The sequence below is a fragment of the Facivitalis istanbulensis genome (assembly GCF_040560405.1).
GTDB lineage: Bacteria > Pseudomonadota > Alphaproteobacteria > Sphingomonadales > Sphingomonadaceae > Sphingomonas > Sphingomonas istanbulensis.
Genome location: NZ_JAVSCQ010000003.1, coordinates 1 through 57,050, shown reverse-complemented (window position 1 = coordinate 57,050; position 57,050 = coordinate 1). Strand labels below are relative to the sequence as shown.

Below are 57,050 nucleotides of genomic sequence, written 5' to 3'. Positions count from 1 at the left end.
ACACCGCCCGCGCGGCGCTGGCCCGGGTGATGACCGAGGCGTATCGCGTCGAACGTCCGCAGGCGAGTGCGACCGAGATCGCCGCGCTGGAACAGTTCGCGCATCAGGCCCCGACACTGGTCGTCGTCCTGTCCTCTCCCCGCACCGACAGCCATATTCCGCTGTGGGAACAGGAATTGTCGGCTGGCGCGGCGTGCATGAACCTGCTCCATGCCGCGCATGCCCAGGGTTTCGCGGGCGGCTGGCTGACCGGCTGGCCCGCCTTTTCCGACGCGGTGCGCGATGCCTTCGGCGCCGCGCCCGAGCGGATCGCGGGATTCCTGTTCCTGGGCACCCCCGGCCGTCCCCTCGACGAGCGCCCGCGCCCCGACATGGCGCGGATCGTCTCCACCTGGACCGGCGGCTGAACGCGGCCGGACGGCAATCGTTATCGCGATCAGCTATCGACTTTTGTACGCGGTTGCTGTATTAACCCGGCATGACAGCTCTTAGCGGTGACGACAGCCCGGTCTATATCCGCCTGCGCGGCACGATCGCGGCGGGCATCCTCAACGGCACCTATCGCACCGGCGATCAATTGCCCTCGGTCCGCGCGCTCGCGGCGGAACAGGGTGCCAATCCGCTGACCGTCGCCAAGGCCTATCAGGGTTTTCAGGACGACGGCTATGTCGAGGTGCGGCGCGGCGTCGGCATGTTCGTGATGCCGGGCGCAGCCGACCGGCTGCGCGCCGCCGAACGCCATGGTTTCCTGACGGTGCAATGGCCGCGCATCCGCGATCATATCGCACTGCTGGGCCTCGACCCCGCCGAACTGCTCAACGTCGAGCGCGCCTGACCCCAAGGGCCAGCCCGGTTGCGGCCTGCCACAGGATCAGCAGGCCGGCGAGCGACCCCAGGATGCGCCACAGCGGCGCGCCGTCCGCCACCCGGTGCATCCGCCGCGCCCATGACGTGATGGCGGGCAGGTCGCGCGCGGGCGCCGACACGGCCGAGGCACTGTCATCGGCCACCTTGATCGTTACCGTCCCCGCCCCGTCGCCATCCCCGGCGAGACGGATCGTCCAGTCGGGTGCCCGAACGCCCGGCCAGTCAACGCCGATCAGCCGCCCGCGCGACCAATGCCGGGCGCTCGCCACCGCGCGGTCGGCTGAAAGGGTCGTGCGCGACGCCGGCATGGCGGCCGCGCCGGCCGATGTGTCACGCGCGTCGCCCCCGCTGCCCGCAAAGGCGAGTGCGACTCCGCTCAGCGCCATCGTCAGGATCGGCACCGTGGCCCAGGGACCGCTGCGCGCATGCCACCGCATCGGCAGGGCATTGCCCCTGGCGCGCCGGCCCTTCCGGGCCCGGCCCATGCTCGCCCATCGCCAGAGCCCGCTCGTCACCGACAGCAGCAGCAACACTCCCGCCCCACCGACCAGCCAGCGCCCGACACCGGGAATCCACAACCCGGCATGAAAGCGCGACAGACCGTCCTCCTCCCGCGCGGACGCCAGCAGCCGTCCCGTCGGCGGGTCGAGGAAGAGCCGCCGCGTGTCCGCGCCGCGCAGCGTGACGACGACCGGATTCGATCCCTGTTGCAGGGTCAGGCTGGCGAGACGCTCGCCGGGCTTCATCGCGCGGCGGGCGGTGGCGACATAGGCATCGGGCGCGATCCGGGTCTCTCCGCTGATCCGATAGTGGTCGGGTGCCGCGAGGCGCTCCAGCGGGGCCTGCCAGAGCAGCCCCAGCCCCGACAATGCGATCAGGATCTGGAGCAGCGCCGTCGCCAGCCCCAGTCGGCGATGGAACCGCCCCACGCCCGAATCCAGACCGATCCTCGCCACGCAAAGCCCCCCGAAAGCGCCCGCGCGCCCTGCCGCAGCGGGCGGGACGCGTCAATCGCGCGGGGTCGCCCTGCGACAGCCGGGTCCCCCTCTATAGACGGGTCATCGCCATGGCCTTCTCGTCATAGCGCGGCCCCGCCGTACCGCCCCGCGGCGCAGCCCGATCCAGCGCCGCCAGATCCTCGTCCGACAGGACCAGATCGGCCGCCTTCATCGAATCCTCCAGCGTCACGCGCCGCTTGGACCCGGGAATCGGAACGATGTCGGGGCCCTGCGCCAGCAGCCAGGCCAGCGCCACCTGCGCCGCGCTGGCATCATGCGCCGCCGCGATGCGCTGGACCACCTCGACCACCTGCCTGTTCCGGTCGAAATTCTCCTCCGAATAGCGGGGATCGTTGCGGCGATAATCGCCCTCGGGCAAATCCTCGCGCCGGGTGATCCGGCCGGTCAGGAAGCCGCGCCCCAACGGGCTGTAGGGCACGAAGCCGATCCCCAGTTCGCGCACGACCGGCAGGATGTCGGCCTCGACATCGCGTTCCCACAAGGAGTATTCGGACTGGACCGCCGCGATCGGATGGACGGCGGCGGCGCGGCGGATCGTATCGGCCCCCGCTTCGGACAGGCCCAGATGGCGGACCTTGCCCTGTTCGACCAGCCGCCCCATCGCGCCCACCACATCCTCGATCGGCACATTGGGATCGACGCGGTGCTGGTAGAACAGGTCGATGGTCTCGATGCCCAGCCGCTTGAGGGAGCCCTCGCAGGCGCGCTGGACATTGCCGACCGAGCTGTCCACCCCGGTCATGCCGTTCTCGTCATAGCGAAAGCCGAACTTGGTCGCGATCACCACCGCGTCGCGCCTTCCGCGAATGGCGCGCCCGACCAGTTCCTCATTGACCAGCGGGCCATAGATTTCGGCGGTGTCGAACAGCGTGACGCCCAGTTCGATCGCGCGGTGGATGGTGGCGATGCTCTCCGCCTCGTCCGCCGCGCCATACATGTTCCGGCCCACGCCCGCCATCGGCATGCAGCCCAGGCCGAGGGCCGAGACCTCGAAATCGGGGCCCAGAGTCCGATATTTCATGCGTGTTGCTCCTCGATGGTCGTGCCGCTCAGACGGGAAACACTCGCGGTCGCGGCAAGGTCCATGCTGACATTGCCCAGCGTGCGGAAGATATCGGGGATCGTCTCCCCACCGCGATGAGCAGCCCCAAAGGCGCGGCGGGCACGCCCAGCGCGACGCAGACCGGCGCGATCGAGGCGAAGAAGGTGATCTGCGACGGCAGGCTGGCCGAGCCCAGCGAACACAGGATCGCCACCACCAAGGCGGCGGCGACCGAGGCGATGTCGGGCACGATGCCGAACCAGTGCGCGATGTAGAGCGCCACGGCGATGTTCATCGCGGGCTGCGTCGCGCGGAACATCGCCACCGCCATGGGCAGGACCAGCCCGGCGGTGGCGGGTGCGATGCCCAGGCGCGCCGTCCCCTCGATCATCGCAGGCAGGCTGGCGAGCGAGCTTTGGGTCGAGATCGCCACCGCCTGCGCCGGGGCGAGCGCGCGGGCGAAACGGCCCGGCGGGGTCCGCGCCAGGATCGCCGCGACGCCATAGGCCATCAGCATGACGAGGATGCCGATCCCGGCGATGATCGCGATATAATGCGCCAGCGCGCCGAACGCCGCGCCCCCGGCACTCGCGCCCACCACCAGCGCCAGCGCGAATACGCCCGGCGGGGCCAGCCACAGCACCCAGCCGATCAGGACCAGCATCGCGTCGCGGATCGCGCCGAACATGCGCAGCAGCAGGTCGCGCCCCTCCCCCTCGATCCGGGTGACGGCGAAGGCGAAAGCGAGGGTGAACAGGATCAGCGACAGCAGCGCGTTGTTGGTCGCCGCCGCGAAGATGTTGGTCGGCACGATGCCGGTGATGAAATCGGCGATCGGCGGCGCGGGCGCGACCGGCTCGGCATGGCCCAGCGCGGCGCGCAACGCGTGCCCCGCCTCGCGCGGCATGGGCGCGAGCGTCAGGAACAGGGGCGTGACGATCGCCGCCATGCCCGCGGTCAGCACGTCGATCGCCAGGAAGGTCGCGATGGCGCGCCCCGCGATCCGCCCCGCCTGCGCGGCCCGCGCCGTCGCCGCGACGCCGGTGATGAGCAATGTGACGACCAGCGGGATCACCGTCATCTGCAAGCCATTGAGCCATAACGTGCCCAGCGGCCGCGCGACCGCGATGATCGTCGCCGCGGCATTGGCGGACAGGGTGGCAATCCCCGCCCCCGCGATCAGTCCCGCGGCGAGGCAAAGCAGGATCAGCGTGGCACGCGACATGATATATCCATCTTGTTTTCGGACAGTTCGGTTCTTTGAGCTTTGCCCCGGCCCGCGCTAAGGGTGGAGGATATCCGGGGGCGCCAGGGGCGTCCCGCTTCTAACCCGGCAGGAACCCGGCTGTATGGCAAGAAAATATTTCGGCACCGATGGCATTCGCGGCGCGACCAATGGCGCGGTCATGACGGCCGAGATGGCGATGAAGGTCGGCATGGCGGCCGGCGCCTATTTCCAGCGGGGCGACCATCGGCACCGCGTGGTGATCGGCAAGGATACGCGCCTGTCGGGCTATATGCTCGAATCCGCGCTCGTCGCCGGGTTCACCAGCGTGGGGATGGACGTGGTGATGCTGGGCCCGCTGCCGACCCCGGCGGTCGCGATGCTGACCCATTCGATGCGCGCCGATCTGGGCGTGATGATCTCGGCCAGCCACAATCCGTTCGCCGATAACGGCATCAAGCTGTTCGGCCCCGACGGCTACAAGCTGTCGGACGAGGACGAATTGTCGATCGAGGCGCTGATCGGCGAAAAGGCGACGCTGGTGCCCTCGGGTCAGATCGGCCGCGCGCGGCGCGTCGACGATGCGGCGGGACGCTATATCCACTTCGCCAAGTCGACCTTCCCGCAAACCCTTCGCCTCGATGGCCTGCGCGTGGTGGTCGATTGCGCGAACGGCGCCGCCTACAGGGTCGCTCCTTCCGCCCTGTGGGAACTGGGCGCCGACGTGGTCGCGATCGGCGTCACCCCCAATGGCACCAACATCAATGACGGCGTCGGCTCGACCGCGCCGCAGACGCTGGCCGAGACCGTGGTGGCGAGCGGCGCGCACATCGGCATCGCGCTGGACGGCGATTCCGATCGCCTCATCATCGTCGATGAACGCGGCATGGTGGTCGATGGCGACCAGCTGATGGCGACCATCGCCACCAGCTATGCCCGCGAGGGGCGGCTGGCCGGCGGCGGTCTGGTCGCGACGGTCATGTCCAATCTGGGGCTGGAGCGGCATCTGGCCGCGCAGGGGCTGGGCCTGGTCCGCACCAAGGTCGGCGACCGCTATGTGCTCGAGGCGATGCGCGCGCGCGGCTATAATGTCGGCGGCGAGCAGTCGGGGCATATCATCCTGTCCGACCATGCGACGACCGGCGACGGGCTGGTCGCGGCGCTTCAGGTGCTGGCCGAACTCAAACGCTCGGGCGCGCCCGCCAGCGAAGTGCTGCACCGTTTCGACCCGCTGCCGCAATTGCTCAAGAATGTCCGTTTCGCGGGGGGCAAGCCACTGGAGCATGAAAAGGTGCAAGGCATCATCGCCGCCGCCGAAGCCGAACTGGCCGGGCGCGGCCGCCTGGTCATCCGCCCATCGGGCACCGAACCCGTCATCCGCGTGATGGCCGAAGGCGAGGACAAGCAGCAGGTCGAGAGGCTCGTCGACCGTATCTGCGACGCGGTGCGCGAGGTGGCCGCCTGATGCTCGAGATGCGTCCCGATTGCGAGCGCTGCGGCGCGGACCTGCCGCCGTCGCAGGGCGGCGCCTTTATCTGCTCGCTCGAATCGACCTTCTGCGCCGAATGTGCCGACGCATTGGACGAGATCTGTCCCGATTGTGGCGGCGAACTGCTCGACCGGCCGACACGGATGGGCCGCGTGCTGAAGGCCAATCCCGCCTCCACCCACCCGCGTTTTCGCGGCTGACCTCGACCCCGCGCGCCCGCCGCCCTATGCGGGCGCGATCACTTTCCAAGGAGTTTCCATGCCCCAGCTCGTCCTGATCCGCCACGGCCAGTCCGCCTGGAACCTGGAGAATCGCTTCACCGGCTGGTGGGACGTCGACGTGACCGCGCAGGGTGCCGCCGAAGCACGCGCGGCGGGCGCGTTGATGGCCGAGAAGGGCCTCGACTTCGACCTGACCTTCACCAGCCTCCAGACCCGCGCGATCAAGACGCTGAACCTCGCGCTGGAGGTCATGGGTCGCCTCTGGCTGCCGACCGAGAAGCACTGGCGGCTGAACGAGCGTCACTATGGCGGGCTGACCGGACTGAACAAGGCCGAGACGGCCGCCAGGCATGGCGAAGAGCAGGTCAAGATCTGGCGCCGCAGCTTCGACGTGCCCCCGCCCCCGGCCGAAGCGGGCGGCGAGTTCGACCTGTCCGGCGACCGGCGCTATGCGGGCATTCCGGTACCCGCGACCGAAAGCCTGAAGGACACGATCGCGCGCGTCCTGCCCTATTGGGAGGAGCGCATCGCGCCCGCGCTGCGCGACGGCAACCGGGTGCTGATCTCGGCGCACGGCAACTCGCTGCGCGCGCTGGTCAAGCATCTGTCGAACATCCCCGACGACGAGATCACCGGCCTCGAAATCCCGACCGGCCAGCCGATCGTCTATGACCTGGCCGACGACCTGACGCCGATCGATCGCTATTACCTGTCGGAGCGGTAAGCGGTCGGTTTTTAGGGGGGATCGCCCCCCTCCCCACACACCGTCCCGGCGAAGGCCGGGATCCAGTCGGAAAGGCCGGAAGGTCACACCGGGCGTCCGGCAACTGGACCCCGGCCGCCGCCGGGGTGCGGCGGAGGGAGAGTGGACGGCCGACCTTGGCAACGCTCCCTGCGCAGGGGCAGCACATCCCACCTCCGTTCAGGCTGAGCGAAGTCAAAGCCCACGCCCCCCATCAAACGCGCCGGTCGATACGCAAACATATTGCCCCCCCCGCCCCGCGCCGCTAGTCACGCCGCTTCCCCCTCGGCACCGGGGCCATGGGGCAAGGCGGAAGCGCGGATATGACGTCGGTCGGGATCATCATGGGGTCCACTTCGGACTGGGAGACCATGCGGCACGCCGCCGAGACGCTCGACGCGCTGGGCGTGGCGCATGAAACCCGCGTCGTCTCCGCGCACCGCACGCCGCAGCGGTTGTACGATTATGCCACCAGCGCCGCCGATCGCGGGTTGAAGGTCATCATCGCGGGCGCGGGCGGGGCGGCGCATCTGCCGGGCATGGCCGCGTCGATGACGCACCTCCCCGTGCTGGGCGTGCCAGTCGAGTCCAAGGCGCTGAAGGGCATGGATAGCCTGTTGTCGATCGTCCAGATGCCGGGCGGTATCCCCGTCGGCACGCTGGCCATCGGCAAGGCGGGGGCGATCAACGCCGGGCTGCTCGCCGCGTCGATCCTGTCGCTATCCGACCCGGCGCTGACCGAAAGGCTGACCGCGTGGCGGCAGCGCCAGACCGACAGCGTCGCCAACGATCCGCAGGGCTGAGACACCAATGCTGCAACCGGGCGCGACGATCGGAATCCTGGGCGGCGGCCAGCTGGGCCGCATGTTGGCGGTGGCGGCGGCCCAGCTGGGTTATCGGACCCATGTGCTGGCCCCTGACCGCGAGAGCGTGGCGGCACAGACCGCCTCGTCGCTGACCCGCGCCGATTATCACAACAAGGTCGTGCTGGCCGATTTCGCGGCTGCCTGCGACGTCGTCACCTATGAGTTCGAGAATATCGACGTGACGCCGGTCGAATGGCTGGCCGAACGCGTGCCCGTCCATCCCGCGCCGCGCGCGCTGCGCATCGCGCAGGACCGGATCGCCGAAAAGAGCTTCGTCGAAAAGCTCGGCGGGCGCCCCGCCCCCTGGGCGCCGGTCGACAGCCCCAGCGACCTGCTCGCCGCGCTCGAGCGGATCGGCTGCCCCGCGATCCTGAAGACCACCCGTTTCGGCTATGACGGCAAGGGCCAGACGGTCATCCGCAACCTGGGCGAGGCCCCCGCCGCATGGGAGGCGATCGGCGGCCCGGCGGTGCTGGAAGGCTTTATCCATTTCAGCCACGAATTCTCGATCCTGGTCGCGCGCGGGCTGGATGGCACGACGGTCCGCTACGATCCGCCGCACAATGTCCATCGCGACGCGATCCTGCGCACCTCCACCCTGCCCGCGCCCGCCGCAATCGCCACCCAGGCCGAGGAGGCGACCACGCTCGCCATCCGCATCGCGGAGGAACTGGGCTATGTCGGCGTGCTGGCCTGCGAGTTCTTCGCGACCGAGAACGGCCCCGTGTTCAACGAGATGGCCCCGCGTGTCCACAATTCCGGCCATTGGACGATCGAGGGTGCCGAGACCTCGCAATTCGAAAACCATATCCGCGCGATCTGTGGCCTGCCGCTCGGCAACACGATGCTGACCGGGGCGCAGGTCTCGATGGAAAACCTGATCGGCGAAGACCCCTGGGTCCCCGCGCTGAGCGAGACGGACGCGCACCTGCACCTCTATGGCAAGGGCGAAGCGCGGCCGGGCCGCAAGATGGGGCATGTGACGCGAGTGATCCGCTAGGGTCCGTCCATCTTTGGCGTCACATCGAAGCCGATGGGCACCAGGACCCGGGCATCATACACCACCCGCGCCTTCCGCACCGGCTTGATGCGGAAACGGGGATAGAGTGCCAGCGTGGCCTTGCCGAAGCCCCGGTTCCGCGGCCGCTCCGCCGCAACCGTGCAACGTTCGGGACGGCAACCTGGCCCGAGCGATTCCCGCGGCCAGGACAGGGGCGATCCGTTCGCAGACGCACCGCCCCTCCTCACTGCTTGCGAGGCGCGATCAGCCCTCGCGCGTTCCCGACAAGGGGAAGCTGCCAAACGCACCCGCACCGACCGAGCCGGTCAGCACGTCGCCATCGGCGGTCGCTTCGCAATCCAGCGTCATTGGCATGGGTGAGCTGATCGACATCTTCCATTCGATCGTGTTGCCGGACACCGCGCCCTCGATATCCATCGCCCCCATCTGGCCGCCGCCCGACCCGGTGAAACGATCGCCGTCGGTCGTCACCGTCAGCGTCATCTCCTGATCGCCCAGCGGCGACTTCACGATGCAGTTCCACGTGCCGTCGATATCGGCCATCCTCATTCTCCCTCTGACCCGGTCCTATTGACCGGCACCGGCCGGGGCGGCGGGGGCTGGCCCCGCCACATCGGCGGCCTCGATGACTTCGACCGGCAGGCCCAGCCCGTCAAGCTGGGGCTTTACCGACTTGGCATCGCCGACGACGACCCACACGAAATCCCTGGGGTTCAACGCCGCCTGGATCGACCTGTTCAACTCCGGCAGGGTCATCGCCCGATAGCGCTGGGTGATCGTCGCATAGTAATCGTCGGGACGCCGGAACAGGTCGTTGGACTGCATCGCCGCCAACACCGCGCCCGAGGTTTCGAAATTGCCCGAAAGCGACCGGATCGCGCCGGTGATCGCGCGGTCGAACTCGACCCGGTCCATCGGCCGGGTCGTCAGGAACTCGGTGACGTCGGTGCGCAGCGCGTCGATCGATGGGCCGGTCTTGTCCGCCTGCACCGGGGCCGACATGACATAGGGCGCGGCGAATTCCGAGGCCTGGAACCCGCCCCGCACGCCATAGGACCAGTGTTTCGTTTCGCGGATATCGGTGTTGATCCGGCTGAGGAAACTACCGCCCAGCGCGTCATTGGCCGTGTTCTGGAGCAACAGATTGTCGATGCCCTTCAGCGGCGTCGGCGCGCCCGCCAGGATCATCGACTGCGGGCTGTCGGGGCGGTTGACCAGCACGATGTGCGGCGCGGAGGGGCGCCCGGCCGCGAAAGTCTTGACGCCCGCCGCACCGCTCCCGCGCCAGTCGCCGAACACCCGGTCGAGCGCCGCCTTCACCTCGGCCAGCGGACGATCGGAGGTGACGAAGATCCTGGCCTTTTCGGGCCGCAGCCACGCCTGGTGGAAGGCCGCGAGATCGGCGGGGGTCAGCGCGGCGATGGCACGCGGATCGCCGCCACCCTGCGCCTTGGCATAGGGGCTGGTCGCGCCATAGACGAGCGGCGGCAGGACACGCGCGGCCAGCCCCTGCGGGCTGGTCAGCTCCTGCTTGATCCCCGCCAGCGCCTGCGCCTTGGCGCGCGCCAGTTCGGCATCGGCAAAGGCGGGATGCCGGATGATATCGGCGTACAGGTCCAGCGCGGGAAGCAGGTTGATGCTCGGCACCCTCAGGCCGACCGTGGTACGGTCATTGGACGCCGCCGACCGGATATCGGCGCCCAGCCGCTCCTGCTCCTCCGCGATGGCGAAGGAGTCGCGCCGCTTCGTTCCTTCCTCCAGCATGCCCAGCATCATGCGCTGCGTGCCCAGCTTTCCGGCGACGTCGGCGGAGACGCCCGCATCGAATGCGGTCGAGATCTGCGTGACCGGCACGGCGGTCCGCTGGGCGTAGATCAGCGTGATGCCATTGGCCAGGTGGCTGCGCTCGACCTTCGGGAAGCTGAGCGGCTTGACCTGCCCGACCTCGGGCAGGGGCCCGCGCGTGCCCTTGACCGGCTGTTCGGGGGCAACGGGCACATCCGCGCGCGGCGGCACCTTGGCCTCGTCATAGGCGTCGCGCGCGCCCGGCACGACGGTCAGCGTATAGGCGGGGCGCGACAGCCACTTGTCCGCCGCCGCCTTCACGGTCGCGGGCGTCTGCGCCGCGATCGCCAGCATCTGCGTCTTGTAGCGGCCCGGATCGTTCGAATAGAGCGCGCCCTCGGCCAGCGCGACGGCCTTGCCGCCGAAGCCGCCGACCGATTCCAGCCCCTCGACCCGGCCCGTGACGAAGCGGGTCACGGCGCGCCGCACCTCGTCCTCGGTCGGGCCGTTCTTCAGGAAATCGGCCAGGATTTCCTGCATCCGCTTGTCGACCAGCGCCGGATCGACGCCGGGACGCACGATCGCCATCATGTTGAACATGCCGACCTGCGCGAAGGGGCGGTCGCTGGCGGACACCTGCACCGCCAGCTTCTCCTTCTTGACCAGCATCGTGTCGAGCCGCGACGAGGCGAGCCCGCCCAAGACCGATCCCGCGACGACCAGCGCCGCATTGTCGGGATCATTCAGGCCGGGCACCGCCCAGTTGCGGCTGATCATCACCGCCGCCACGCGGTCCTTCATCACCGCGTTCACGGGGGCGGGCAGCGTGGGGATGGTGACGGTCGGCAGCACGCTCCTGGGACCGGGCTTGATCGCGCCGAAATATTTCTCGACCAGCGGCCTGGCGGTGGCGGCATCGATATCGCCGGCCAGCACCAGCACCGCATTGTTGGGACCATAATGGCTGCGGAACCAGTCTTTCACCGTGTCGAGCGTGGCGGCGTCGAGATCGGCCATCGAACCGATGGTGGTGTGGCCATAGGGATGGTTCGCGGGAAACAGCCCCTCGATGATCTTGTACTGGGTCAGGCCATAGGGCTGGTTGTCGCCCTGCCGCTTCTCGTTCTGGACGACGCCGCGCTGCTCATCCAGCACACCCTGCGTCACCGCGCCGAGCAGATAGCCCATGCGATCCGATTCCAGGAACAGCGCCCGGTCCAGCGCGGCGGTCGGCACCGTCTCGAAATAATTGGTGCGGTCGAAATAGGTGGTGCCGTTATAGTCGGTCGCGCCGACCGATTTGAGCGGCGCGAAGAAGTCGCCCGGCGCATTCTCCGATCCGTTGAACATCAGATGCTCGAACAGATGGGCAAAGCCGGTCTTGCCCTTGGGCTCATGCTTGGAGCCGACATCGTACCAGACGCTGACCGCGACGACGGGCGCCTTGCGATCGGTATGGACGACGACCCGCAGGCCGTTGGCCAGGGTGAACTGCTGATAGGGGATGTCGACCGCCTCCACCAGCGTCGCGACCGGCGCGGGCCCGGCGATGGCGGGGGCGTCCTGCGCGAACAGGGGGGCCTGCACCGGCACGACGAACGCCAGGGCGGCGGCGCCGGTCAGCGCCACGGTCTTCATACGCATCTGTTTGAGCTCCCCACGCATCATGTCGGGCCAGCATAGCGGCCGCGGGGTGCGCCGCAATCCCGCCCGCCCATTGCTTTTCGCGACCACCCTTTCGCAATCGAAACGGCCGCCCCATGTTGAGGAGGCAGAGATTTTCGACCCACCCCCTTGTGTTGTATATTTGCAACACCATCTGACCGGGAAAGTGACAGGAACCGCAGATGAACCTCGAAAAATTCACCGACCGCGCCAAAGGCTTTCTCCAGGCCGCGCAGACCGTGGCGATCCGCAACAGCCATCAACGGATCGCCCCCGAACATCTTCTGAAGGCGCTGATCGAGGACGATCAGGGCATTGCGGCCGGCCTGATCCAGGCGGCGGGCGGCGACGCCACGCGCGTCGAGCGCGAGACGGATGCCGCGCTGGCCAGGATTCCCGCCGTGTCCGGCTCGGGTGCCCAAAGCGCGCCGGGGATCGACAATGATCTGGTCCGCGTGCTGGACCAGGCCGAACAGGTCGCACAGAAGGCGGGCGACAGCTTCGTCACGGTGGAGCGGCTGCTGCTCGCGCTGACGCTGGCGTCCACCACCGCCGCGGGCAAGGCGCTGGCGGCGGGCGGCGTCCATGCGCAGGCGCTGAACGGCGCGATCGAACAGTTGCGCCAGGGCCGCACCGCCGACACCGCGGGCGCGGAGGACCGGTATGACGCGCTCAAGAAATTCGCGCGCGACCTGACCCAGGCAGCGCATGACGGCAAGCTCGACCCCGTGATCGGCCGCGACGAGGAAATTCGCCGCACCATCCAGATCCTCGCGCGCCGGACCAAGAACAACCCTGCCCTGATCGGCGAACCCGGCGTCGGCAAGACCGCAATCGCCGAGGGCCTCGCACTGCGCATCGCCAATGGCGACGTGCCGGATACGCTCAAGGACCGCAAGCTGATGGCGCTCGACATGGGCGCGCTGATCGCGGGCGCCAAATATCGCGGCGAGTTCGAGGAACGGCTGAAAGGCGTGCTCGACGAGGTGAAGGCTGCCGAGGGCGACATCATCCTGTTCATCGACGAGATGCACACGCTGATCGGCGCGGGCAAGGGCGACGGGGCGATGGACGCCTCCAACCTGCTCAAGCCCGCCCTCGCGCGCGGCGAGCTGCACTGCGTCGGCGCGACCACGCTCGACGAATATCGCAAATATGTCGAGAAGGACCCCGCGCTCCAGCGGCGGTTCCAGCCGGTCTTCGTCGGCGAACCCACGGTCGAGGACACCATCTCGATCCTGCGCGGCCTCAAGGAGAAATACGAACTCCATCACGGCGTGCGCATCACCGACGGCGCGCTGGTGGCGGCGGCAACCTTGTCCAACCGCTACATCACCGACCGCTTCCTGCCCGACAAGGCGATCGACCTGATGGACGAGGCCGCCAGCCGGATCCGCATGGAGGTGGAGTCCAAGCCCGAGGAGATCGAGACGCTCGACCGCCGCATCCTGCGCCTCAAGATCGAGCGCGAGGGGCTGCGCCGCGAAAGCGACGCCGCCAGCATCGACCGGCTGGAGCATCTGGAGGAGGAACTTGCCAATCTGGAGGAACAGTCGCACGCGCTGACCCAGCGCTGGCAGGCGGAGAAGGACAAGATCGCGGGCGAGGCCAAGCTGAAGGAGCAACTCGACCAGGCCCGGATCGAACTCGACCAGGCGCAACGCGCGGGCGACCTCGGCAAGGCGGGTGAGCTGTCCTATGGCCGCATCCCGCAACTGGAAAAGCAGCTGGCCGAGGCGCAATCCGCGACCGAGGGCGCGATGCTGCGCGAGGAAGTCACCGCCGACGATATCGCGGGCGTGGTCAGCCGCTGGACCGGGGTGCCGGTCGACCGGATGATGCAGGGCGAGCGCGAGAAACTGCTGCGCATGGAAGAGGTGATCGGCAAGCGGGTGATCGGGCAGGAGCAGGCGGTCCGCGCCGTCTCCACCGCCGTCCGCCGCGCGCGTGCCGGGCTACAGGACCCGAACCGGCCGCTGGGCAGCTTCCTGTTCCTCGGCCCGACGGGCGTCGGCAAGACCGAGTTGACCAAGGCGCTGGCCGAATTCCTGTTCGACGATCCCAGTGCGATGGTGCGCCTCGACATGAGCGAGTTCATGGAGAAGCACAGCGTCGCACGGCTGATCGGCGCCCCTCCCGGCTATGTCGGCTATGAGGAAGGCGGCGTGCTGACCGAAGCGGTGCGGCGGCGGCCCTATCAGGTCGTGCTGTTCGACGAGGTGGAGAAGGCGCATGGCGATGTGTTCAACATCCTGCTCCAGGTGCTGGACGATGGCCGCCTGACCGACGGACAGGGCCGCACGGTCGATTTCTCCAACACGCTCATCATCCTGACCTCGAATCTGGGCAGCCAGTATCTGGCCAATCTGGAGGAGGGGCAGGCGGTCGAGACGGTCGAGCCGCAGGTGATGGATATCGTCCGCGCGCATTTCCGCCCGGAATTCCTCAACCGGCTGGACGAGATCATCCTGTTCCACCGTCTGGGCCAAAACCATATGGGGCCGATCGTCGACATCCAGGTCGATCGCGTCGCCAGGCTGCTGGCGGATCGCAAGATCGCGCTGCACCTGACCGAGGCGGCACGCGAATGGCTGGGCCGGGTGGGTTATGACCCGGTCTATGGCGCGCGTCCCCTGCGCCGCGCGGTTCAGCGCCACCTCCAGGACCCGCTCGCCGAGGCGATCCTGCGCGGCGAGGTGAAGGACGGCTCGACCGTCACCGTCGATGAGGGCGACGGGAAGCTGGTGCTGTCGGTGGGATAGGCCATTCTGGGCCGGCATTCGCCGGACGACAGGTCATCCCCTGATGATGACAAAAAAACGGCGGGCATTTCTGCCCGCCGTTTCTTCGTTTCTACACCGGATCTTACAGATCGATGGTGAAGCTGGTGAAGATATACCGCCCGTTTGCATCATAGATGCCCGGATAGGTGTTGCCATTGCCCAACGAACCGATCGGCGCAGCCGTCGAGCTGAGGATCGGCGGCGACTTGTCGAGCAGATTGTTCGCACCGATCCGCAGGGTGTACTTGCCTTCGATCCGCGCCGAAACCGCGAGATCGAAATAGTCCTGCGCCGGAACGCGGGCGTCGCGCGCATAGAAAGCACCCGCCAGATCCTTGTCGGCGACGGTGCGCTCGAACCGGGTTGCCGACAGGTGACGCCAGGTTCCCGAAATCCCGATGCCGCTCATGCCGGTCCATGACAGGACCGCACGATGACGCCACTTCGATTGCGGGAAGCCGCACTGCGCGCCGTACAGGCCCGCGCAGTCGAACTCCGCGCCGACCTTCGACGAGGTCAGCTCGTCGACATAGGTGCCCGCGAAGTTCGCGCTGAAGGTGCCCGCAGTGCTGGTACGCAGCGTGTAGTTGGCCGACACGTCGATACCACGGGTCTTGAGCGTCCCCGCATTGACATTGGTATTCGCCACATAACCCTGCGGCGTCTGCCACAGCGAGCCGTTGCCGTCGCGATGAATGGCACTGCACAAGGTCGGATTGCCGGTCTGCAGGCACTGGCTCAGGATCGTGTCGGAACCGATGACGCCGATGATGTCCTTCACCTTGATGCTGAACAGGTCAACCGTCGCGTTGAAGCCCGGCAGGAAGCTCGGCTGGATCACCGCGCCCACCGTGAACGTATCCGCGGTTTCAGGGCTGAGCTTCGTATTGCCGCCGAGCAGGCCGTTATACTGTTCCGACGGGTTTGGCGCAATCAGGCCGAAACGGCTGGCGGGAACGCCGATACGGGCGCATTGCGCGGCCGTATTGCCGTTGACCAGACCATTGACCGCCGCACCGGCGCAAGGATCGGTCGCGCCGTCATTCTGGACCGACTGCGCCACGAACAGTTCCTGGATGTTCGGCGCGCGCACCGCGCGGTTGTAACCGCCGCGGAAGATCAGGTCGCGAACCGGAGCCCAGGTCAGTTGCCCCTTATACGAGCTGACCGAACCCGACGTGCTGTAATCCGAGTAACGATAGCCACCTTCCAAGGTCAGTTCATGGAAGAACGGACGATCGGTGACCAGCGGCACCTGGATTTCGCCGAACAGCTCCTTGACGTCATACTGGCCGGAATTGGGCAGGGTCGGGCCACCCTGGCCGGCCAGATCGCCGGTCCGGAACGACTGGTCAACTTCCAGGCTCAGCTGCTCCTTGCGATATTCCGCGCCGATCGACAGGCCGATGCCCTGCTCCGACCATGGCGTCTGAACGCCATATTCACCGCCGCGGAAGTTGACCGAACCACTGACCACGGTTTCCTTGGTCTGCCCCTGCTGGAAGCCCGACTGCTGGACATAGTTCAGCGCGGCCGCCGTAATCGGGTTGTTACCGAATATATTGAGCGGAACGCAGTTGGGGTCCGAACCATCGACCACCGAACGACAGACCGGATTCGCGGCCGTGCCGATGACATCGAGCGCGCGGCTCGCCTTCGACACCGAGAACTCGTTGCGATAGATCAGATTGTACTTGGTCGTGCCGTACTGGCCATAGGCGTCGTAGGAGATGCCACGATCAAGATCACCGCGCACGCCCGCGACGAAGCGATAGGACGTGTGCGTGATATCAGCCTGACGGCCACCACCCTCGACATTGCGACGAGCGATCAGCACATTGGCCTTGTTGTACGACGAGCCGTCCGGATTGGTGAAGGCGATCGGATTGCCGTTCGCGTCCGACAGCAGGTTGGACGCGCGGCAGAAGGTCGCGACCTGCAGCGCCGACAGCAACGGGTTGTTGCAGTTCAGCGTCTGGGTGTTGTTGAAGTCCCCCGACGGGGCGATCTGGGCGACCGTGCGGTCGTCCATGAAATTGAACTCGGCATAGGGCTTGAAGGCGTCGCTGACGTCATAATGCGCCATGAAGCCTGCGGTGAAACGCTTGTCGGGCCGCTGATAGTAGTTCAGCGGATTGGCGTTGTACAAGGACTGGCCGGGCACGAGCTGGCCGCTCGAATCGAGCGTGTAGTTGGTCGGCGGGCCACCCTGGATCGCGTCGCCCAGCGTGAAGTTTGCAGGCGCCGAGGTCGCCGAACCACCGCAGCGATAATCCGGGCCGGCATTGCCCGCCGGAACATTCAGGCTGCAAGCGCTGTAGTCGCGGCGGCCCTGGAGAATCGCCTGGATCTCGCGATAGCCCATATAGCCGACGATGTGGCCCTTGCCGTCGCTGGTGCCGGTGCCGACCTTCAGGTTGACGTCGAACTGCTGACCGTCCGTGACATTGCCGCTAGGATAGGGGTAGCCCTTCGCGCGCGCCAGTCCCTGGAACCGGGCGCTGTCGTTATTGTGGTTGTACAGGCCATAGGACGACGTCAGGCTGAGGCCCTGATAATCCGTGTCCAGGATGAAGTTCACGACACCGGCAACGGCGTCCGAACCATAAACCGAGGACGCGCCGCCGGTCAGCATGTCGACCCGCTTGATCAGCGCCTGCGGGATGACGTTGACGTCTGCGGCCGAGCTCTTCGAAACGGGGTCGCCCGGCATCAGACGACGACCGTTGACCAGAACCAGCGTGCGCTGATCGCCCAGGTTCCGCAGGTTGAGCGTCGCCGTGCCGGTCGAACCGTTCGACACCGACGAGGTCTGCGTCGCGAAGGACTGCGGAAGCGTGTTGAGCACATCCTCGATCCGCGAGGCGCCGCGAACCTGGATATCCTGCGCAGTGACGACCGAGATCGGGCTGGCCGACGTCAGGTTCGGGTTGGAAATACGCGATCCGGTGACGACGATGTCGGTCCCATTCCCGCTATTGGCTTGAGCGGGGGCCGGTGCTGCTGCGTCAGCCGCGTCGGCCGGAGCGGTCTGCGCCGCGTCGACCGTCTGCGCGAACGCCGGCATGCCTGCAAAAACCCCGGCGATGACCGTGGTCGTGAGCAGCCCACCGCGCATTATTCTCTTCTTCATTTCAGTCCCCTTTATGCTTTGTCCAACCCTATGGGTCTGGGAAGCACATAATTTTTCACACCTGCTTATGGGCAAGCGATGATCGTGACATTCCATCAAAGCCCGCCCTCTCGCAATCGGTGTCACGGTTGCGCGCAAGATAATTTCTCGATGTAACCTTTTAGACACAATGCGCGCCATCGCTGATCCAGCAGCTTGCCGAAAAGTCCAATCGGCCTATTCTCCGTCGCAGACACCGTTTCACGCGGGTATCGAGCGGCCATCCTCAGCCTGCGGACCAAAGGATCAACGCCTTGATATCAAATATATTATCCAATTTTTGCCGGTATCGGGACGCAGCTACGGCCGCGTCCATCTTCGGCATGGCGATCCTTGCCATGGCCGCCCCGGCTGGTGCCGCACCACAGGACAATCGCTCGGCCCTGCTCTCGGCTGCCGCGCATTGCACGTCGGTTACGGACGCGGCCGAGCGGCTGGCTTGCTATGATCGAACCGTCAATGCGCTGGTCGCCGCGGAACAGAAGCGCGATGTCGTCGTCGTCGACCGCGCGCAGATTCGCCAGACCCGGCGGACCTTGTTCGGATTGAACCTGCCCAATCTCGGGCTGTTCGGCGATGGCGGCGGCAAGGATGAGCCGGATGCGGTAACGCAGATCGAAAGCACGCTGACAAAGGCCGATATCGGTGGCGGGGCCTGGACCTTCACATTGCAGGACGGTGCGCGCTGGCAGCAAACCGACGACAATATCCTGGGGGGCCGGCCGCGCGTCGGCGACAAGGTCGTCATCCGGCGGGGCGCATTGGGCAGTTTCAAACTCAGCCTGGCGGGCCAACCGGCCATCAAGGTCCGACGCGTCAACTAAGGGCCGTCATCGACCGGGCATCGGCCCGGTCACCAACAGCGGGTCGAGCTTGCGCCCGCGCCATTGCAGGCTCCAGTGCAGGTGGGGGCCGGTGGCGCGGCCCGTGGCGCCGACGGCGCCGATCGGCTGACCCTGGCGGACATGGTCGCCGGGGCGGACATCGATGCGCGACAGGTGCAGGAAGGCGCTGTTCAGCCCCTGACCGTGGTCGAGCATCAGCAGATGCCCCTCCAGCGTGAAGGGCTGGTCCGCCGCCAGGATCACGACGCCGTCGGCGGGCGCGGTGACGATGGTGCCGGTGGGGGCCGCGACGTCCGTGCCCGAATGATAGCTGCCCGGTTCGCCGCGATAGACACGCTGCGCGCCGAACAGGCCCGAGAGTCGTCCCCGCGCTGGCCAGCGCAAAGCCTGTCGCCAGCCATCGGCATCAGTCGCCATGCCGCGCGCCGCGCGGATCTGCGCGAGTTCGGCGGGGCGCAGCCGCTGGAATTCGGGATCGGGCACGGGATATTTGGGCAGGCGGTCGAGCCGTTCGATCCGCCACGCGCGCGGAGCGATGGTCAGCGGCTGGCGCACCTGCCGGCCATCGGCCAGCGTCGCGACCAGTTCGGCCGCGGGTGCCGCATCCCGGTCGAACCCCGCGAGGAACGCGCCGTCCGGGGCGATCGGGATCGGCTGCCCGTCCAGCGTCACCGCCACCGCGCCGGCCGGGGCCTGCCCCCGGATCAACCCGCCCTGGCGGAGTTCGCCCGTCCAGCGGAACGCAGTCGGCGGCGCGACGGGCGCGGGCATGGATTGCGCCGCCACCGGATCATGCGGCGCGGCGCAGGCCATCAGCAAGGCCCATATGATCCCGCCGCCCAGCATGTTCATCGCCCCGTCACGGTCATTGCGGCGCCAGCACCTGCGCCGTGGCCTGGGCATCGGCATAGGCTTCCTGCCGCGTGGCATTCCAATAGCGCAGTTCGTCGAGCGGGATGCGCCGCCCCGTCACGGCGCAGACGACATGATCGCCGGGCGACAGGACACGAAAGCCATTGGTCAGATAATGCAGCTTGGCAGGGCGATCGGTGTTCGACATCAACATCGGGGCTTCTCTTGACTGGGATTACAGGAGCGTCGGCTGGTCCGGCTTGGGCTCCCTTTTGGGCTTGTCATAGGTTCGCGACGCGGGCCGCTCAACCCCGGCCCGGTCCGCCCTGCCTCCGTCCCTGCCTCCGTCGACCGCTACGTCCACCGTGCCGTCACGGAACCGCAGCGTCAGCGCCTGTGCCGTCCGTGCCGCCTCCGCCGACGACAAGGTCTCGCCACCTGGCCGCGCGGTGATGCGGGCATAGCCACGCTCCAGGATCCGGTCGGGGTTGAGCGACTGGACCAGCCGCCAGGTCGCGGCCAGCCGATCGCGCCCCCGCTCCACCTGCCGTTCGAGGATCGCGGGACGCAGCGCCGCGCCCGCCCGGTCCAGCCCGCCGCGCGCCAGCGTCACCCGTCGCTCCAGCCCGCGATCGAGCCGCGCCCCCGCCTCGTCGGCGCGCTGGCGCTGCGGCCCGAGCAACTGGTCGCGCTTGGGCAGCAGCCGCGCCATCGCGTCCAGCCGCTCACGCCCGCGTTCGACATAGCGGCGCGCGCATCGCTCCGCCCGCTGGCCGTGCGCCGCCACGGTCAGGCGGAGGTCGGCCAGCACCGGCACCGCGATCTCCGCCGCCGCCGTGGGGGTCGGCGCGCGCAGGTCCGCGGCGTAATCGCACAGAGTCGTATCCGTCTCATGCCCGACCGCCGAGATGATAGGGATCGTGCAATCGGCGACCGCGCGGACCACCACCTCTTCGTTGAACGCCCACAAATCCTCGATCGAGCCGCCGCCGCGCGCGACGATCACCAGATCGGGGCGCGGCACCGGGCCCCCCGCCGGAATCGCGTCGAAGCCTCGAATCGCGGCGGCGACCTCGCTGGCCGAGCCTTCGCCCTGCACCTTGACCGGCCAGACGATGACATGGGTCGGACAACGATCCTCCAGCCGGTGGAGGATGTCGCGAATCACCGCGCCGGTGGGCGAGGTGACGACGCCGATCACCGGCGGCAGGAAGGGCAAGGACCGTTTCCGCTCGCGATCGAACAGCCCCTCGCCCGCCAGCCTAGCCTTGAGCTTTTCGAACAGCGCCATCAGCGCGCCCGCGCCCGCCAGTTCCATCCGCTCGACGACGATCTGGTATTTGGAGCGGCCGGGATAGGTGGTCAGGCGGCCGGTGGCGATCACCTCGATCCCGTCCTGCGGCTGGAACGGCACGCTGTTCGCCGCGCCCTTCCACATCACCGCGTCGATGACCGCATTCTCATCCTTCAGGCTCATATAGACATGGCCGGAGGTGGCGCGCTTATAGCCCGAAATCTCGCCGCGCAGGCGGACATGGCCGAACTCGCCCTCGACCATCCGCTTCAGCTTCTGACTCAGTTCGCCGACCGACAGCGCGAGCGCGTTGTCGCCGGCGATCTCCTCGGCTACCAGCCTGGGGCTTTCGTCATAGGAATAAGGATCGGGCATGAACGTCCTGCTGCTGGGATCGGGTGGCCGCGAACACGCGCTGGCGTGGAAGCTGGCACAGTCGAACGGGTTAGATACGCTCTACGCCGCGCCCGGCAACCCCGGTATCGCGCAGCATGCGACCTGCGTGGGCCTGAACGCGAGCGATCACGCCGCCGTGGTGGCGTTCGTGAAGGACCACGCCATCGGCCTGGTCGTGGTCGGCCCCGAAGCGCCTTTGGTCGATGGTCTCGCCGATTCGCTGCGCGCGGCGGGCGTGCCGGTGTTCGGCCCGTCCAAGGCGGCCGCGCAACTGGAAGGGTCGAAGGGCTTTACCAAGGATCTCTGCCACCGCGCCGACATCCCGACCGCCGGCTATGTCCGCGTCTCGACGCTGGCGGAGGCGCAGGCCGCACTCGCCACGACCTTCGGCCTGCCGGTGGTCATCAAGGCCGATGGCCTGGCAGCGGGCAAGGGCGTGACCGTCGCCTTCACCCGCGCAGAGGCAGACGCCGCGATCGCCGACCTGTTCTCGGTCCCGGGCGCGGAAGTGGTGATCGAGGAATTTCTGGAGGGTGAGGAGGCCAGCCTCTTCGTCCTGACCGACGGCGAGGCGCTGCTCCCCTTCGGCTCGGCGCAGGATCACAAGCGCGTGGGCGACGGCGATACCGGCCCCAATACCGGCGGCATGGGCGCGTACAGTCCCGCGCGCGTCCTGACCCCCGAACTGGAGCAGCAGGCGATCGACCGGATCGTCCGCCCCACCGTCGATACGCTACGCGCCGAGGGGACGCCCTTTTCGGGCGTGCTCTATGCCGGGCTGATGCTGACCGCGCAGGGGCCGAAGCTGATCGAGTATAATGCCCGCTTCGGCGACCCGGAATGCCAGGTGCTGATGCTGCGCTTCCAGGGTGATCTGCTGGCGGTGATGCGGGCGGTGGCCGAGGGGCGGCTGGCCTCGCTGCCCGCGCCCGCTTTCTCGCCCGACCCCGCGCTGACCGTCGTGATGGCGGCGGCGGGCTATCCCGGCACGCCCAGGGCGGGCGGCGCCATCGAGGCGATCGACGCGGCCGAGGCGACCGGCGCGGTCGTGTTCCAGGCGGGCACCCGGATGGACGGCGACCGACTGGTCGCGAGCGGCGGCCGGGTGCTGGCCATCACCGCCAGCGCGGCCAGCGTGGGCGCGGCGCAGGCCGCCGCCTATCGCGCGGTCGATGCGATCCGCTTTCCCGATGGCTTCTGCCGACGCGACATCGGCTGGCGCGAGGTCGCGCGCGAGGCGGAAGGCGCGACGGGAACCGGGCGCTAGGTCCGACGATTGGGCTCGCGATCGGCACCGGTGGATAATAGGGTGAAGCGATGAACGATATTTCTGCAACGGTGGCCAGCCTGCTGCCCGATGGCGTGGCGGCCATCACCACGGTCCATTTCGCCGTGATCGCGCTGGTCGCGATCGCGGCGATCGCGGTCATCCTGATCGGGATGCGCCTCAAACGCCGTCGTGTCCATGCCGCCCGGCAGGTGGAGGAGAATGCGCAGGAAGCGGGGGTCGCCCTGCGCGAGCCCGATGGCGCGCCGATGAACGACGCCGCGCTGGCCGTACCCCAAGGTGCGCCGACGCCTTCGCCGATCCCGACAGCGGCTCCGGCGGCTCCGCCCGTCTCGCCGCCACCGCCACCGCCACCGCCACCGCCACCGCCACCGCCACCGCCGGTCATGCCCGCGCCCGCCAGCCCGGAGGAACCGGTCGTCGCAACCGATCCGCTGTCGAACGAACCCGTCGCCGCCGCCGCGCCGATGGACGCCAGCCCCGCCGCCGAAGCGGCACCGGCCCAACCCGCCGCCGGGGCGGACCGGCCCGGGGACCAGCCGATCACGCTGCTCAAAGGCCTTGGCCCCAAGCTGACCCAGACGCTGGCCCAACATGGCATCACCACGGTCGGCGACATGGCCGCGCTCAGCGAGGCGCAGGCCCAGGCGCTCGACGCGCAGCTCGGTGCCTTTTCCGGCCGCATGGCGCGCGATCGCTGGCTGGAACAGGCCCGGCTGCTCGCCGCCGGGGATCGCAAGGGGTTCGAGGCGGTCTTCGGGCGGCTCTGAGCCAGGCACCCCGACCTCGGCACGACCAGGAAAGACGTTCATGATCCAGCTCGACCCCCGCTCTACCGCCCTGATCCTGATCGACCTGCAACAGGGGATCGTCCCCCGCGCGGGCGGCCCGCGGTCGGGCGAGGCGGTGGTGCAGGCCGCCAGGACGCTGGCCGCCCGCTTCCGCGCGGCGGGGGCGCCGGTGATCCTGGTCCATGTCGGCTTCACGCCGGAGACGATGCCCAGCCAGAACGTCGATCGCCCCAGCCTGCCGCCGGAGGGCACGCCACCCGCCTTCAGCGAACTGGTCCCCGACCTGAAACAGCCGGGCGACATCGTGGTGCTGAAACATCATTGGGGGGCGTTCACCGGCACCGATCTGGACCTCCACCTGCGGCGGCGCGGCGTGCGCACGGTGGTGATCGCGGGGATCGCGACGAACATGGGCGTCGAGTCCACCGCCCGCGCGGCATGGGAACTGTCCTATGACATCGTCATCGCCGAGGATGCCTGCGCGTCGCGGTCGGCGGACCTCCATGCCTTTGCGATCGACCATATCCTGCCGCAGATCGCGCGCGTCACGCCCTCGGACGCGATCCGGCTGGACTGATACGCCGCGACGATCGGGCAGGAGGGACGCGACAGCCTTGCTGACCGAATAATCGCGTACCATTCTTGACGCTTAGCGTCATTGTCGCCACTCCCGCGCGCAGACATTTTTACTGGCGAAAGAGTGCTCCCATGGCATCGGTCAATTTCGACATCCCCCATGAACTGGGTCTGGCCGAGGCGCGCCGCCGAATCGAACAGGGGCTCCCCAAGCTGGAGGCGCATATTCCCGGCGGCGGACAGGTTTCGACCGAGTGGCCCGCCGAGGACCGACTGATGCTGACCATCCTGGCCATGGGCCAGACGGTGAAGGCCGATATGAACATCGCGGATACCGCCGTGACCGGCACCGTCGCGATCCCGATGATGCTGTCGATGATGGCCGGCCCGATCGGCGAGTTCGTGAAGACCAGCGCGGAAAAGATGCTGTCCAGGGAGTGATCCCCGCCGGGCATGATTGGCGGCCATGGCGGGTCCGGCTTTTCCCGGCCGTGCCGATCCGCTAACCGGGCCGCCATGGCCCTGTACCACCCCCTTCTCTTCGCCCTCGATGCCGAGCGCGCCCATGGTCTGACCGTCGCGATGCTGTCGCGCTGGGGCGCGCTGGGCGCCCCGCTGGGCGGCGATCCGGCGCGCTATCCCCGGCTGGCGACCCGGGTGGCGGGGATCGACTTCGCCAATCCGCTGGGGCTGGCCGCCGGAGTCGACAAGAATGGCGAGGCGATCGACGGGTTTTTCGGCCTGGGCTTCGGTATGGTCGAGATCGGGACGCTGACGCCCAAAGCCCAGCCCGGCAACCCCAGGCCCCGCCTGTTCCGGCTGGTCGAGGACAAGGCGGTGGTCAACCGCTATGGCTTCAACAATGGCGGGCTCGACGCGGGGCTGGCGCGGGCCAGGGCCGCGAAGCGCAAGGGCGTGCTGGGCATCAATGTCGGCGCGAACAAGGACGCCGCCGACCGGATCGCCGATTATCGCCACGGCGTGACCCGGGCGGCACCGATCGCCGACTATGTGACGATCAACATTTCCAGTCCCAACACGCCGGGGCTGCGCGATCTCCAGCATGGCGCGGCGCTGGCCGAACTGCTGGCCGCCTCGCGCGAGGCGGCGGGCGCGGTGCCGCTGTTCCTGAAGGTCGCGCCCGACCTCGACCCCGCCCAGATCGACGACATCGCCCGCGCCGCGATCGCGCACCGCATGGACGCGATCATCATCGGCAACACCACCATCACCCGCCCCGATGTGAAGAGCGCCAACGCCGCCGAGACCGGCGGCCTGTCGGGCCGCCCGCTCGCCCCGCTGGCCCGCGCGCGGCTGGCCGATTTCCGCAAGGCCACGGGCGGCGCGATGACGCTGATCGCGGCGGGCGGGATCGACAGCGGCGCGGAGGCCTATGCCCGTATCCGCGCCGGGGCGAGCCTGGTCCAGATCTATTCGGCCCTGGTCTATGAAGGACCGGGGCTGGCGCGCCGCATCCTGACCGATCTCGACGCGCTGCTGGCGCGCGACGGCTTTGCCAGCGTCGCCGCGGCGGTAGGGGCCTGACGTTACGGCTTGGCGGCGGCGGATGCTTGCCGCTAGGGTCCCGATGATGAAGCACTGGCTCCTGTCCGTCGCGGCGCTCGCGCTGCCCTTCGCCACGCCCGCCGCCGCGCGCCAGCCGATAGCCGCCGCCAGGGCCCCGACGGAAGGCATGGTCAGCGCGGCCGACCCCCGCGCCGCCGCCGCCGGGGTGGAAATCCTGCGCGCGGGCGGCAGCGCGACCGACGCCGCCATCGCCACCATGCTGGCGCTCAACGTGGTCGAGCCGCAAAGCTCCGGCATCGGCGGTGGCAGCTATTGGGTGCGCCATACCGCGCGGGGGGGCCGGACCGACGCGATCGACGCGCGCGAAACCGCGCCGATGGCGGCCACCCCCGACTGGTTCTACACCCCCGATGGCCGCCCGCTGAGCCATGCCGAGGCGGTGCCGGGCGGCCGCAGCGTCGGCGTCCCCGGCGCGTTGCGCGGCATGGCGCTGGCCCATGCGCAAGGCGGCAGGCTGCCCTGGGCACGGCTGTTCCAGCCCGCGATCCGGCTGGCACGCGACGGCTTCGCGCTGACCCCGCGCCTCCAGACCGCGCTGACCCGTTACGGCGCGCATGTCGATGCCGCCACGCGCGCGCGGCTGACCGGGGCCGATGGCCAGGTGCTGCCGCTGGGCAGCCTGATCCGCAATCCCGAACAGGCCGCCTTGCTGGAACGCATCGCGAAGCGCGGCCCCGACAGCTTCTATGTCGGGCCGGAGGCGCAGAAGCTGGTGACGACGGTGAACATGGCGGCGCGCAATCCGTCGAAGATGACGACCGGCGACCTCGCCGCCTACGCCGCCAGGCCGCGTCCGCCGCTCTGCGCGCCCTATCGCGGCTATCGGATCTGCAGCATGGGGCCGTCCTCGGGCGGGGGCACGGCCGTGTTGTCGATCCTGAAGCTGCTCGAACGCTTCGACATGGGCAAATTGGGCAAGGATTCGCCCATCGCCTGGCATCTCTTCGCCGAAGCCTCGCGCCTGGCTTATGCGGACCGCGACATGTATCTGGGCGACCCGGATTATGTCCGGGTGCCGCTGAAGGGGCTGTTCGACCCGGCCTATATCGCCGACCGCGCCGCGCTGATCGCGCCCGACCGCACCATGGCCTCGGTCTCGCCCGGCACGCCCCCCGGCGCGCCGCCCCGCGTCCGCGCGCCGGTCAGCGAGGTGCCGGGTACCACCGACCTCGCCGCCGTCGATGCCGCCGGCAATGTCGTCGAGGTGACGACCACGGTCGAGGGATCGTTCGGGTCGGGCCTGTCGATCGACGGAACGATGCTCAACAACCAGCTGACCGATTTCGACATCGTGCCGGTCAAGAACGGCGATCTGGTCGCCAACCGGGTCGAGGGGGGCAAGCGACCGCGCAGCTCCATGGCGCCGACCATCGTCTATGGCCCCGACGGCAAGGTGCGCCTCGCCGTCGGGGCGGCGGGCGGTTCGACCATCATCGCGCAGGTCGCCAAGGCGATCATCGGCGTGATCGACTGGAAGATGAGCGCGCAGGCGGCGATCGCGCAAGGCCTGCTCTTCGCGCCGGGCAAGGTCGCCACGGTCGAACAGGGCACCGCGCTGGAGGCGCTGGTCCCCGGGCTTCGGGCGCTGGGCGAGACCGTGACGGTCGCGCCAATGGGCCTGAAGGCCAACGCCATCGAGCGCGTCGGCGGGCGCTGGGTCGGTGCCGCCGATCCGCGCAGCGAAGGCGCGGCGATCGATATCCAGGGGCGAACCAGCATGATCCGGCGCGTCGGCGACACGCCGAGCCGCCCCGCCGAATAAGCGAATACCGAACAGGCAAACAAAGAGCCCGGTCGCGCGTTGAATGGCGCGATACGGGGCGTGAGAGAGGCACGACGATGCGCACGCTGGAATTCTTCCCCAATCTCGTCACCATGTTCTTCACCCGCGCCGCGGAAAAGGGGGATGCCCCCTTTCTGTGGCGCAAGCAGGACGGCGACTGGCGATCGATCAGCTGGGCCGAGGCGGCACGGCAGGTGGCCAGCCTGTCGGCGGGACTGCGCGCGGCCGGGGTACAGCGCGGCGACCGGGTGATGCTGGTATCGGAAAACCGCCCCGAATGGTGCATCGCCGACCTGGCGATCATGGCGGCGGGCGGCGTGACCGTGCCGACCTACACCACCAATACCGAGCGCGACCATGCGCATATCATCGAGAATTCGGGCGCGCGCGCGATCATCGTCTCGACGCAGAAGCTGGCGACTACCCTGATTCCCGCCGCGCTGCGCTCCAATCATGTCCAGACGGTGATCGGCATCGAGCCGCTGAAGCTGGGACCGAGCCAGATCGAGTGCCGCCAATATGACGCGATGATCGCGCAGCATCCGACGGACCCCGCCCTGGTGGCCGCCGATGCCGATTTCACGCGCGGCGACCTGGCCTGTATCATCTACACCTCGGGCACCGGCGGCGCGCCGCGCGGGGTGATGCAGCATCACGGCGCGATCCTGCACAATTGCGCGGGGTGCAGCACGATCATCGCCGAGGATTTCGGCTGGGACGACGAGGTGTTCCTGTCCTTCCTCCCCCTTTCCCACGCCTATGAGCATACCGGGGGACAGCATTTCCCGATCGCGCTGGGCGGGCAGATCTATTACGCGGAGGGGCTCGACAAGCTGGCCGCCAATATCGAGGAGGTGCGCCCGACGATCATGTTCGTCGTGCCCCGCCTGTTCGAGGTGCTGCATACCCGCATCGCCAAGACGATCGAGAAGAAGGGCGGGCTCGGCGCGCGCCTGCTCCACCAGGCGCTGGCGCTGGGCGCGCGCAGCTATGACGGCCGGGTACGGCTGATCGACCGCCCGGCGCAACTTGCCGTCGCCACATTGTTCAAGCCCAAGATCGCCAAACGCTTTGGCGGCCGGCTGAAGGCGATGGTGTCGGGCGGCGCGCCGCTCAACCCGGAGATCGGACTGTTCTTCCATTCCATCGGCCTCACCCTGCTGCAAGGCTACGGCCAGACCGAGGCCGCGCCGGTCATCGCCTGCAACCGGCCGCGTGCGGGGGTGCGGATGGACACGGTCGGCCCGCCGCTGGCCGATACCGAGGTGGTGATCGCCGAGGACGGCGAAATCCTGGTGCGTGGCGAGCTGGTCATGCACGGTTACTGGCGCAACCCGGTCGAGACCGAGCGGGTGCTGAAGGACGGCTGGCTCCATACCGGCGACATCGGCGAGTTCGACGCGGCGGGGCGGCTGCGCATCACCGACCGCAAGAAGGACCTCATCATCAACGACAAGGGGGAGAATGTCGCCCCCCAGAAGGTCGAGGGGATGCTGACCCTCCAGCCCGAGATCGGGCAGGCGATGATCGCGGGCGACCGCCGCCCCTATATGGTCGCGTTGATCGTCCCGGATGCCGAGTGGACCGCCGAATGGTGCGCCAAGTCGGGCACGGGGTGCAACCGCGCCGCGCTGGACGACGATCTCGATTTCCGCGCGGCGATCTCGGCGGCAATCGACCGGGTGAACCGCGACCTGTCCGTGACCGAGCGTATCCGCCGCTTCATCATCGCCGACGAGCCGTTTGCAATCGAGAACGAACAGCTGACGCCGTCGCTCAAGATCCGGCGCCATGTGTTGCGGGAGGTTTACGGCGAACGGCTGGACGCGCTGTATAAGGGTTAGGGTGGTGCCTTACCGACGGTCTCAGCGCCACCAGCCCCCTCCCTGACCACCCCGGCGAAGGCCGGGGCCCAGGTGCGACGACGCACGTGACTCAGGTCCGAACTTCATCATGACGGCCACTCCCAACTGGGCCCCGGCCTTCGCCGGGGTGGTCAGGGAGGGGGGGACGGTTGAGGGGGAGAGAGGTTTACCGGGGGCGCGACATCCGTACAGACACCGCCCCCCACCCCGGCATCACGCCGGGGTCAGCAGCCCTTCCTTCGCGATCTTCTCGCGCCACACCAGCGGGGCCAGCGTGTGGACGTTCTGGCCCTCGGAATCGACCGCGACGGTGACGGGGAAATTCTCCACGTCGAATTCGTAGATCGCCTCCATGCCCAGATCCTCGAAGCCGACGACCTTCGATCCCTTGATCGCACGCGCGACCAGATAGGCCGCGCCCCCCACCGCCATCAGATAGGCGGACTGGTGGTCGCGGATCGCATCGGTCGCCGCCGGGCCGCGCTCGGCCTTGCCGACCATCGCCAGCAGGCCCTGGTCGAGCATCATGCGGGTGAACTTGTCCATCCGGGTCGCGGTGGTGGGACCGGCGGGACCGACCACTTCCTCGCCGACCGGATCGACCGGGCCAACATAATAGATCACGCGGCCCTTGAACGCGACCGGCAGCTCCTCGCCGCGGTCGAGCATGTCCTTGATCCGCTTGTGCGCGGCGTCGCGGCCGGTCAGCATCTTGCCGTTGAGGAGCAACCGGTCGCCATGCTTCCAGCTCTTCACCTCGTCCGGCGTCAGGGTGTTCAGGTCGACGCGCTTCGCCGCCTGAAGGTCCGGCTTCCAGTCGACCTTGGGCCATTCGTCGAGCTTGGGTGCTTCCAGATAGACCGGACCCGATCCGTCCAGCGTGAAATGAGCGTGGCGGGTGGCGGCGCAGTTGGGGATCATCGCCACCGGCTTGGACGCGGCATGGGTCGGCCAGTCGAGGATCTTGACGTCGAGGATGGTGGACAGCCCGCCCAGCCCCTGCGCGCCGATCCCCAGCGCATTGACCTTGTCGAACAGCTCGATCCGCAGCGCCTCGATGTCGTTCCTCGGCCCGCGTTCCTTGAGCTGGCCCATGTCGATCGCGCCCATCAGCGATTCCTTGGCGAGCAGCACGGCCTTTTCCGCGGTGCCGCCAATGCCGATGCCCAGCATCCCCGGCGGGCACCAGCCGGCACCCATTTGCGGCACCGTCTCAAGCACCCAGTCGACGATCGAGTCGGACGGGTTCATCATCTTGAACTTGGACTTGTTCTCCGACCCGCCGCCCTTGGCCGCGACGTCGACGCTCACCCTGTTGCCCGGCACCATCTCGACATGCAGGACGCTGGGTGTGTTGTCCCTGGTGTTGCGGCGGGTGAAGGCCGGATCGGCCAGGATCGAGGCGCGCAGCTTGTTCTCCGGGTGGAGATAGGCGCGGCGGACGCCTTCATCGACGACCTCCTGCAGCGAACGGTCGCCCGACAGGCGGCAATCCTGCCCCCATTTCACGAAGACGGTGACGATGCCGGTGTCCTGGCAGATCGGGCGATGCCCCTCCGCGCACATGCGGCTGTTGGTCAGGATCTGCGCGATCGCATCCTTGGCCGCCGGGCTCTTCTCGGCCTCATAGGCCTTACCCAGGGCACGGATATAATCCATGGGGTGGTAATAGCTGATGAACTGGAGCGCGTCGGCCACGCTCTCGATCAGGTCGGTGTCGCGGATCAGGGTCGTCATGCCGCGCCTTTTGCGCCAGCCGGGCGGGCCATGCAATGCGCCAATCTTATCCCGCGCAGATCGCCCCGCAATCAACGACTTGGTCTAAACCCAATATAAACCTTGTTGATGCAGGTTAGACGAACACGTCTGGGAGTCGACCACCGCGCATGACCTCGCCATTCCTCGACCGGATCGGATTCCTCGCCCTGATGGGACTTGTCGAGGATAACGACGAGCTGCTCGGCAGCGTCCACATGACCCGCCTGCGTCAGCTGGCCATGACGTGGCCGCTCGCCCTGGCACAAACGCTGGTCATGCTGGCCATCATTCTGGTCCTGTCCTTCATCTATGACCCCCAGGCCATCCTGATCGAAAAGGCGGTGGCGAGCGTGGTGCTGCTGACCGCGACGGTCGTGTTCGGCCTGATCCTGTGGCGCGGAATCGCGCGGCAATGGCCCATCTATCGGTTGAAGCAATGGCTGTCGGCGATGAGCGTGATGCTGGCGCTGGCGACCGGGCCGATGCTGATGATCGTCGCGAGCGCCCACGGCGGGACGGCGGACTGGATCGCGGCGGTGACGCTGATCGGCGCGCTATGGTCGATCATATCGATGATTCATCCCATGCGGGGGGCGATCATCGGCTATTCCTTCGGCTTTGCCTTCATGACACCCTTGGTCGCCATGGCGGCGCAATTGCCAGCGCTGCCCACCGTGGCGGCGGTCCTTCCGCCCCTGATCTTCCTGGTTCTCAAGGCCCGGCGCACCGGCCGGATGGACTATGAGGCCGCCCGTGCCCGCGCGCGCGAATTCGGCCAGGGGCAACAGGCGGTGAAGATGATCGCCGAGTTCGAGGAGCATGGCACCGGCTGGTTCTGGGAAACCGACCGGCAGGGACGGCTGACCTATCTGTCGAAAAAGGTCGCCGACGATCTGCGCGCCGCCGGGATGGAGAGCCGGGGCCGGATATTGACCGACCTGTTCCAGATGGACCCGTCGGCCCCCGGCACGGAACGCACCCTGACCTTCCACATGGCGTCGCGGACCAGCTTTTCGGACTATACCGTTTGCGCGGTGTCGGCGACGGGCGCGGATCCCGATCGCTGGTGGTCGATGTCCGGGCGACCGATCATCGACAGCATCGGCCGGTTCCGCGGCTTCATCGGCTCGGGATCGGACCTGACCGAGATGCGCCGCTCCGAAGCCGAGATCACGCGCCTCGCGCTGTTCGACAGCCTGACCGGGCTCGCCAACCGCCAGCGGATGAAGCTGTCGCTCGACAAGACGCTGAAACAGTCGATCAGCCCCTATCGCCCGACCGCGCTGTTCCTGATGGACCTGGACCGGTTCAAGGCGGTCAACGACACGCTGGGGCATCAAGCGGGCGATATCCTGTTGCAGCAGGTCGCACGGCGGCTGGAGCAGGCGGTCGGCGATGTCGGGCTGGTCGGGCGGCTGGGCGGCGACGAGTTCCAGATCCTGTTGCCGGGGATCGACGCACGCGACCGGCTGTCGGTCCTCGCGTCCAGCATCATCGCCACGCTGTCGCGCCCCTATGACATTCAGGGCAACGAAGTGACGATCGGCTGTTCGATCGGCATCGCCATCGCCCCCCAGGACGGCGAGGATTCGCAGACGCTGATCCGCAATGCCGATCTCGGCCTGTACGCCGCCAAGGGCGATGGGCGCGGCGTGCATCGTTTCTATGCCGAGTCGATGCTGGAGGGTGCGCGCAGCCGGAAGCGGATGGAGGAGGATCTGCGCGTCGCACTGGCGCAGGATCAGTTGCACCTCGCCTATCAGCCGGTGGTATCGACTCGCGACGAAGAGATTGTCGGGTTCGAGGCTTTGCTGCGCTGGCGCCATCCCGAGCTGGGCGATATCTCGCCGGGGCAGTTCGTGCCGGTCGCGGAGGAATGCGGCCTGATCGAACAGATCGGCGAATGGGTGCTGCGCACCGCCTGTGCCGAGGCGGCGAGCTGGCCCCGGCCCGCGCGCGTCGCGGTCAACGTGTCCTCGATCCAGTTCGTCAAACCGCATCTTCCCACGCTGGTGGCGCAGGCGCTCGCGCAATCGGGGCTCACCCCGGAGCGGCTCGAGCTGGAGATCACCGAAAGCGTCTTCCTCAACGACAATCATGAGTCGGAACGCAAATTCGCTGCGTTGAAGGCACTGGGCATCCGGCTGGCGCTCGACGATTTCGGCACCGGCTATTCGTCGCTCGGCTATCTGCGGCACGCGCCGTTCGACAAGATCAAGATCGACAAGTCCTTCGTCCGCGGCGCGGTGCGCCCGGGCAATCGCAATGCCGCGATCATCGGCGCGATCGTGTCGCTGGCCGACACGCTGGGTATGGAAACCACCGCCGAGGGCGTCGAGTTGCAGGACGAGATCGACCTGATCCGCAATCTGGGGTGCAGCCACATCCAGGGCTATATCTATGGCAAGCCGGTGGCCGTGGCCGAGGTGCACCGGATGCTGCACGAAGGTGGCGGCCGCGCGACGCCGGTCGGGTTGAAATCGCTGCGCCGGTCGCGCGTGAAGATCCTGCGAACCGCGCAGATCGTGTCGGGCGGGGCCAATATCGATGTCCGCATCCGCGACCTGTCCACGACCGGCATGATGATCGAAGGGTTGCCGCCCGCCTATATCGTCTGCGGCGCGGCCATCGGGGTGCGCATGGGCGCCGACAAGCCATTGCGCGGCTATATCCGGTGGGAGCGCGAAGGGCGGGTCGGCGTCGCCTTCGCCACGCCCTTGCCCGACGACCATCCCTGGCTCGACCATGCACCGCAGGACGCCGAGCAGCGCTATTCGGGTTGATCCCGCGTTCCGGAGGGGCGATCGGCACATCATCCGTCATTTGGCCCGTCCGCAGGCCGAAGGCGATCTCCCCCGATAGCTTGCCCCCTATATACCCGCCCCATGGAGGGGTCGCGCGGATCGGTCCGTCGGCGCCGCTGGTGCCGCCATTCGACCCGGCGCAGCCACTTAAAAAAATTTTTAAGGGCTTGCGCTTCGCGAACCCCGCGGACATCCATGCGTCGCGGTCGCCAAGCCGCTTTCCGCGGCGGTCATTCGTCGCAACCAAGCCCCTTCCCATGCTTTACCCCCCTTGCGGTGTCCGCCGGGATTTTACACTATGGATAGTGTAGGAAGTCGGGAACGCCCCCAATAACTGGTAGAAGGAGAGCATGCCGACAGGCATGACCGGGATTGCGCAGAGACCCGAGGACAGGGTCCGCCAGTCCCCCCTCATTGGGATCGCACCATGCCTTGCGCAGGGTGCCATGGGGCCGGGCCCCGACTCGAACGGATCAAGAACAAAGGAGCGGCATCAATGATGGATTTCAGGGATGGCCGGGATAGCGACATGACCACTGACATGCTTGAGAAAATGGCGTCCGATGGCGCCACCACGGCCCCGACGCCCGCCGACACCAAGTCGGTGCGTCCGCAACCCTATCCGGTCGAGGTCGACCATGCGCGCGATGCGCGGCTGACCGATTTCGGCAAGGAAACGCTGCAGGACCGCTATCTGCTGCCCGGCGAGGGCTATCAGGATCTGTTCGTCCGCGTGGCCTCGGCCTATGCCGACAATGCCGAGCATGCGCAGCGGCTCTATGACTATATCTCGAAGCTGTGGTTCATGCCCGCCACGCCGGTGCTGTCGAACGGCGGCACGGGGCGCGGCCTGCCGATCAGCTGCTATCTCAACTCGGTGCCCGACAGCCTGGACGGCATCGTCAAGACCTGGAACGAGAATGTCTGGCTGGCGTCGCGCGGCGGCGGCATCGGCACCTATTGGGGCCAGGTGCGCGGCATCGGCGAACCGGTCGGGCTGAACGGCAAGACCAGCGGCATCATCCCGTTCGTGCGCGTGATGGACTCGCTGACGCTGGCGATCAGCCAGGGGTCGCTGCGCCGCGGTTCGGCCGCCTGCTATCTCGACATCTCGCACCCCGAGATCGAGGAGTTCCTCGAAATCCGCAAGCCGAGCGGCGACTTCAACCGCAAGGCGCTGAACCTCCATCACGGCGTGCTGATCCCCGACGCCTTCATGGAAGCGGTGCGCGACGGCGCCGAGTGGCAGCTCAAGAGCCCCAAGACGGGCGAGGTCCGGGCCACGGTCGATGCGCGCGCGTTGTTCCAGAAGCTGGTCGAGACCCGCCTGGCGACCGGCGAGCCGTACATCGTCTTCGCCGACCATGTGAACCGGAACATGCCCCGGCATCACCGCGAACTGGGCCTCAAGGTCTCGACCTCGAACCTGTGTTCGGAAATCACCCTGCCGACCGGGCTGGATCACAAGGGCCAGGATCGCACGGCGGTCTGCTGCCTGTCCTCGCTGAACCTGGAAACCTGGGACGAATGGAAGGACGACAAGCAGTTCATCGAGGACGTGATGCGCTTCCTCGACAATGTCCTTCAGGATTATATCGACCGCCACGAGCCGGGCATGGAGCGCGCGGCCTATTCGGCGGGCCGCGAGCGTTCGGTGGGCCTGGGCGTGATGGGCTTCCACAGCTTCCTCCAGGCGCGCGGCATCCCCTTCGAGGGGGCGATGGCCAAGTCGTGGAACCTGCGGATGTTCAAGCATATCAGCGCGCAGGTGAACCAGGCGTCGATGACGCTCGCCGTCGAGCGCGGGCCGTGCCCCGACGCCGCGGACATGGGCGTGATGGAGCGGTTCAGTTGCAAGATGGCGATCGCGCCGACCGCGTCGATCAGCATCATCTGCGGCGGCACCAGCGCCTGCATCGAACCGATCCCGGCGAATATCTACACCCACAAGACGCTGTCCGGGTCATTCGTCGTCAAGAATCCCTATCTCGAAAAGCTGCTGATCGAGAAGTCGAAGAACTCGGACGCGGTGTGGAATGCGATCCTCGAACATGGCGGGTCGGTCCAGCATCTCGAATTCCTGTCCCAGGAAGAAAAGGACACGTTCAAGACCTCGTTCGAGATCGACCAGCGCTGGCTGCTCGAACTGGCGGGTGACCGCACGCCCTATATCGACCAGGCCCAGTCGCTGAACCTGTTCATCCCGGCGGACGTCGAAAAATGGGATCTGCTGATGCTGCACTTCCGCGCATGGGAGCTGGGCATCAAGTCGCTCTATTATCTCCGCTCCAAGTCGGTGCAGCGCGCCGGGTTCGCCGGGTCCGGCGGGGTCGAGGCGGACAATACGATCAGCGCGCCCAAGTTCGAGATCGGCGAGACGACCGATTACGACGAGTGCCTGGCCTGCCAGTAACAGGATGACCGGCCGGGGCGGCCCTGTCGCCGCCCCGGTCCCGTAACGGACGCATCATGGCCCACGCTTCTGCCCAGACAGCAAAAACCCCGGCCCGCATCATGCGGACCGGGGCGGGTGCGACCTTGTTCGACGCCGGATTATTCGGCGGTTTCGAACTGGTCGACCGCGTTCTGCGCGGTGGCCGACAGGCGGACCTTGTCGCCCTCGACCTCGGCGACGAGCCCGATCGGCAGGTAATGATGCTTGGCGCCCTGCCCGTCCTGGGTCTGGGGGCTGTCGGTCTTGGTCAACTTGATGCGATCGCCCTGGACATGATCGACCGTGCCGACATGGACGCCGTCGGCACCGATGACTTCCGCATGTTCCTTGATCTGGCTGACATCGACCATGTTCAATCTCCTGTGTCGGGTTCGGTTTCGGAACGCGCCACGCCGGAAATGGTCGCATGACAAATGCGACGATCATGTATGCGGTGGCCCTGGTGCTGGCCGGGATCGGCATGGCCCTGTTGCTGCAACTCCGCATCCCCCGATCGGACGAGGGCCGCTATGCCCGGCTGATCGCGGGCACCATGTTCGCCATGGGCGGGATCATTCTGGCCGGTTTCGCGACCGCTTTGCGCTCCTGGCAAAGCAGCGGCTGAACCGGCCTTCACCCTCTTCCTATTATTCGTATCCGGAGTAACCCCGATGTCCCTCCTCCAAGCCTCCAAACAATATAAGCCCTTCGAATATCCGTGGGCGTTCGAGTTCTGGAAGCGCCAGCAACAGCTCCACTGGCTGCCCGAAGAGGTGCCGCTGGGCGAGGATTGCCGTGACTGGGCGCAGAAGCTGACCGATCATGAGCGCAACCTGCTGACCCAGATCTTCCGCTTCTTCACCCAGGCGGACGTCGAGGTGCAGGACTGCTATCACGAGAAATATGGCCGGGTGTTCAAGCCGACCGAGATCAAGATGATGCTGACCGCCTTCTCCAACATGGAGACGGTGCACATCGCGGCGTACAGCCATCTGCTCGACACGATCGGCATGCCCGAGAGCGAGTATGGCGCCTTCCTCGAATATGCCGAGATGAAGGACAAGCACGACTATCTGCAGAAGTTCGGCGTCGACAATGACGAGGACATCGCGCGCACGCTGGCGATGTTCGGCGGCTTTACCGAGGGAGTGCAGTTGTTCGCGTCGTTCGCGATGCTGATGAACTTCCCGCGCTTCAACAAGATGAAGGGCATGGGCCAGATCGTCACCTGGTCGGTGCGCGACGAATCGCTGCACTGCGAAGGGATCATCCAGCTCTTCCATGCCTTCACCAAGGAACGCGGCTGCCTGACCAAGGCGGTGAAGGACGATATCGCCGACCAGTGCCAGACGACCGTGCGGCTGGAAGACAATTTCATCGACCTGGCATTCGAGATGGGGCCGGTCAGCGGCATGACCGCCAAGGATATCAAGAAATATATCCGCTTCATCGCCGACTGGCGGCTGAGCCAGCTGGGGCTGAAGCCGATCTACATGATCGACGAGCATCCCCTCCCCTGGCTGACCCCGCTGCTCAACGGCGTGGAACATGCCAATTTCTTCGAAACCCGCGCGACGGAATATTCGAAGGCGGCGACGCGCGGCCAGTGGAACGATGTCTGGGACGCGTTCGACAAGCGCCAGAAGGCCAAGACCGGCAAGGCCGCCAACGAGGAAGCGGGCGAAACCGGCGACATGTTCGCGGCCGAGTAACCGGGATCGGGGCGGGCTACGGCCCGCCCTTCCTCATCGGCGATCGGGAGGGACTTGCCCGGCAGACGGCACCGCCATCGCCCGATGCGACGCGCAACGGGCGTCGTTCCAGGCCCGCTCCGCCAGGTCTCGCTTATCCCCGGAACAGATTCCCCAGCACCCCGCGCACCACCGCGCCGACGATGCCGCCGTCGCTGCCCGAGCGCCGCCGGGTTCCGCCGCCGAACACCTGCTTGCCGATCTCGTTCGCCACCTGTCGCCCGATCGACGAACTGGCCGAGCGCGCCGCGCTGGTCGCCATCTTGGCCCAGGGCGAATCGGCCGCCGCGCGCGCGTTGCGATCGGCTTCGCGCTGTTCGGCCAGGCGGGCGCGCTCGGCGTCCTTGGCGGCCTTCGCCTCGACCTTGGCCGCCTGTGCCGCCTGTTTGTCGGCGTCGTTCTGCGCCTTGGCCTCGGCGGCGGCGGCGGCGGCCTCCTGCGTCTTGGCGGCGAGCAATTCCTCGGCCGATTCGCGGTCGATCGCCTGGTCATATTTGCCGCCCACCGCATCGGTGTCGATCAGCACCCGGCGTTCCTCGGGCGTGGCAGGCCCCACCCGGCTGCGCGGCGGAGCGATCATCGTGCGTTCGACCGGCGAGGGCGCGCCATCGGGCTGGAGCAGCGACACCAGCGCCTCGCCCACTTTCAACTCGGTGATCGCGGTGGCGACGTCGACGCCCGGATTGGCGCGGAAGGTCTGCGCCGCCGAACGCACCGCCGACTGGTCGCGCGGGGTGAAGGCGCGCAGCGCGTGCTGCACGCGGTTGCCGAGCTGCCCGGCGATCTTGTCGGGCACGTCGATCGGGTTCTGGGTGATGAAATAGACGCCGACGCCCTTGGAACGGATCAACCGCACGACGCGCTCGATCGTGTCGACCAGCGCGGGGGCGGCCTCGTCGAACAGCAGATGCGCCTCGTCGAAGAAGAAGACGAGCTTGGGCTTGTCCGGATCACCGATCTCGGGAAGCTGCTCGAACAGTTCGGACAACAGCCAGAGGAGGAAGGTGGCGTAAAGCTTGGGGCTCGCCATCAACTGGTCGGCGGCGAGGATATTGACGACGCCGCGCCCCGAATCGTCGACGCGGATCAGGTCGGCCAGTTCGAGCGCGGGCTCGCCGAAGAAATGCTCGCCCCCCTGCGTCCGCAACTGGAGCAGTGCCCGCTGGATCGCACCGACCGACTGTTTGGACACATTGCCGTAGGTGGTCGTCAGCTCGTCCGCCCGCGCGGCGCACTCCACCAGCATCGCCTGAAGATCGTCGAGGTCGAGGAGCAGCAGCCCTTCCTTGTCCGCGACATGGAAGGCGATGGTCAGCACACCCTCCTGCGTCTCGTTCAGACCCATCATCCGCGACAGGAGCAGCGGCCCCATTTCGGACACGGTGGCGCGGACGGGATGCCCCTGCGCGCCGAACAGGTCCCAGAACTGGACGGGCGTGGCCTCATAGACCCAGTCGGCCATGCCCAGTTCGGCGGCGCGCGCGCTGAACGCCGCATGGGTCTTGCCCATGGGCGATCCCGCCAGTCCCAACCCCGACAGGTCGCCCTTCACATCGGCGACGAAACTGGGCACGCCCGCACGCGAAAAGCCCTCGACCATGGTCTGGAGCGTCACCGTCTTGCCGGTGCCGGTCGCGCCCGCGATCAGGCCATGCCGGTTCGCGCGCTTGAGGTCGATTGCCTGGGGCTTGCCGCCGCCCATGCCGATGAAGATGCCGTCCATGGCCGCATCTTATCGCGCGCATTGGTGACGGGAATAGGAAAAGGGCCGCCCGGCCAATGCCGGACGACCCTTTTTGAACCCCGATCGGGCCGATCCTATTTGATGCGCAGCGGCATCAGGCGATCGGCGATGCGGCCGCGGGTGATCTGCGCCAGCACCTGCGGCCGACCGGCGGCCTTGGCCTCCGCCACGATCCGCTGGACATCGGCCGCGCTGCGCACCGGCATGCCGTTGATCGCCGAGATCACGTCGCCACGCTTCAGCTTGGACGCCGCATCGCTCGACGGATCGACCGCCGCGACGACCACGCCCTGGGTCGCGGGATCGACATTGATCGCCCGCGCGATCGCCGGGGTCAGCACCTGCACCGACAGGCCCAGACCGCCACGGGCGGCGGGAGCCGCCTGCGCATCGTCATCGCTGTCGGGGAAGGCGTCCGAGCCATCGCCCAGCGTCGCGGCCAATTCCTCGTTCGACGGCCGCTTGGCGGCGGTCGCGGTCAGCGTCAGCGGCTTGCCGGCGCGCAGCACCTCGAGCTGGACGCGGGCATTGGGCTGCACATTGGCGACCAGATAGGACAGCGTCTGCTCGGGCGTGACCGCCTGACCATTGACCCTGGTCACCACGTCGAACGCCTTCAGCCCCGCCTTGGCGGCCGGGCCGCTGGGTTCGACCTTGGCGATGATCTCACCCTGCCCCTTGGGGATGCCCAGCGAGGCGGCGACATCGTCGGTCACCGGGCCGCCGATCTGCACGCCCAGATAGCCGCGCTCGATCTTCTCGCCCTTCATCAGCTTGTCGATGATCGGCTTGGCATCTTCGGCCGGGATGGCGAAACCGATGCCGATATTGCCCCCCGACTGCGAATAGATCTGGCTGTTGATGCCGATGACATTGCCGTTCATGTCGAACATCGGGCCGCCGGAATTGCCCTGGTTGATCGCCGCGTCGGTCTGGATGAAGCGGTCATTCGCGCCGCCCTGGCCGGTCACGCGGTGGACGGCCGAGACGATCCCCGCCGTCACCGTGCTCGACAGGCCGAAGGGCTGGCCGATCGCCAGCACCCAGTCGCCGGGACGCGCGCGCGACGAATCGCCGAAGCGGACGAAGGGCAGGTTGGTGCCCTGGATCTTCAGGACGGCCAGGTCAGAAGTCTCGTCACGACCGACGACCTTGGCGGTATATTCCTTGCGATCGTTCAGCGTGACGGTGATCGAATCGACCGAGGCGCCCTGTGCGCCCGGCGCGATCACATGGTTGTTGGTGACGATGTATCCGTCGGGCGAGATCAGGAACCCCGACCCGAGCGAGGCGCCTTCGCGCTTTTGCGGCTGCGGCCCGCCCTGGCCACCGAACTGGCCGAAAAAGCCCTCGAACGGCGTGCCCGCAAAGGGGTTGGCGGGCTGTTTCACGGTGATCGACTGCTTGGTCGAGATATTGACGACCGCCGGCTGGAGCTTTGCGACCATGTCGGCAAAGCTCATCGGCGCGCCGGCGCGCGGGGCCACGGCCTGGATCGCGCCGGGTTCGTTCTGGGCAACCTGCGCCGTGCCGGGTTGCAGGGCCAGGGTCGCAGTCGCGCCGCCAAGGAGGAGCGCACTGGTAATGGCGTAGGCGTAACGCACTGGGCTGAGGTCCTCTCAATGAAAATTCAGTTTGACCGTGTCTTATTTGCCACGGTCTGGCTGAACAATGCTTGAATATGAACGAGCCGAAAGGCGGATAGACCCGCCTATCGGCCCGGTGCGGTAAATTCCTTCAGATAGCTGTTGTTCGGCGACAGGATGATCTGGGTCGATCCGCGATCCTGCTGCGCGCTGCCGTCCGCGCCGAACGTGTGGCGATAGGACTGCATGGCGCGGTAGAAATCATAGAAGCCCGCATCCTTGCCGAAGGCTTGGGCATAGATCTGCGCCGCCTGCGCATCGGCATCGGCGCGCACGATCTGCGCCTGCTTCTGCCCCTGCGCAGCGATGGTGATCGCCTCCTGCTGGCGCGCGGTCTGCATCCGGCGCAGCGCGCTTTCCAGCGGCGTGCCCTGCGGCAGCTCGGCCTCCTTGATGCGGACATCGACGATCTGCACGCCATATTGGCGCGCGATGCGGTCGAGCCGGACCTGGATCGCGTCCATCACCTGGCCACGCTCGGGGCTGAGCAGTTCGGAGAAGCGACGCTTGCCGAGTTCGTTGCGCAGCGCCGAGCCGAAGATCGGCCGCAACTGGTTCGCGACGCCCTCCTCGCTGCCCGCCGTCGCCAGCATCCGCCGGGGGTCGATCACGCGAAAGCGCGCAAAGGCATCGACATTCATGCGAAGCTGATCGGTCGACAGGACCTGGGTATTCTCCAGGTCGAGGTCCAGCACCCTTTTGTCGACCCATACGATGCGGTCGATGAAGGGGATGCGCGCGATCAGCCCGGCACCGCTTTCGCCGACCTGCTCGCCGGGGCGATAGCCGTTGACGATCCGGCGCGGCTGTTCGAAGCGATAGATCACCGCCTGCTTGGTCTCGGGCACGATGGCGAAGGTCGCCGCCGCGACGATGACCGCGATCAGCACCGCGACGCCCAGCAGGATGGGGTTGCGCATCGACAGGCCGTTCACTGGCCGCCTCCCTGCTGCGCGGCGGGCGCGGCAGCGGGTGCGGGGGCCTGTGCCACCACTTCGGCGGGCGGGTTGGGCATCGGCCGCGCCTTGGACAGCGGCAGATAGGGCACCACGCCCGGCGTCTCGACGATGGTCTTGTCCGATTTGGCCAGCACGGCCTCCATGGTCTCGTAATACATGCGCCGACGCGTCACTTCGGGGGCCAGGCGATATTGCTCGTACATCTTGTCGAACTGCGCGGCCTCACCCTGCGCGCGGGCGATCACCTGCTGCGCATAGGATTTCGCCTGGTTCACATTGGCGACCGCTTCCTGCTGCGCCGCCGTGACCTTGTTGAAATCGTCGACGATCTGCTGCGGCGGGGTGGCCTGCTTGATCGCGACGCCCTGCACGCGAACGCCCGCATGATATTCGTTCAGGATCGTCTGGGTCAGATCCTGCACCCGCTGCTCGATGCCGGTACGCCCCGAACCCAGCGCCTGGTCCAGCGTGGTCTCGGCGATCACCGCGCGCATCGCGCTTTCGGCGGCGGCGCGCACCGTCGCCTGGGGCTGGGCGAGGCGGAAGGCGAAATCGCGCGGATTGGCGATGTCCCAGCGCACCGAATAGGTCAGGTCGATGATGTTCTGGTCGCCGGTCAGCGTCAGATTCTCGCCCGACCCCTCCGGGAAATTCTCGGTCCGGATCTTCTGGACGTCGAGCACCCGCACGCTGGCGATCGGAGCCGGGGCGGTGATCTGGATGCCGGGCTCCAGGATGCCGGTATACCGGCCGAAATAGGTGACGACGCCGCGCTGCTGCGGGCCGATCGGATGGATCGAGGTATAGAGCACCCAGATGCCGAACAGGATCGCCGCGCCGATGACCCAGATCGTCCGCCCCGGTGCGCCGGGCAGGCCGCCAAAGCCGCCGCCCGATCCACCGGGGCCGTCGCCCGGACCGCCACCGCCCGATCCACGCGCCTTGCGAATGAACTCGTCCAGCGCGGTCGGCTTCGCCGAAGCCTTTCGCCCGCCCGGCGGCGGTGCCCAGGGATTGCGGGGACCGCCCCCGGCGGAGTCATCGCCGGACCCGCCCCAGGGGCCCTTTGGCGTTTCGGCGGCAAGAATGGGGGGGCGTCGAAACCGGCCCGTCAGCTTTCTCATAGTCATCGTTATAGGAACGGTTCGCCGACAAAAACAGTGCCAAGGCGCGGATCGCGTCCTATCTGCACCGCATGAGCATGATCGAGACGGTGAAGGCGGCGGTGGCCGCCGTGGCGGGCAAGCGCGCGAGCGTGCGGATGGAAGGGCCGCGCGCGGGCGTGGTCCTCGACACCACGGGACTGGCCGGCGCGGAACGGCAGGCGCTGGAACAGGATGTGAAGGCCGCCGCGCTGCAATCGGGCGCCGAGGATGTGCGCGTCGTCCTGACCGCCGAGAGACGCGAACGCCGGATCATCGCGGTCGCCAGCGGCAAGGGCGGCGTGGGCAAGTCGACCCTGTCGGCCAATCTGGCCATCGCGCTGGCGCGGGCCGGGCACAAGACCGGCCTGGTCGATGCCGATATCTATGGCCCGTCGCAACCGCGCCTGATGGCGGCCGAAGGCGTGAAGCCGGTGGCGCAGGATGGCAAGCTGCAACCCGTCCCCACGCCTTACGGCGTCTCCCTGCTGTCGATGGGCCAGCTGGTCGAGCCGGACAAGGCGATCGCCTGGCGCGGCCCGATGGCGGCGGGCGCGCTGAGCCAGCTGGTCGATGGCGACTGGGGCGCGACCGAGATGCTGGTCCTCGACCTGCCGCCGGGGACCGGCGACGTGCAACTGACCATGGTGCAGAAGCATCGCCCGGCGGGGGCGGTGATCGTGTCGACGCCGCAGGATCTGGCGCTGATCGATGCGCGGCGGGCGATCGACCTGTTCGTCAAGGCGGGCGTACCGATCCTCGGGCTGGTCGAGAATATGGCGGGCTATTGCTGCCCGCATTGTGGCGGAATGTCCGATCCGTTCGGACAGGGCGGCGCGGAAGCGGCGGCGGCGGAGCTGGGCATCACGTTCCTGGGCCGGGTGCCGCTGACGATCGCGATCCGCACCGCCTCCGACGCCGGACGCCCGCCCGCCGCCGACGCCGAGGACAGCGTGTTCGCCCCGATCGGAGCCGGGGTGGTACAGGCGTTGAACCGGCTTTCCGCCCGCGCATGAAACCGGCGGCGGGGCGCGGCGTTTGGACATGACCCTTCCGCCGCGCCCCGCAAGGCGACGGCCGGAGGCGCGCAGAAAGGGACGATGATGCCGTTGACCGCCGATGCCGATATCCGCCAGCTCCTGTCGGGCGCGCGCACGATCGCGATGGTCGGCGCGTCGGACCGCCCCGACCGTCCGTCCTATGGCGTGATGAAGCGGTTGCAGGATCATGGCTATCGCGTGATCCCGGTCAATCCGCAGATCACGGGCGAACATATCCATGGCGAGTTCGTGTTCCGCGAACTGTCGCAACTCGGCGACCCGGTCGACATCGTCGATATTTTCCGCCGGGCCGACGCGGTCGGCCCGATCGTCGAGGAGGCGATCGCGATCGGGGCCAAGGCCATCTGGATGCAACTGGGCGTGGTGAACGAAGAGGCCGCCGCGCGCGCCGAGGCCGCCGGGCTGATCGTCGTCATGGATCGATGCCCCGCGATCGAGATCCCACGCCTCGGCATTCCGCCGCTTTCGTCCCGGCCCGACGCCTGACCCACCGGATCGAGGAGACAGGCCGATGCTCCCCTTGTCGCTCCTGATCCTTCTTCTCGGCGCACCACGGGCCGATGTGGTGCGCCGCATGACGCTGCCCCACCTCACCACGGCCTGTATCCGGGATTCGTGTCGCGGAACCGCCCGCCCCTCTCCCGACCGGCTGTTGCCCGACCATGCGCTGCCGATCGATTCCAAGGCGCGCGCCTTTGCCGATGACGGCACCTATTGCGCGGTGGTCGGCGACAAATACTGCCTGAGCACACCGCACACGCTGTTCCGCGCGTCGATCGGGCGATAAGGCTCCCGGTCCCCGATGCCCCGCCCGGCGTCAGGGGGGAGGGCCAAAGCCACTGGCGCGGGGCCAGGAAAACCGGCATGATCCCGCCCGAAAAACACTGATCTGCGCGGGTGAGCCATGTGGGTGACGATGCTGGCCGGGACGATGATGGCGGCGGCGCAGATTCCACCCGATCCCCTGCCCCTCGGGGCCCCACCACGCGAAGCCCCCGGCGGGCTCGCGCCGGCGCCTTCGGTCAACACGATCGTCGCCAACACCCGCCGCATGACCAGTGTCGAGATGCGCTGCATCTATAATCCCGACAGCACCGACATCACGGTGTGCGGACGGCGCAACGCCGATCGCTTCCGCGTCCCCTTTGCCAGCGAACCCGACCCCGGCGATCCGCGCCACGAAGCCGTGATGACCGAGCGCACCCGCCTGCTCGCGCGCAGCAATCCGATCAAGGACATGTCGCCCTTTCTGGTGGGCGGCGGCTTTGCCGGTGCAACCATGGAAACCAACCCGCGCGGCGGCGGTGGCCCGACGCTGCGCAAGCCCGCGCCATGATCGCGTTGTCGCTGATCCTGATCGGCCTGCAGGCCGCCGCCCCGACCGCGGTTCCCGCCGCCGCGCCGACGGGCACATCCTCCGGCGCCCCGCAGCGCTTTTCGATCCTGGTTCCCGATGCCTGCCCGCCTTCGACCGGGCGCGCGGAGGATGTGATCGTCTGCGGTCGCCGGCAGGGGGACGACCGGCTGGCCCTCCCCGATGACCGGCCGCGCGCCAGGCCGCTCGCCTCCAATCCCTATCTGACCGGCGCGGGCGCACTGGCCGCCACCGGATCGCCCTGCGCAGGCCTGCAAGGCGGGTGTCGCGGCCAGTTCGACCTGCTCACCCCCGCGCTGCTGATCGCGCGCGAGGCCGTGACGCAGGCGGGCGCGTTGCGGAACACGCTGCGCGACAAGCGGGACCGCGTCCCGATCGCATTGGACACGCCGCTGCCCGCCGGGCATCTGGAACCATAGTTTCGGGAGGGAACGGGGCCGGAAGCGCCGCAGTCCCCGGCGGTACCGCCCTATCCGCGCCCGGCCCGCCGCCCCGCGCGTGCCGGCGTGGGGGTCAACCAGTCGGCCAGCGTCATGCCCGTCGCCGCCATGGCCCGCAGCACCACCTGCCCCGCCGCGCGCGCATCGCTCAGCGCGTCATGGTGGCGATGCTCCAGTTCGAGAAATGCCGCCAGCGTGCCCAGCTTGTGATTGGCCAGTTCGGGCCAGGCGCGCCGCGCGATCGTCACGCTGTCCAGCCAGCGCGCGGCGATGGGGGGCAGCCCGTCGCGATCGCACGCGCGGCCCAGCGCGCCTTTGTCGAATCCCGAATGCGCCACCGTCACCCGCCCGCCCAGATGCGCCGCCAGCTCGGGGTGGAGCATGGTGAAGGTCGGCTTGCCCAGCACATGCTCAGCCGTGATGCCGTGAATGCCGATGTTGAACGGGCTGAACGCGTCGCACGGATCGACCAGCGTCTCATAGGCCAGCACTTCCACCCCGCCGGCATAGCCGACGATGCCGATCTGGCAGATGCTGCTGGTCCGCTGGCACGCGGTTTCCACGTCGATGACCACGAATTCGGGAGAGATCATCGCTCCCCTTTAAAAGCCCCGGACCATTTGAGCAATTAAAGTTCGTTTGACGGGCTCGACAGCGACCATTTCTATCCGCTACCCGCCAGCTTCCAACGAACGCTTGGGATACAGGAAGAAGTTATGGGCGACGCTTTGCGGGTGGCACTGGCCGGTCTCGGGACGGTGGGCGGGGGCGTCATTCGCCTGCTCGACACGAACCGCGATCTGATTACCCGGCGTGCGGGCCGCCCGATCGAGATCGTCGCCGTCTCCGCCCGCGACCGGACCAAGGATCGCGGCGTCGACCTGTCGCGCTTCGCATGGGTGGACGACACCGCCTCGCTGGCATCCTATCCCGATGCGGATGTGGTGGTCGAGCTGATCGGCGGGTCGGACGGTCCCGCGCTGACGCTGGCGCGCACAGCGCTGGATGCCGGGCGCGGCTTCGTGACCGCCAACAAGGCGATGCTGGCGCATCACGGACTGGAACTGGCGCAGAAGGCGGAGGCGGCGAACGCCGCGCTGAAGTTCGAGGCGGCGGTGGCGGGCGGCATCCCGGTCATCAAGGGGCTGCGCGAAGGCGCGGCGGCCAACGCGATTGCGCGGGTGTACGGCATCCTCAACGGCACCTGCAATTTCATCCTGTCCAAGATGGAGGCGGAGGGCCGCGACTTCGCCGAGGTACTCGCCGAGGCGCAGGCGCTCGGTTATGCGGAAGCGGACCCCAGCTTCGACATCGACGGGGTGGACGCCGCGCACAAGCTGTCGATCCTGGCCGCCATCGCCTTTGGCACCCAGCCCGCGTTCGGCGATGTCGCGATCGGCGGCGTGCGCCATGTGCTGGCCGCCGACATCGCACAGGCGGCGTCGCTCGGCTACCGCGTCCGGCTGGTCGGTGTGGCGGAGGAAGGGGCGGGCGGCCTGTTCCAGCGGGTGCATCCGCATCTCGTGCCGCTCGACCATCCGCTGGCGCACGTCACCGGATCGACCAATGCGGTGGTCGCGGAGGGGAATTTCGTCGGCCGCCTGCTGTTCCAGGGCGCGGGCGCGGGCGACGGGCCGACTGCCAGCGCGGTGGTCGCCGACCTGATCGATATCGCGCGTGGCGAATATGGCGCGTCCTTCGCCATGCCCGCGCATGAACTGATCCCGGCGGGCAAGGCCGATAGCGGCGAACGGCGGGGCCGCGCCTATCTGCGCTTCACGGTGCAGGACAAGGTCGGCGTGCTGGCCGAGATCGCCGCGGCGATGCGCGATGCGGGCGTGTCGATCGAAAGCCTGATCCAGCGCGGCGAGGCGGCGGATGGCGGCGTGATGATCGCGATCGTCACGCATGAAGGCCCCGAACGCGCGGTCGCGCAGGCGCTGGAGCGGTTGCGCGGCAGCCAGAGCCTGGTCGGCCAGCCGCTGCTGATGCACATTCTGGGATAGGCGATCCCGATCCGTCGCCCCGACGATCGGCCAGGGCGACGGGGGCGTCGCTTACTTCTTGATAAGCCCGATCTCGACCAGCCGCTCGTACAGATAGTCGTGCGCGGTGATCGGCGTCGGATAGCGGTTGGGGTTCTCCGCCGTGATCGTGCCCGGCAGCGTCTCGATCAGGAAATCGGGCGCGGGGTGCAGGAAGAAGGGCATCGAATAGCGCGAGAAGCCGCGCCGTTCGACCGGCGGGTTGACCACCCGGTGCGTGGTCGAGGGCAGGACATGGTTGGTCAGCCGTTGCAGCATGTCGCCGACATTGACCACCATCGCACCCTCGGGCGGGCGGATCGCCAGCCACTCGCCCGAATCGCGGTCGAGCAGTTCGAGACCCGCTTCCTCCGCACCCAGCAGCAGGGTGATGAGGTTGATGTCCTCATGCGCGCCCGCCCGTACCCCTTCGGCATCTGCCGGGATGGGGGGATAGTGGAGCAGGCGCAGCACCGAATTGCCGTCCTTCACCGCCGGGTCGAACCAGTGCGAATCCAGCTTCAGATGCCGTGCGATCGCGGACAGCAGCCGGTCGCCCGCCCGGTCGAACGCGCCGAACAAGGCGAGGAAGTCGTCGCGGAACCCCTCCGGCCGGGTGGGCCAGATATTGGCGGGCATCCGGTCGGCATAGGGATGGCCTTCGGGCAGTTCGCGGCCGACATGCCAGAATTCCTTGAGGTCGACGACCTTGGCATCCTTGGCGATCTCGGTCCTGAACGGAGTATAGCCGCGCGCACCGCCGCCGCCGGGGGTGTGATAGCCGCGCTTCTCCTCCTCGGGCAGATCGAACAGCGCGCTGGTCTGTCGCCACGCGCGATCGATCAGGTCGGTCGGCACGCCATGATCCGCGACGATCGCAAAGCCGAACCGCTCGAACGAGCCGCCCAGCGCGGCGGCAAAGCCCTCGGGATCGCGATCCTGATCGGTGAGGCTGAGGGTCGGAACCTCGGCGGAGCGGGTGTCGGTCATGGGTCGAATGTCCAGAAAATCGAATAGGCTATTGCCTATATAATGTCCCTTCGACGCAGAACAGACGGGCTCATCCGCCCAATGTGATCGTACCCGTCGATCCATCCCGCCCGGCGGGCCGCATGTCGATGCGGATCGGCTTTTCCTCCGCCGTGGTCCCGACCAGCACGCCATTCTGATCGGTCAGGGTGAAGTCGGCCTCCTCCATCTTCTGCCGGAACCAGTCGCGCACGACATCGGGAGCGGCCGGGCTGTCGAAGGTCATCACGAACTCCTTGCCGCGGTCATTGCCGACATCGACGTTGCGGATCTTCGAACCGGGATAGAGATGCACGCCGTTCAACTCGAAATTATCGGCCTCCAGCGACATCTTGGGCAGCTTGAACGCCCCCGAAAAACCCGGCAGCGCCAGCTTCACCTCGCCCGACCTGCCGTCGACCGCCGCGACCGTCTGGCCGTCCGAGCTGTTGATCGTGACGAAAGCTCCCTGCCCCGGCCGGTCGCACGCGGACAGGGCCAGCGCGGCCAGCAGCGGGACGGTCGAAGCGATGCGGATGCGCGCGTTCGTCATGACAGGCTCCATAGCGTAGGCGTTGGGCATCGATCACAGGGCTGGGGCGGAGTATCGACGGCGCAAGCTGTCGGCGGCGTGAATGGCCATGCCCTCTTTCCCGCCATCATACCCCACACGCCGCGTTTCCCGGTTCCGCTCGCCGCCGATCGGCTTTAAGGGACCATCATCATGTCCGAATCCCGTCCTGCCGCCACCGGCGCGTCCGTTGTGGCGGAGCCGCCCGGCGCACCCATCGGCTTTGTCGAATTCGTCCTTCTGATCGCGGCGCTGATGGCGTTGACCGCGCTGGGGATCGATTCGATGCTCCCGGCGCTGCCCGCGATCGGCGAGGAATTGCACGCCTCGTCCACCGCGCGGCCGTTCGTCGTCACCGCCTTCCTGATCGGGTTCGGCGTGGCGCAACTGGTCCATGGGCCGCTCGCCGATCGCTATGGGCGGCGACGGGTGCTGCTGGTCGCGCTGGTCGTCTATGTCCTGACCAACGGCGCGGCCGCGATGGCGGGCAGCTTCACGCTGCTGCTGGTCGCCCGAGTCTGTGCGGGCGCGGCGATCGCGGCGACGCGGGTGGCGACGGTGGCGCTGGTCCGCGACTGCTATCATGGCCGCGCCATGGCGCAGGTCATGTCGATCGCCTTCATGGTGTTCATGGTCGTGCCGGTCATGGCCCCGGCCTTTGGCGAACTGGTGCTGCTGTTCGGCAATTGGCGGCTGATCTTCTGGACCATCGCGGGGCTGGCCAGCCTGGTGCTGATCTGGTTCGCCATCCGTATGCCCGAGACGCTGAGGCCCGAGGCGCGGCTGCCCATCTCGGCCATGCGCATCATCCGTGGCTGGCGCGAGACGGTGAGCGACCGGCTGTCGCTGGGCTATACGCTGGCGGCGACGGCGCTGATGGCGGCGCTCTATGGCTATCTCAACTCGGTCCAGCCGATCATGGCGCAGACCTTTGGTCGCGAAAGGCTGCTGGCGCTGATCTTCGCGACCACCTCGATCATGATGGCGGCGGCCAACCTGCTCAATTCGCGAATCGTGATGCGGCTGGGCACGCGGCTGATCAGCCACAGCGCGGTGGCGACCCTGATCCTGGTCTCCGCCGTGCATCTGGCCATCGCCCAGTTCGGCGGCGAATCGCTGCTGGTCTTTGGCGTGTTGCAGGCGATCACCATGGCCTGTTTCGGCCTGGCCAACTCCAATTTCTCGTCGATGGCGATGGAGAATATGGGGCGGATCGCGGGGACCGCATCGAGCGTGCAGGGCTTTACCAGCGTCACCGTCGGCGCGCTGGTCGGCGCAGGGGTCGGCCAGGCCTTTGACGGGACGACCCGGCCGCTGACCCTGGGCTTCCTGCTCGCCGGGCTCGCCGCGTTCGCCATCGTCTTCGTGACCGAACGCGGCCGGATGTTCCACCCCGCCTGAGCCGATCCGGGAACCGGCCGGGCGGGCTCGCCGTTCCTTCTCCACACGCATGGACAGGAGGCAAGAATGGGCGGACATCAGGTTTCCGGTCACGGAACCGGCGACGATGGCTGGGACGAGGAAGGCTATGACGAGAGCCAGCGCGCCGAGATCCTGGAGGTCACGCGCGATGGCCCGAGCGACGGCGTTCTCCTCACCGATCTCGACCCCGATCTGGGCCCCGATTCGGGTGATGCCGATGTCGAGGACGAGGCCATCGACGATCTGGACATGGACGCCGAGGAGGTCGGCGAGAGCGACGCCTCGGTCGACATGGCGCAGGCCGATATCGACGAGGACGATCTGCAGGAGGATTTCGACGAGGACCGGCTGGCCGATGGCGAAATCGACGATGCCGACGACGCCGCGTTGCGGCCATGAACAGGCTGCCGGTCGCGCTGGCCGCCGGCGGTGTCGTGCTGATGGGATGTTCCGCCATGCCCGATCCGCGCGCCGGATTGCCGCCCATGATGTCGGGCAGCTTCGCCTGCGACAATGGCAGCCGCTTTCGCGTGCGGTTCGATAATCGCGACGACAGCGCGCTGCTGCTACTGGACGACGAGCTGACGATCCCCATGGCCGGGCAAAGCGCTGCGTCCGGCATTCATTATGCCGGCTTTGGCCATGACCTGCGCGGCAAGGGCAATACGGTGATGCTGACACGCCCGACCGGCGATTCGGTGCGCTGCACCATGGTCCGATAGCCCGGGCGCCCGGTTCACGGCCAAAAAATGGCCGAAAACCGGGCCTGCCGTAATCCGCCCGCAATTGGTTCATCTGGGTGACAGGAAGTGTTGCAACGCGGCAACATCTTCTGAAAAGCCGAGCAAATTTCGATGATCGGGTGCAACCCCAGCCGGTTTTGCCGGTTAAGCGGGCCTGGGCTGAACGGTGCAACCGTCGCCCCACATAGAATAAGAGAAGGGTATCTCACATGCGTAAGCTTTCCCTCGCGGCCGCGCTTGCGGCTGCGTTTGTCGCCGTCCCCGCCATGGCGCAGGACATGACTACCGACGCGGCGGCTCCGGCCCCCGAAACGCCCAAGGCGCCCGATGGCACCAAGGCGTTCGGCATCGAGCCCTATGTCGCGATCATGGGCGGCTGGGAACAGTTTGATCGCCAGTCGGTCGCCGGGATTCCCGCGCAGCCAAAGGGCTACAACCTGGACGGCGCGCTGATCGAGGGCATTGTCGGCGCCAACGTGCCGCTGGGTCCCGTGTTCGTCGGTGCCGAAGGTTCGGTCGCCAAGGGCGTGTCGGGTGACATCGACTGGCAATATGGCGCCTATGGCCGCGCGGGCTTCCGCGCCGGCGAGAGCGGCCTGTTCTACGGCAAGGTCGGCTATCGCTGGAACAATTTCCACAACTTCGCCCCGGGCGTCGTGGGCAACCTGAAGCGCGACTATCACGGCACCGTGTACGGCGTCGGCGCCGAGGTCGGCCCGAAGGATATCGGCCTGGGCGGCGTGACCGGCAATTCGGGCCTGCGCCTGCGCATGGAAGTCTCGACCTTTGACGACGCGCATTCGTTCCGCCCGATGGCGGGTGTCGTCGCACACTTCTGATCCCTCGCGGATCCAGTTGGCTTAAGGTACGGGGCCCGGCAGCAATGCCGGGCCCCGTTTCCTTTGCGGCCTCTCTCCCATATCCATCGACGATGGTCGGACGGATCAAGCGCAAGGCTGGACTGGCGGCGGCGAACGCCCGTGCCGCATCCCCGTCGCGTACCCTGTCGCCGCCGCGTTGCGCGCTGTGTGAGCGGCCGCTGGGGGTGAAGGTCGAATGGCACCACCCCATCCCCCGAAGCGAAGGCGGCCGGACGACGGTGCCAGTCCATCCCATCTGCCACCGCACCATCCATGCGACACTGAGCAATGCCGAACTGGCCCGTGACTATCCCGATATCGCAAGGCTGCGCACGTATCCCGACATGGCACGGTTCCTCCGCTGGATCGCGGGAAAGCCAGCCGATTTCCACGCCCCGACGCGGCGAGGGCGCTGATCCGCGCGATCGCAGGAAATCCTCGCGCGGGGGCCTGCCGCCGCTATGCTCGGGTCATGGCCCTTCGCATCACGAATCCCGACCAGCCGACCGACACCGATCGCGCCGCCATCACGGCGCCCCTACGCGATTATAACGAAGCCCATGACGGCAATCCGCGACTGAAGCCTGTGGCCCTGCTGCTCACCGATACGGACGGCGTGCAGCGCGGCGGGCTGTGGGGCCGATGCGTCTATGACTGGCTGTTCGTCGAGCTTCTCGCCGTGCCCGAGCCCCATCGCGGACAGGGCTATGGCCGTGCCCTGATGCACAGGGCCGAGGACATCGCGCGGGCGCATGGCTGTATCGGCCTGTGGCTCGACACCTATGAATTCCAGGCGCGCGGCTTTTACGAAAAGCTGGGCTTCACCCTGTTCGGGACGCTGGACGACCATCCGGTAGGGCGGAAGCGCTTCTTCCTGCAAAAGCGGATCGACCGGCCGGTTCCCGACGCGCGGCCCGACACGCCGACGGAGGATCCCCCCCCGCATAGCATGACAGGCTAGGCGAACGCGTCGCTCTCTGCCACATCAGCGCGCATGACCGATCACGCTTCGTCCCGACCCATTGCCGAACTCACCCTGCGCGGGATCGCGCTGGGCGGGATCATCACGCTGCTGTTCACCGCGGCGAACGTCTACCTCGGGCTGAAGGTCGGGCTGACCTTCGCCACCTCGATCCCGGCGGCGGTCATCTCGATGGCGATCCTGCGCTATCTGCCGAACAGTTCGGTTCTGGAGAACAACATCGTCCAGACGGTCGCCTCGGCCGCGGGGACGCTGGCGGCGATCATCTTCGTGCTGCCGGGGCTGGTCATGATCGGCTGGTGGCAGGGTTTTCCCTATCTGCTGACCGCCGGCATCACCGCGACGGGCGGCATATTGGGCGTCATGTTCTCGGTCCCGCTGCGCCGCGCGCTGGTGGTCGACACCGACCTTCCCTATCCCGAGGGCCGCGCCGCCGCCGAGGTGCTGAAGGTCGGTGCGGGCAGCCGGGAGGGTGAAGCGGAGAGCACGGTCGGGCTGCGGCTGATCGTCGTCAACGCGCTCGCCTCGGCCGGGTTCGCGATCCTGACCCAGACCAAGCTGGCGGCGGCCGAAGCCGCCCTGTTCTTCCGCACCGGCGCGGGCGCGACCGGCATCGCGGGCGGGCTGTCCTTCGCACTGATCGGGGTCGGGCATCTTGTCGGGCTGTCGGTCGGCATGGCGATGCTGGCGGGTATCGCGATCGGATGGTGGGTCGCGCTGCCCATCCTCACCGCCATGGCCCCCTCGGCCGGGCCCGTCGCCGAATGGGCGGGCAGCATCTTCGGCCGCGACGTGCGCTTCCTGGGCGCGGGCGTGATCGGCGTGGCGGCGATCTGGACGCTGCTCAAGATCATCGGCCCCGTGATCGGCGGCATCCGCTCGTCGTTCGCCGCCGCCTCGGCCAAGCGCGACGGCACGGTCCTGGCGGTGGGTGAGCGCGACTTGCCGATCGGGATCGTCGGGCTCGTGGCGCTGGTGACGCTGGTGCCGATCGCCGGGCTGCTCTGGTCGGTGATCGCGGGCGGGCCGCTGGCGGCGTCGGGCATCGCGCTGATCGGCGGCGCGCTGTTGTTCATCCTGCTCATCGGCCTCGTGATCGCCGCCGTCTGCGGCTATATGGCCGGGCTGATCGGCGCGTCGAACAGCCCGGTGTCGGGCATCGGCATTCTCTCGGTCCTGGCCGCCGCGCTGCTGCTCGTCGGCCTGTTCGGTCGCGGCACGCCGCCCGAGACGACTCAGGCGCTGGTCGCCTATGCCCTGATCGTCACCGGCATCGTGTTCGGCGTCGCGACCATCTCCAACGACAATCTCCAGGACCTGAAGACCGGCGAACTGGTCGGCGCGACGCCGTGGAAGCAACAGGTGGCGCTGATCATCGGCGTCGTCTTCGGCAGCCTGGTGATCCCGCCGGTGCTGGACCTGCTCAACGCCACGCTGGGGTTTGCGGGGACGCCGGGCGCGGGGCCCAATGCGCTGTCGGCCCCGCAGGCCGCGCTGATCTCCGCGCTCGCCAAGGGCGTGCTGGGCGGCGACCTCAACTGGACGATGATCGGGATCGGCGCGCTGGTCGGCGTCGGCGTGATCGTGGTCGACGAGGTGCTGGGCAAGCTCGGCTGGATGCGCCTGCCGCCGCTCGGCGTGGGGCTCGGCATCTACCTGCCGATGACCGCGACGCTGCCCGTCGTGCTGGGGGCGGTGATCGGCCACGGTTACGACCGCTGGGCGCGGCGCAGCGCCAATCCGGAGACGGCGGAGCGGCTGGGCGTGCTGGCCGCGACCGGCCTGATCGTAGGCGAAAGCCTGTGGGGCGTCGGCTTTGCCGGGATCGTCTATCTGACCAACTCGGACTCGCCGCTGGCGCTGGTCGGCGACGGCTTCGCCACCCCCGCGCTGGTCGGGGGGACGCTGGTGTTCCTGGGACTGGTGGCGGCGCTGTATCGCAACACGCGCCGCCAGGTCGTCACATTGCCGCCAGCAGTTCGCTGATCTTCACAAAGGCAAAGCCGATCGAGCTGTCCGCGATGCCGTAGGGCAGGAACAGCGAGTCGGCATGCCGGATCGCACCGCAGGAATAGACGACGTTGGGCACATAGCCCTCGCGATCCTGGTCCTTGGCGGCCAGGATCGGCTGCTTCGTCCGCCCCAGCACCTTGGACGGATCGGTCTTGTCCAGCAAAGCCGCGCCGATCGAATATTTGCGCATCGCGCCGACGCCGTGGGTCAGCAGCAGCCAGCCGTCGTCCACCTCGATGGGCGGGCCGCAATTGCCGATCTGCACCAGTTCCCACGGATAGACCGGGGTGAGGATCTTCTCGCCCTCGTCCCAATGGGTCAGCGACTCGGATTTCAGCAGGAACAGATTCTCGCCGTCCTGCCGCCCGATCATCATATATTGGCCGCCGACCTTGCGCGGGAACAGCGCCATCCCCTTGTTGCGCGCCGCCGATCCGGTCATCGGCACCAGGTCGAACGCGCGAAAATCGCGGGTGCGCATCAGTTCAGACTGGATGCCCGAGCCGTCATAGGCGGTATAGGTGCCGATCCATTCCAGCGCGCCGTCGTCATGCGTGAACTGGACCATCCGCATGTCCTCCAGCCCCTTGGACTGGGCCTTGGTGATCGGGAAGATGACCGTGCCCGACAGCGTCGAATCGCGATGGCGATGCACCGTCACCGGGCCACCCGGCACATCGTCGTCCCCCCAGCCATGCACGTCGGTCGCCGTCGCGAAGGGCGGCTCGGACGCGAGGCGAAGCTGGTTCTGGTCGTTGATGATGCCTTCGCGGAAGGCGACCGAAGAGATATGCCCCTCCCCCACCGCGCGCATCGACATCAGGATGCGCTGCGAGCCAGGCTGGATGCCGGTCTGGTCGAAATGCGGCACCGCCGACGGGTTCATCAGCGCGGCGGCGGCATAGCTGTACTCGTGACAGAAATAGGCGCCGATCAGTTGGCGCTTCTCATCGCCGATCTGCGACCCGTCGAGCTTGAGCAGATCCTCGATCTGGTCATAGCGGGTCATGAACCCACATTCTCCAAGTAAGTCGCTGATTTCGCTGTCGTAATCGTGATATTTCGCATATAAATCATGGCGTTGACGGCTGCGAGGGGCGCGTTTCATGGATCACCTGGAGGGTGCGGGCTTGGCGCGG

The 57,050-nt window shown here is 67.6% G+C and carries 51 protein-coding genes and 1 pseudogene (1 of these 52 running past the window's edge); 33 read left to right on the top strand and 19 right to left on the bottom strand.

What is annotated here, in order from left to right; all coding sequences use genetic code 11:
- Positions 1–407 carry the 3' portion of a nitroreductase family protein gene (locus tag RN629_RS02935; protein WP_407033774.1) on the top strand. 187 nt of this gene lie to the left of the window's left edge, so 407 of the gene's 594 nt are visible here — the last part of the coding sequence; its start codon lies beyond the left edge, outside the window; its stop codon occupies positions 405–407.
- 71 nt (positions 408–478) lie between these two features.
- Entirely contained in the window at positions 479–835 is a 357-nt protein-coding gene (locus tag RN629_RS02930; RefSeq protein ID WP_407033773.1) for a GntR family transcriptional regulator, read from the top strand.
- Here the strand turns inward: RN629_RS02930 and RN629_RS02925 are convergent.
- From RN629_RS02925 to RN629_RS02915, 3 genes are all read right to left on the bottom strand, one after another.
- Positions 816–1,823, bottom strand: a complete 1,008-nt coding sequence (locus tag RN629_RS02925) for a PepSY-associated TM helix domain-containing protein (RefSeq protein WP_407033772.1) — start codon at positions 1,821–1,823, stop codon at positions 816–818. The two genes, RN629_RS02930 and RN629_RS02925, sit on opposite strands and share 20 nt — an antisense overlap.
- A 91-nt stretch (positions 1,824–1,914) precedes the next feature.
- Positions 1,915–2,907: an aldo/keto reductase gene (locus RN629_RS02920; protein ID WP_407033771.1), complete on the bottom strand. Its 993-nt coding sequence runs from the start codon at positions 2,905–2,907 to the stop codon at positions 1,915–1,917.
- Positions 2,908–2,935: 28 nt separating this feature from the next.
- On the bottom strand, positions 2,936–4,153 hold the full coding sequence (locus tag RN629_RS02915) for a dicarboxylate/amino acid:cation symporter (protein WP_407033770.1): 1,218 nt from the start codon (positions 4,151–4,153) through the stop codon (positions 2,936–2,938).
- 124 nt (positions 4,154–4,277) lie between these two features.
- On the opposite strand from RN629_RS02915, the gene glmM reads away from it, so the two are divergent.
- The 5 genes from glmM (at position 4,278) to RN629_RS02890 (ending at position 8,471) form a co-directional block, all read left to right on the top strand.
- Positions 4,278–5,618, top strand: a complete 1,341-nt coding sequence (gene glmM, locus RN629_RS02910) for a phosphoglucosamine mutase (RefSeq protein WP_407033769.1) — start codon at positions 4,278–4,280, stop codon at positions 5,616–5,618.
- Entirely contained in the window at positions 5,618–5,842 is a 225-nt protein-coding gene (locus tag RN629_RS02905; protein ID WP_407033768.1) for a DUF1272 domain-containing protein, read from the top strand. Before glmM ends, RN629_RS02905 begins: the two co-directional genes overlap by 1 nt.
- Before the next feature lie 58 nt (positions 5,843–5,900).
- Entirely contained in the window at positions 5,901–6,587 is a 687-nt protein-coding gene (gene gpmA, locus RN629_RS02900; RefSeq protein WP_407033767.1) for a 2,3-diphosphoglycerate-dependent phosphoglycerate mutase, read from the top strand.
- A 362-nt stretch (positions 6,588–6,949) separates the two neighbouring features.
- Complete coding sequence (gene purE, locus RN629_RS02895; RefSeq protein WP_407033766.1) at positions 6,950–7,408, top strand: 5-(carboxyamino)imidazole ribonucleotide mutase; 459 nt, start codon at positions 6,950–6,952, stop codon at positions 7,406–7,408.
- A gap of 7 nt (positions 7,409–7,415) precedes the next feature.
- Complete coding sequence (locus tag RN629_RS02890) at positions 7,416–8,471, top strand: 5-(carboxyamino)imidazole ribonucleotide synthase (protein ID WP_407033765.1); 1,056 nt, start codon at positions 7,416–7,418, stop codon at positions 8,469–8,471.
- A 264-nt stretch (positions 8,472–8,735) separates the two neighbouring features.
- On the opposite strand, the gene RN629_RS02885 is transcribed toward RN629_RS02890, so the two are convergent.
- Together RN629_RS02885 and RN629_RS02880 are read right to left on the bottom strand one after the other, a co-directional pair.
- Complete coding sequence (locus RN629_RS02885; protein WP_407033764.1) at positions 8,736–9,035, bottom strand: hypothetical protein; 300 nt, start codon at positions 9,033–9,035, stop codon at positions 8,736–8,738.
- A gap of 24 nt (positions 9,036–9,059) precedes the next feature.
- Positions 9,060–11,921 carry a M16 family metallopeptidase gene (locus RN629_RS02880; RefSeq protein WP_407033763.1) on the bottom strand — a complete coding sequence of 954 codons (2,862 nt, stop codon included), beginning with the start codon at positions 11,919–11,921 and terminating at the stop codon, positions 9,060–9,062.
- Positions 11,922–12,124: 203 nt separating this feature from the next.
- Between RN629_RS02880 and clpB the strand changes: the two genes are divergently transcribed.
- Positions 12,125–14,704, top strand: coding sequence for an ATP-dependent chaperone ClpB (clpB, locus tag RN629_RS02875; protein WP_407033762.1), 2,580 nt, complete (start codon positions 12,125–12,127; stop codon positions 14,702–14,704).
- Between the two features lie 103 nt (positions 14,705–14,807).
- Here the strand turns inward: clpB and RN629_RS02870 are convergent, their stop codons facing one another.
- Positions 14,808–17,858, bottom strand: a complete 3,051-nt coding sequence (locus RN629_RS02870; protein ID WP_407033761.1) for a TonB-dependent receptor domain-containing protein — start codon at positions 17,856–17,858, stop codon at positions 14,808–14,810.
- A gap of 362 nt (positions 17,859–18,220) precedes the next feature.
- Between RN629_RS02870 and RN629_RS02865 the strand changes: the two genes are divergently transcribed.
- On the top strand, positions 18,221–18,721 hold the full coding sequence (locus RN629_RS02865; protein ID WP_407033760.1) for a hypothetical protein: 501 nt from the start codon (positions 18,221–18,223) through the stop codon (positions 18,719–18,721).
- 6 nt (positions 18,722–18,727) lie between these two features.
- On the opposite strand, the gene RN629_RS02860 is transcribed toward RN629_RS02865, so the two are convergent.
- From RN629_RS02860 to xseA, 3 genes are read right to left on the bottom strand one after another with little or no spacing between them, the layout of a single operon-like run.
- A complete protein-coding gene (locus RN629_RS02860) occupies positions 18,728–19,594 on the bottom strand; it encodes a M23 family metallopeptidase (protein WP_407033759.1) in 867 nt (288 codons plus the stop codon).
- Positions 19,595–19,607: 13 nt separating this feature from the next.
- Positions 19,608–19,808, bottom strand: a complete 201-nt coding sequence (locus RN629_RS02855) for a DUF2093 domain-containing protein (protein ID WP_407033758.1) — start codon at positions 19,806–19,808, stop codon at positions 19,608–19,610.
- Positions 19,809–19,829: 21 nt separating this feature from the next.
- Complete coding sequence (gene xseA, locus RN629_RS02850) at positions 19,830–21,263, bottom strand: exodeoxyribonuclease VII large subunit (RefSeq protein WP_407033757.1); 1,434 nt, start codon at positions 21,261–21,263, stop codon at positions 19,830–19,832.
- On the opposite strand from xseA, the gene purD reads away from it, so the two are divergent.
- The 7 genes from purD to RN629_RS02815 all read left to right on the top strand — a co-directional run bounded on the left by purD (position 21,262) and on the right by RN629_RS02815 (position 29,153).
- Positions 21,262–22,551 carry a phosphoribosylamine--glycine ligase gene (purD, locus tag RN629_RS02845; RefSeq protein WP_407033756.1) on the top strand — a complete coding sequence of 430 codons (1,290 nt, stop codon included), beginning with the start codon at positions 21,262–21,264 and terminating at the stop codon, positions 22,549–22,551. The two genes, xseA and purD, sit on opposite strands and share 2 nt — an antisense overlap.
- Positions 22,552–22,601: 50 nt before the next feature.
- On the top strand, positions 22,602–23,342 hold the full coding sequence (locus RN629_RS02840; RefSeq protein WP_407033755.1) for a hypothetical protein: 741 nt from the start codon (positions 22,602–22,604) through the stop codon (positions 23,340–23,342).
- 40 nt (positions 23,343–23,382) lie between these two features.
- Complete coding sequence (locus RN629_RS02835) at positions 23,383–23,940, top strand: hydrolase (protein ID WP_407033754.1); 558 nt, start codon at positions 23,383–23,385, stop codon at positions 23,938–23,940.
- Between the two features lie 131 nt (positions 23,941–24,071).
- Entirely contained in the window at positions 24,072–24,380 is a 309-nt protein-coding gene (locus tag RN629_RS02830; RefSeq protein ID WP_407033753.1) for a polyhydroxyalkanoic acid system family protein, read from the top strand.
- 75 nt (positions 24,381–24,455) lie between these two features.
- On the top strand, positions 24,456–25,484 hold the full coding sequence (locus RN629_RS02825) for a quinone-dependent dihydroorotate dehydrogenase (protein ID WP_407033752.1): 1,029 nt from the start codon (positions 24,456–24,458) through the stop codon (positions 25,482–25,484).
- 43 nt (positions 25,485–25,527) lie between these two features.
- Positions 25,528–27,288: a gamma-glutamyltransferase gene (gene ggt, locus RN629_RS02820; RefSeq protein WP_407033751.1), complete on the top strand. Its 1,761-nt coding sequence runs from the start codon at positions 25,528–25,530 to the stop codon at positions 27,286–27,288.
- Between the two features lie 77 nt (positions 27,289–27,365).
- Complete coding sequence (locus RN629_RS02815; protein ID WP_407033750.1) at positions 27,366–29,153, top strand: AMP-dependent synthetase/ligase; 1,788 nt, start codon at positions 27,366–27,368, stop codon at positions 29,151–29,153.
- A gap of 234 nt (positions 29,154–29,387) precedes the next feature.
- Here RN629_RS02815 and RN629_RS02810 read toward each other — a convergent pair whose 3' ends face one another.
- Positions 29,388–30,911, bottom strand: coding sequence for a fumarate hydratase (locus RN629_RS02810; protein WP_407033749.1), 1,524 nt, complete (start codon positions 30,909–30,911; stop codon positions 29,388–29,390).
- A gap of 149 nt (positions 30,912–31,060) precedes the next feature.
- Between RN629_RS02810 and RN629_RS02805 the strand changes: the two genes are divergently transcribed.
- Together RN629_RS02805 and RN629_RS02800 are read left to right on the top strand one after the other, a co-directional pair.
- Positions 31,061–33,715 (top strand): putative bifunctional diguanylate cyclase/phosphodiesterase, encoded by a 2,655-nt coding sequence (locus tag RN629_RS02805; protein ID WP_407033748.1) that lies wholly within the window; start codon positions 31,061–31,063, stop codon positions 33,713–33,715.
- 574 nt (positions 33,716–34,289) lie between these two features.
- Entirely contained in the window at positions 34,290–36,149 is a 1,860-nt protein-coding gene (locus tag RN629_RS02800; protein ID WP_407033936.1) for a ribonucleoside-diphosphate reductase subunit alpha, read from the top strand.
- A gap of 140 nt (positions 36,150–36,289) precedes the next feature.
- Here the strand turns inward: RN629_RS02800 and RN629_RS02795 are convergent, their stop codons facing one another.
- On the bottom strand, positions 36,290–36,541 hold the full coding sequence (locus RN629_RS02795) for a DUF2171 domain-containing protein (protein WP_407033747.1): 252 nt from the start codon (positions 36,539–36,541) through the stop codon (positions 36,290–36,292).
- Positions 36,542–36,597: 56 nt separating this feature from the next.
- Between RN629_RS02795 and RN629_RS02790 the strand changes: the two genes are divergently transcribed.
- Positions 36,598–36,795, top strand: a complete 198-nt coding sequence (locus tag RN629_RS02790) for a hypothetical protein (protein ID WP_407033746.1) — start codon at positions 36,598–36,600, stop codon at positions 36,793–36,795.
- A 46-nt stretch (positions 36,796–36,841) separates the two neighbouring features.
- Complete coding sequence (locus RN629_RS02785) at positions 36,842–37,882, top strand: ribonucleotide-diphosphate reductase subunit beta (RefSeq protein WP_407033745.1); 1,041 nt, start codon at positions 36,842–36,844, stop codon at positions 37,880–37,882.
- A 133-nt stretch (positions 37,883–38,015) separates the two neighbouring features.
- On the opposite strand, the gene RN629_RS02780 is transcribed toward RN629_RS02785, so the two are convergent.
- The 4 genes from RN629_RS02780 to hflK all read right to left on the bottom strand — a co-directional run bounded on the left by RN629_RS02780 (position 38,016) and on the right by hflK (position 43,394).
- Positions 38,016–39,644 carry a helicase HerA-like domain-containing protein gene (locus RN629_RS02780; protein ID WP_407033744.1) on the bottom strand — a complete coding sequence of 543 codons (1,629 nt, stop codon included), beginning with the start codon at positions 39,642–39,644 and terminating at the stop codon, positions 38,016–38,018.
- A 95-nt stretch (positions 39,645–39,739) separates the two neighbouring features.
- Complete coding sequence (locus tag RN629_RS02775; protein WP_407033743.1) at positions 39,740–41,269, bottom strand: Do family serine endopeptidase; 1,530 nt, start codon at positions 41,267–41,269, stop codon at positions 39,740–39,742.
- Between the two features lie 107 nt (positions 41,270–41,376).
- Complete coding sequence (hflC, locus tag RN629_RS02770) at positions 41,377–42,246, bottom strand: protease modulator HflC (protein WP_407033742.1); 870 nt, start codon at positions 42,244–42,246, stop codon at positions 41,377–41,379.
- Positions 42,243–43,394, bottom strand: coding sequence for a protease modulator HflK (hflK, locus tag RN629_RS02765; RefSeq protein ID WP_407033741.1), 1,152 nt, complete (start codon positions 43,392–43,394; stop codon positions 42,243–42,245). Before hflK ends, hflC begins: the two co-directional genes overlap by 4 nt.
- A gap of 71 nt (positions 43,395–43,465) precedes the next feature.
- On the opposite strand from hflK, the gene RN629_RS02760 reads away from it, so the two are divergent.
- The 5 genes from RN629_RS02760 to RN629_RS02740 all read left to right on the top strand — a co-directional run bounded on the left by RN629_RS02760 (position 43,466) and on the right by RN629_RS02740 (position 46,267).
- Positions 43,466–44,428: an Mrp/NBP35 family ATP-binding protein gene (locus tag RN629_RS02760; RefSeq protein WP_407033740.1), complete on the top strand. Its 963-nt coding sequence runs from the start codon at positions 43,466–43,468 to the stop codon at positions 44,426–44,428.
- 87 nt (positions 44,429–44,515) lie between these two features.
- Positions 44,516–44,959, top strand: a complete 444-nt coding sequence (locus RN629_RS02755; protein WP_407033935.1) for a CoA-binding protein — start codon at positions 44,516–44,518, stop codon at positions 44,957–44,959.
- A gap of 25 nt (positions 44,960–44,984) precedes the next feature.
- The gene (locus tag RN629_RS02750) at positions 44,985–45,260 is read left to right on the top strand and encodes a hypothetical protein (protein ID WP_407033739.1); all 276 of its coding nucleotides are present in this window, start codon (positions 44,985–44,987) and stop codon (positions 45,258–45,260) included.
- 129 nt (positions 45,261–45,389) lie between these two features.
- Positions 45,390–45,809, top strand: a complete 420-nt coding sequence (locus RN629_RS02745) for a hypothetical protein (protein WP_407033934.1) — start codon at positions 45,390–45,392, stop codon at positions 45,807–45,809.
- Positions 45,806–46,267 carry a hypothetical protein gene (locus RN629_RS02740; RefSeq protein ID WP_407033738.1) on the top strand — a complete coding sequence of 154 codons (462 nt, stop codon included), beginning with the start codon at positions 45,806–45,808 and terminating at the stop codon, positions 46,265–46,267. Before RN629_RS02745 ends, RN629_RS02740 begins: the two co-directional genes overlap by 4 nt.
- A 50-nt stretch (positions 46,268–46,317) precedes the next feature.
- Here RN629_RS02740 and RN629_RS02735 read toward each other — a convergent pair whose 3' ends face one another.
- Positions 46,318–46,881 (bottom strand): 3'-5' exonuclease, encoded by a 564-nt coding sequence (locus RN629_RS02735; RefSeq protein WP_407033737.1) that lies wholly within the window; start codon positions 46,879–46,881, stop codon positions 46,318–46,320.
- A gap of 123 nt (positions 46,882–47,004) precedes the next feature.
- Between RN629_RS02735 and RN629_RS02730 the strand changes: the two genes are divergently transcribed.
- Positions 47,005–48,294, top strand: a complete 1,290-nt coding sequence (locus tag RN629_RS02730; protein WP_407033736.1) for a homoserine dehydrogenase — start codon at positions 47,005–47,007, stop codon at positions 48,292–48,294.
- 51 nt (positions 48,295–48,345) lie between these two features.
- Here the strand turns inward: RN629_RS02730 and RN629_RS02725 are convergent, their stop codons facing one another.
- Positions 48,346–49,302, bottom strand: coding sequence for an isopenicillin N synthase family dioxygenase (locus tag RN629_RS02725; RefSeq protein WP_407033735.1), 957 nt, complete (start codon positions 49,300–49,302; stop codon positions 48,346–48,348).
- 70 nt (positions 49,303–49,372) lie between these two features.
- Complete coding sequence (locus tag RN629_RS02720) at positions 49,373–49,873, bottom strand: hypothetical protein (RefSeq protein WP_407033734.1); 501 nt, start codon at positions 49,871–49,873, stop codon at positions 49,373–49,375.
- A 171-nt stretch (positions 49,874–50,044) separates the two neighbouring features.
- Between RN629_RS02720 and RN629_RS02715 the strand changes: the two genes are divergently transcribed.
- The 7 genes from RN629_RS02715 (at position 50,045) to RN629_RS02685 (ending at position 55,884) form a co-directional block, all read left to right on the top strand.
- The gene (locus RN629_RS02715) at positions 50,045–51,292 is read left to right on the top strand and encodes a multidrug effflux MFS transporter (protein WP_407033733.1); all 1,248 of its coding nucleotides are present in this window, start codon (positions 50,045–50,047) and stop codon (positions 51,290–51,292) included.
- A 66-nt stretch (positions 51,293–51,358) separates the two neighbouring features.
- Positions 51,359–51,712, top strand: coding sequence for a DNA primase (locus tag RN629_RS02710; RefSeq protein WP_407033732.1), 354 nt, complete (start codon positions 51,359–51,361; stop codon positions 51,710–51,712).
- Positions 51,709–52,035, top strand: a complete 327-nt coding sequence (locus RN629_RS02705) for an MliC family protein (RefSeq protein ID WP_407033731.1) — start codon at positions 51,709–51,711, stop codon at positions 52,033–52,035. The genes RN629_RS02710 and RN629_RS02705 overlap by 4 nt, the downstream gene beginning before the upstream one ends.
- A gap of 230 nt (positions 52,036–52,265) precedes the next feature.
- On the top strand, positions 52,266–52,895 hold the full coding sequence (locus RN629_RS02700; protein WP_407033730.1) for an outer membrane protein: 630 nt from the start codon (positions 52,266–52,268) through the stop codon (positions 52,893–52,895).
- A 92-nt stretch (positions 52,896–52,987) separates the two neighbouring features.
- Positions 52,988–53,332, top strand: coding sequence for an HNH endonuclease (locus tag RN629_RS02695; protein ID WP_407033729.1), 345 nt, complete (start codon positions 52,988–52,990; stop codon positions 53,330–53,332).
- 56 nt (positions 53,333–53,388) lie between these two features.
- Complete coding sequence (locus RN629_RS02690) at positions 53,389–53,877, top strand: GNAT family N-acetyltransferase (RefSeq protein WP_407033728.1); 489 nt, start codon at positions 53,389–53,391, stop codon at positions 53,875–53,877.
- Positions 53,878–53,910: 33 nt separating this feature from the next.
- Entirely contained in the window at positions 53,911–55,884 is a 1,974-nt protein-coding gene (locus RN629_RS02685) for an OPT family oligopeptide transporter (protein WP_407033727.1), read from the top strand.
- Here the strand turns inward: RN629_RS02685 and RN629_RS02680 are convergent.
- Positions 55,859–56,923 (bottom strand): annotated as a pseudogene (locus RN629_RS02680) (glycoside hydrolase family 130 protein); the annotation flags it as partial. The gene RN629_RS02685 and the pseudogene RN629_RS02680 overlap by 26 nt on opposite strands.
- Between the last annotated feature and the right edge of the window lie 127 nt (positions 56,924–57,050).

Excerpts from the sequence above, each read along its gene's own strand:
- RN629_RS02930 (WP_407033773.1), top strand. The coding sequence starts at position 479 with ATGACAGCTCTTAGCGGTGACGACAGCCCGGTCTATATCCGCCTGCGC.
- RN629_RS02920 (WP_407033771.1), bottom strand. The coding sequence starts at position 2,907 with ATGAAATATCGGACTCTGGGCCCCGATTTCGAGGTCTCGGCCCTCGGC.
- RN629_RS02915 (WP_407033770.1), bottom strand. The coding sequence starts at position 4,153 with ATGTCGCGTGCCACGCTGATCCTGCTTTGCCTCGCCGCGGGACTGATC.
- glmM (WP_407033769.1), top strand. The coding sequence starts at position 4,278 with ATGGCAAGAAAATATTTCGGCACCGATGGCATTCGCGGCGCGACCAAT.
- RN629_RS02905 (WP_407033768.1), top strand. The coding sequence starts at position 5,618 with ATGCTCGAGATGCGTCCCGATTGCGAGCGCTGCGGCGCGGACCTGCCG.
- gpmA (WP_407033767.1), top strand. The coding sequence starts at position 5,901 with ATGCCCCAGCTCGTCCTGATCCGCCACGGCCAGTCCGCCTGGAACCTG.
- purE (WP_407033766.1), top strand. The coding sequence starts at position 6,950 with ATGGGGTCCACTTCGGACTGGGAGACCATGCGGCACGCCGCCGAGACG.
- RN629_RS02890 (WP_407033765.1), top strand. The coding sequence starts at position 7,416 with ATGCTGCAACCGGGCGCGACGATCGGAATCCTGGGCGGCGGCCAGCTG.
- RN629_RS02885 (WP_407033764.1), bottom strand. The coding sequence starts at position 9,035 with ATGGCCGATATCGACGGCACGTGGAACTGCATCGTGAAGTCGCCGCTG.
- RN629_RS02880 (WP_407033763.1), bottom strand. The coding sequence starts at position 11,921 with ATGCGTATGAAGACCGTGGCGCTGACCGGCGCCGCCGCCCTGGCGTTC.
- clpB (WP_407033762.1), top strand. The coding sequence starts at position 12,125 with ATGAACCTCGAAAAATTCACCGACCGCGCCAAAGGCTTTCTCCAGGCC.
- RN629_RS02870 (WP_407033761.1), bottom strand. The coding sequence starts at position 17,858 with ATGAAGAAGAGAATAATGCGCGGTGGGCTGCTCACGACCACGGTCATC.
- RN629_RS02865 (WP_407033760.1), top strand. The coding sequence starts at position 18,221 with ATGGCGATCCTTGCCATGGCCGCCCCGGCTGGTGCCGCACCACAGGAC.
- RN629_RS02860 (WP_407033759.1), bottom strand. The coding sequence starts at position 19,594 with ATGAACATGCTGGGCGGCGGGATCATATGGGCCTTGCTGATGGCCTGC.
- RN629_RS02855 (WP_407033758.1), bottom strand. The coding sequence starts at position 19,808 with ATGTTGATGTCGAACACCGATCGCCCTGCCAAGCTGCATTATCTGACC.
- purD (WP_407033756.1), top strand. The coding sequence starts at position 21,262 with ATGAACGTCCTGCTGCTGGGATCGGGTGGCCGCGAACACGCGCTGGCG.
- xseA (WP_407033757.1), bottom strand. The coding sequence starts at position 21,263 with ATGCCCGATCCTTATTCCTATGACGAAAGCCCCAGGCTGGTAGCCGAG.
- RN629_RS02840 (WP_407033755.1), top strand. The coding sequence starts at position 22,602 with ATGAACGATATTTCTGCAACGGTGGCCAGCCTGCTGCCCGATGGCGTG.
- RN629_RS02835 (WP_407033754.1), top strand. The coding sequence starts at position 23,383 with ATGATCCAGCTCGACCCCCGCTCTACCGCCCTGATCCTGATCGACCTG.
- RN629_RS02830 (WP_407033753.1), top strand. The coding sequence starts at position 24,072 with ATGGCATCGGTCAATTTCGACATCCCCCATGAACTGGGTCTGGCCGAG.
- RN629_RS02825 (WP_407033752.1), top strand. The coding sequence starts at position 24,456 with ATGGCCCTGTACCACCCCCTTCTCTTCGCCCTCGATGCCGAGCGCGCC.
- ggt (WP_407033751.1), top strand. The coding sequence starts at position 25,528 with ATGATGAAGCACTGGCTCCTGTCCGTCGCGGCGCTCGCGCTGCCCTTC.
- RN629_RS02815 (WP_407033750.1), top strand. The coding sequence starts at position 27,366 with ATGCGCACGCTGGAATTCTTCCCCAATCTCGTCACCATGTTCTTCACC.
- RN629_RS02810 (WP_407033749.1), bottom strand. The coding sequence starts at position 30,911 with ATGACGACCCTGATCCGCGACACCGACCTGATCGAGAGCGTGGCCGAC.
- RN629_RS02805 (WP_407033748.1), top strand. The coding sequence starts at position 31,061 with ATGACCTCGCCATTCCTCGACCGGATCGGATTCCTCGCCCTGATGGGA.
- RN629_RS02800 (WP_407033936.1), top strand. The coding sequence starts at position 34,290 with ATGGCGTCCGATGGCGCCACCACGGCCCCGACGCCCGCCGACACCAAG.
- RN629_RS02795 (WP_407033747.1), bottom strand. The coding sequence starts at position 36,541 with ATGGTCGATGTCAGCCAGATCAAGGAACATGCGGAAGTCATCGGTGCC.
- RN629_RS02790 (WP_407033746.1), top strand. The coding sequence starts at position 36,598 with ATGACAAATGCGACGATCATGTATGCGGTGGCCCTGGTGCTGGCCGGG.
- RN629_RS02785 (WP_407033745.1), top strand. The coding sequence starts at position 36,842 with ATGTCCCTCCTCCAAGCCTCCAAACAATATAAGCCCTTCGAATATCCG.
- RN629_RS02780 (WP_407033744.1), bottom strand. The coding sequence starts at position 39,644 with ATGGACGGCATCTTCATCGGCATGGGCGGCGGCAAGCCCCAGGCAATC.
- hflK (WP_407033741.1), bottom strand. The coding sequence starts at position 43,394 with ATGAGAAAGCTGACGGGCCGGTTTCGACGCCCCCCCATTCTTGCCGCC.
- RN629_RS02760 (WP_407033740.1), top strand. The coding sequence starts at position 43,466 with ATGAGCATGATCGAGACGGTGAAGGCGGCGGTGGCCGCCGTGGCGGGC.
- RN629_RS02755 (WP_407033935.1), top strand. The coding sequence starts at position 44,516 with ATGCCGTTGACCGCCGATGCCGATATCCGCCAGCTCCTGTCGGGCGCG.
- RN629_RS02750 (WP_407033739.1), top strand. The coding sequence starts at position 44,985 with ATGCTCCCCTTGTCGCTCCTGATCCTTCTTCTCGGCGCACCACGGGCC.
- RN629_RS02745 (WP_407033934.1), top strand. The coding sequence starts at position 45,390 with ATGCTGGCCGGGACGATGATGGCGGCGGCGCAGATTCCACCCGATCCC.
- RN629_RS02740 (WP_407033738.1), top strand. The coding sequence starts at position 45,806 with ATGATCGCGTTGTCGCTGATCCTGATCGGCCTGCAGGCCGCCGCCCCG.
- RN629_RS02735 (WP_407033737.1), bottom strand. The coding sequence starts at position 46,881 with ATGATCTCTCCCGAATTCGTGGTCATCGACGTGGAAACCGCGTGCCAG.
- RN629_RS02730 (WP_407033736.1), top strand. The coding sequence starts at position 47,005 with ATGGGCGACGCTTTGCGGGTGGCACTGGCCGGTCTCGGGACGGTGGGC.
- RN629_RS02725 (WP_407033735.1), bottom strand. The coding sequence starts at position 49,302 with ATGACCGACACCCGCTCCGCCGAGGTTCCGACCCTCAGCCTCACCGAT.
- RN629_RS02720 (WP_407033734.1), bottom strand. The coding sequence starts at position 49,873 with ATGACGAACGCGCGCATCCGCATCGCTTCGACCGTCCCGCTGCTGGCC.
- RN629_RS02715 (WP_407033733.1), top strand. The coding sequence starts at position 50,045 with ATGTCCGAATCCCGTCCTGCCGCCACCGGCGCGTCCGTTGTGGCGGAG.
- RN629_RS02710 (WP_407033732.1), top strand. The coding sequence starts at position 51,359 with ATGGGCGGACATCAGGTTTCCGGTCACGGAACCGGCGACGATGGCTGG.
- RN629_RS02705 (WP_407033731.1), top strand. The coding sequence starts at position 51,709 with ATGAACAGGCTGCCGGTCGCGCTGGCCGCCGGCGGTGTCGTGCTGATG.
- RN629_RS02700 (WP_407033730.1), top strand. The coding sequence starts at position 52,266 with ATGCGTAAGCTTTCCCTCGCGGCCGCGCTTGCGGCTGCGTTTGTCGCC.
- RN629_RS02695 (WP_407033729.1), top strand. The coding sequence starts at position 52,988 with ATGGTCGGACGGATCAAGCGCAAGGCTGGACTGGCGGCGGCGAACGCC.
- RN629_RS02690 (WP_407033728.1), top strand. The coding sequence starts at position 53,389 with ATGGCCCTTCGCATCACGAATCCCGACCAGCCGACCGACACCGATCGC.
- RN629_RS02685 (WP_407033727.1), top strand. The coding sequence starts at position 53,911 with ATGACCGATCACGCTTCGTCCCGACCCATTGCCGAACTCACCCTGCGC.